This is a genomic window from Bifidobacterium vespertilionis, from assembly GCF_008698145.1.
In the GTDB taxonomy this organism is placed as follows: domain Bacteria; phylum Actinomycetota; class Actinomycetes; order Actinomycetales; family Bifidobacteriaceae; genus Bifidobacterium; species Bifidobacterium vespertilionis.
In genome coordinates this window covers 173,015-215,634 of record NZ_RZNZ01000004.1, presented here as the reverse complement: position 1 = coordinate 215,634, position 42,620 = coordinate 173,015, and the positions used below count along the sequence as shown (strand labels likewise).

Sequence of the window (42,620 nt, the reverse complement as noted above, 5' to 3'; positions counted from 1 at the left end):
GGGACTACCAGCGCCGCCGGCCCCTGCCGGATGGCAACGATGCCCCGAGACAGGCGTAAACCATGCCCCGAGACATACCGTCAACCATGCCCCGAGACATCCGTCAATTATGCCCCGAGACAATACACTGGGCAGATCGGGCCTCTCGTCGCGCAAACTGGGCGGATCCTGCCGTCTGGAGGCCGAAAACCGGTCGCAGAAGACCGGATCTGCCCAGTTTGCGAATCCAGTGTCCCGATTTGCCCAGTTTGCGGGTGGAGCGCCGCAGAAGGCGCTTCCGTCGTCATCCTGAGCGAAGCGAAGGATCCTTAATTTGTGCAGAAAGTCAAAGGATCCTTCGACTTCGCCCTATCGGGCTTCGCTCAGGATGACGTGGGAGGGCCCGGGCTTCGCTCAGGATGACGCGGGAGGGCCCGCGCTCCGATCGGGACGGCGGTGTAGGACGCCCAGGCCCGGATGGCGGGTGGGGCCGTTCCGGCTACTTGGCGATCTTCTGCAGCTCGGCGTTGGCGTAGGCCATCTTCTTGGCGAGATCGGCCTCGTCGGTGTTGCCGCCCATGCCGCCCATCTTGCCGAACAGATCCACCACGGTGGCGTTGCCCATGATGCCCAGCATGCTCGCCTTGACGCGCATGCCGGAGATGCTGGACGCCACGTTCGCGAGGATGCGCGAGGCGTCCTTGTTCGCGAGGATGTCGTTGATCGTGTCGTTCACCGAGTACCTGGACGGGTCGATGGGCGCATCCTCGTCCACGGCGTCCAGATTCACGTCGTCGAACCAGTTGGCCACGCCGGCGCCGCCTTCGGGATCCACGTAGATGTACGGCTGGTACGGCTCGGCGACCTTGTGGAAGCTGGCGGAATCCACCAGCTCGGTGCCGTCGGAACCGGTGGCGCGGGCCTCGACCACGGTCACGCCCTCTCCCAGCGGCACGTCCTTGAACTCGAAGACGCGATGGGCGCTCAGGGAGCCGAACGTCTTCCCGTTCACAAGGAGCTCCACGGCATCGGCGTTGGAGTACACCTTCACGTTGATCATGTCCGTGGCCCGCTCGGAGAAGCGCTTGGAGGCGATGTGGATCATCGGCTCCTTCGACCAGTAGGCCTGGTAGACGTAGAAGGCGTCCTTGCGGATCCGGCGGTCGATGGTCACCAGGCCCTTGTTGTTGCGGCCCTTGACGCCGCCCTCGTTGCGCGCGTCGCAGCCGAAGTCGAACATGTTCCACACGTGGGTGGCCCACAGCCACGGGCGCTCCTCGATGATCCTCGCCATGTGCTCGTGGTAGAGCGCCTGGTACTCCTCGGAGTAGTCGCCGCACTTCGGGTCGTCGGAATGGTAGCCGATGATGCCCTCGCAGCCGTATTCGGACAGGCCGGTGGCGCGGTCCGGGTACATGGCGTGGAAGTCGTCCAGCCAGGCCTCGTTGTCCTCGAGCTTGCCGCCGTACCAGCCGAAGTAGTGGTTGTAGCTCAGGATGTCCGTGATCTGGTTGTGTTCGGAGTCCTTGGGCGTGCTGGAGACCTGGGCCATGGTGGTCACGCGGGTCGGGTCCAGCTGGTGGCACAGCTCGTTGAGGTCCCTCAGGTTCGCCACGAGCTGTTCGCTGTCGCCGCCGATCAGGATCTCGTTGGAGATGCCCCAGGTGACGATGGACGGGTGGTTGAAGCTCTGCACGATCAGCTCGGTCATCTGCTGGCGGCAGTCCTCGTGCGCGGCCGGATCCTCGTTCATGCGGGAGATGAACGGGATCTCCGCCCATACCACCAGACCCAGCATGTCGCACAGATCGTAGAATTCCTGGGCCTGCTGGTAGTGGGCCAGACGCACGGTGTTGGCGCCCAGGTCGCGGATCATCATCGCATCCTCGATGTGGTCCTCCAGGCTCAGCGCGTTGCCCTTGCCCAGACGGTCCTGATGGCGGGAGACGCCACGCAGCGGGGTGGGCACGCCGTTGAGGAGGAAGCCGCGCTGCGGGTCCATGCGGAACTCGCGCACGCCGTGGTGGACCTCAACCTCGTCCAGCACCTCGTTGTGGCGCATGAGCGTGGCGGTCACGGTGTACAGGTACGGGTCCTCGGTGGCCTGCCACAGGTGCGCATCCGGCAGATCGATGGTCACGCGGGCGTCCGGACCGGCCGGAACGGAGGCGCCCGCCACCGGTACGCCGTCCTCGTCGGCCACCTGGAAGTTGACGAAATCGCCCTCCTCGGCGCCCTTCACGTAGGCGCGCGCGTCGATGGTGGCGTGGCCGTCGCCGTCGGGGCCCAGATGTGGCTTGGAGGAGACGGTGACGCCCGGGCCGGCGAAGTAGTCGAGATCGAAGTGCGCGGCAGGCACCTCGATGATCGAGACGGCGCGGTACAGGCCGCCGTAGAACGTGAAGTCGGCCATCTGCGGGTAGACGTCGGAGCGCTCCTCGTTGCTCACCTTCACGGCGAGCACGTTCTCGCCGGGGATGAGCGTGGAGGTCACATCCGCGCGGAACGTGGAGAACCCGCCCTTGTGGCCGCACACCTTCACGCCGTTCACGTAGGCCTCGGCCACGTTGGCCGCGCCTTCGAACTGCACGTAGGTGAGGGTTCCGGGGGCCTGCTCGCCCACCGAGAACGTGCGCACGTACCAGCATGCGCCGCGGTGGTAGTCGGAGCCGCCGTCCTGCCCGTCGAACTTGTTCCAGGTGTGCGGCAGGGTGACGGGGGTCCAATCGGCGCCCGGGGCGTAGGCGGGCACGCCCTCCTGCTTGGTTTTGGTGAACAGCCAGCCATCGGTCAACGTGGTGATGGTACGCATTGCGGTCCTTCCTGATCGTTGCGATCGAGCGGGTGCGCGGGAACTTCCCTGTCGCCGCGCCTTGCACTTCCACCATACGATCGCGCGGCGGCGGGCGGTTTTGTTTCAGACGTTTTCCCTGTCCGTTCAGCGTCCGGATGCCTGATGCGGCCGGATGGTCCCCGCTTGGCCGCTACAGTGAAGGTATGGCAAAGGTGACGATTCGAGATGTGGCGGCCGCGGCCGGGGTATCCGCCGCGACCGTATCCCGCGCGCTGACGCAGCCGGGTCGCGTAACGCTTGAGACGGCCGAGCGCATCCGGCGGATCGCCGACGAGATGGGCTACCGGGCGCGCAAGGTGGATGTGGATCCGATGCAAGCCGCTCTGGTGGGGGAGATCGCCGCGCTGGTGCCGGACCTGCGCTACCCGATCTTCGCCGACTATCTGCACGGGGTCCAGACGCAGTGCGACGGCCGCGGATACGCGCTGGCCGTCTCGGTGACGTCCGATCGGGGCGACGTGGAGCGTGAGCTCATCAATCGGTGCCTTAAGCGCGCGGACGGACTGATCCTCATCGCCTCCCGCGTGCCGGATACGGTGATCCGCAAGGCCGCCCAGACCAAGCCCGTGGTGGTGGTCAACCGGCTCGCGCGCGGCGTGCAGTCGGTGGTGGTGGACGATCGGCCCAGTGTGGAGGCTGCGGTGATGAAGCTCAAACGGCTTGGGCACACGTCCATCACCTATGTGCCCGGGTCCGATTCCTCCTGGCAGAACGGTCTGCGCTGGCAGGCGCTGCTTACGGTGTGCCAGCGGGAGGGGATCCGGCTGCGCCGTGTGGAGCGGGCGTACGATTCGGACTATGCGTTCGACACGGCGAATGTGGACAGGTTCCTGGACAAGCCCACCACCGCGATCGTCGCGTACAACGACGGCGTGGCCGTGGACTTCGTGCGCGAATTGGCCGCGCGCGGCGTCCAGGTGCCGCGGGACGTGTCGGTGATCGGCTTCGACGCCACAATGGAGGGCCGTCTGAACCATCCGCAGCTCGCCACGATCACCGTGGATCGGCAGAAGGTGGGCGAAGTGGCCGCCGCCAAGCTGATCGAGCGCATCCTGCATGTAGGCGGTCCGTCCGTGGCCCCCGAGGTGCTGCACTCGCGGTTCGAGCCGGGGGAGAGCCTTGGGCCGGCATAGGAAATGCATGTGCGGCGGGCGGCCGCGCGGTGGCACAATGGGAGCGTGTCAGTATTCCAATCGCTCCGCGATATCTTCACCCTGCGCGACGACCCGTCCGACCGCGCCCTGGACATGCCGTCCCGGCTCGAGGCTCCGCACGGGTTCGCGCGCATCAGCCTTCGTCCGGTGAGGGAGGATGATCAGGAGGATTGGAACGATGTGCGCTGGGCCAATCGCGACTGGCTCATGCCGTGGGAGTCGGGCGATCCGCTGGGCGGCCGCCCCCTGTCCTTCAACGAGTGGGTGCGCCGCATGCGCCAGGACGAGCAGGCCGGCGTGGGCGCCGTGTTCCTCATCGAATACCAGATGCAGATCGTGGGCCAGGTCTCGCTCGGGGCGATCAGCTACGGGGCCATGCGCACCGGCATGGTGGGCTACTGGGTCTCGCAGCGCTACGCCGGCCACGGGTTCGCGCCGCTGGCCGTGGCGATGCTGGCCGATTGGGCCTTCCGCGACCCCTCCGGCCCCCATCTGCACCGCATCGAGATCGCGATCCTGCCGGAGAACCACCGCTCCAAGCGCGTGGCCGCCAAGCTCGGTCTCACGGACGAAGGGCTGCGGCGCTCCTATATGTATGTGAACGGCGAGTGGCGGGATCATGAAAGCTACAGCCTGCTCGCCGGCGATGTGCCCGGCAGCGTCACGGACCGGCTTGTCCCCCGGGGCTGACTGCGGGCCCGCGGGCGGCTTGCGGGCATATTGAAAAGGTTTGACGACACGCATGTGGAATTTTCAGGTAATCATCCGCCAGCCCGTCTATGGTTAAGCCTATGGGTTACGAGTCGTTGAGCAGCGTTGTGCTGGTCGCGATCGCCGCGCTGCTGGTGTTCGTGTGGGCGCCACGCAAGGCCCGGAAAGGCATGAAGGACGCCTCCGAGCATCGTGCGGATCGTTTTTCGGCCTCGCTGCATCTCGTGGACGCCGCAAGCGCCACCAGATTCAGCGACGCGACGCCCCCCATTATGAAAGGCTTATCGATGCAGGCAGAACAACAGCGCAAGGTCGCAAGGCTCACCCCGCAGCGCGTGGCGCACATCCGTCAGCTGCGCCGTGCCGCCATCCGCCGTCGCCAGATCCTCGTGGCGTCCCTTGCGGCGGTTGCGGTTGTGGTGCTGGTACTGGCATTGGTGCTCAAGTTCAGCTCGCTGTATGCGCTGATCCCGTTCTCCCTGATGTGCGCGGTGCTCGCGCTGGGCGTGCGCGCCTCCAAACAGGCCCGCGCATGGGAGGCCGAACTCGCCGCCGTGCGCCGCACCGGCCAGGTGGTGGCGCAGGTGCTGCCGCAGACCGTGGGCAAGGCCGCCCGTCCGGTGGTCCCCGCGCAGTCGGCCGCCCCCTCCCGCGCCGCCGGGCCCGAGCCCGTCCGTCAGGAGGAGCCCGCCACGGATGTACTGACCGCATCGGAGATTCAGGATGCGGTCGATCGCGCGCGTGCCGAGCAGAAGGTCGTCAAGGCCGAGCGCGCCGGCGAGGCGATGGCCGCGCGCCCCAAAGCCGCCGAGGCCACGCAGCCGGCACCGTCCGCACAGCCCGCCCGGTCCGAGCAGCCCGCCCGGTCCGCCGAGGAGACGGCGGCTCCCGAACATTCCGATTCCGCGCAGCCCGCCGATGTGTCTGCTTCCGACGAGGTCCCCGTGCAGGCCCCCGCCGAGGCAGACGACGCCACGAACGAGCTGGCCCGCATCTCCCCGTCGCATGCTCTGGACGCCTTTGAGATGGCCTCCTCGCAGGATCTGATCTCCTTCTCCCTGGGTGCCTCCCGTGCGGGCAAGCCGGTGAGGATGGCCGAGCCGGAGAGCATGGAGATCAAGTCCACCCGTCAGGTCGCCAAGGCCGTCCCGCCGCTGGCCGGTGCGCAGACCCGGTCCGCCGACGCCAAGGACGATGAGGCTGTGGTCTCCTTCCACGACGTCGAGGCGAGCGGCGATGTGGAGGCTCCCGCCGAATCCTCCGACTCGCTGGGCGTGGACGTGGACGCCGTGATCGCTCGCCGCATGGACTGAGATTCCCGTTTCTCCCACAGCGTTAGCACTCGAGTTGGCAGAGTGCTAAATTCGCGCTACAGTATGGGGTAGCGCGTGAGGGTTCCGGTCAAGTGATCGTCAGCCTCTTACCTAGGGCCTTGGCGCGGGAACTATTGGTTTTCTGTTGCATGAGGAGGCACACAGTGTCCATCGCACTTACGCCGTTGGAAGACAAGATCATCATCAAGCAGGCCGCTGCCGAGACGCAGACCGCTTCCGGCCTGTACATCCCGGACAACGCCAAGGAGAAGCCGCAGCAGGGCGAAGTCCTGGCCGTCGGCCCGGGCCGTCGTGACGACAAGGGCGAGCGCATCCCCGTCGACGTCAAGGTGGGCGACAAGGTCCTGTACTCCAAGTACGGCGGCACCGAGGTCCACTACCAGGGCGAGGACTACCTGATCGTCTCCGCCCGCGACATTCTGGCCATCCTCGGCTGATTCGCGTCTCGCTTCGAGATTTTCCACAACCCCGTCGGTTCGCTTCGTGCGATCGGCGGGGTTGCCGCGTTCTGGGGCGTCGCGGGCATTCCGGGCGTCCGCGGCGTTGCGCGCTCGGGGAAATTCGCATGCCCGGCGCTACACTGGATGAAACGAACCAGAGGGGGACAATGATGCCCGAACACACCGAGGGACTTCAGAACATCGGGGTAGGCCGGACCGTATCGTCCGCGCAGCCGGTCCAGCCCGCGCAGCCCGGCCGTCACGTCGCGCCGGCGTCGGCATCATCCGGTCAGGCGTCCGAGTCGGCGAGCCCACTTGCTTGGGATGCGGCTCAGGCCACCGCCACGGTGGGTGCGGTGATCGATGCGCTCTCCGACGTGCTCTCCTGCGGGCGCGAGCCGATCGAACTGGCCGTCACCACGCTGGTGGCCGGCGGCCATCTGCTGCTGGAGGACGTGCCCGGCGTGGGCAAGACCACGCTGGCCCGCGCGCTCGGCACGGTGATCCAGGGATCGGTGCGCCGCGTGCAGTTCACGCCGGACATGCTGCCGAGCGATCTGACCGGCGTGAGCATCTACGACCAGTCCACCCAGCGCTTCAACTTCCATCCCGGCCCGCTGTTCGCCAACATCGTGGTGGCGGACGAGATCAACCGGGCCAACCCCAAAACCCAGTCCGCCATGCTGGAGGCCATGGCCGAAGGGCAGATCAGCGTGGACGGCGTCACCTACCGGCTGCCCGAGCCGTATTTCGTGGTGGCCACGCAGAACCCCATCGAGCTGGAGGGCACGTTTCCGCTGCCCGAGGCCCAGCTTGACCGCTTCATGACATGCACGTCGCTTGGCTACCCCAGCGCCCAGGCGGAGGCGGCCACACTCACCAGCGCCTACTCCAAGCGCCCTCTGGACCAGCTCAGGCCGGTGTGCGACGTGAACGCGATCGCCGGCGCCCGCGTGGCCGCCGACCATGTGCATCTGAGCGAGCCGGTGGCCAACTACATCGTCTCGATCACCACGGCCACCCGGGGACGCGCCGACGTGCGCTACGGTGCATCGCCGCGAGCCAGCCTCTTCCTGGCCGCCATGGCCAAGTCGCGCGCGCTGGTCTCCGGCCGCTCGTTCGTGCTCGCCGACGACGTTCGCTCGCTCGCCGTCCCGGTGCTGGCCCATCGTCTGGTGTTGCCGGATGCGGCGTTCGGGGCCGCCGCGGGCGTCACCGGCCGTTCGATCGTAGAGGACATCCTCCATCACGTTCCGGTGCCACGCGTGGACGGACGGTAGCCATGCCACGCGCCGGCGCAGAATCCAAGCGGTCCCAGCAAGACAAACGATCCGTTCGAGACATGTCCTCCAAACGGCAACCCGGGCGTGACCGCAATGCCCCGCGCTGGCATGGCCGGGGGATCGTGCGTCCCACGCCATCGGGATTCCTCGTGCTGGCGCTGGGCGGTCTGTGCTGTTTTCTGGCCATCCTGCTGGACGATCGCATGCTCTCCGCGGCCACGCTGGCCCTCTGGCTGGCCCTGCTGGCCTCGCTGGCGATCGCCCTGCTGCAGCGTCGGTTCGTGACGGCCGATCTGGCCCGTGCGGTGATGGCCACAAGCCAGTTGCCGCAGACGCGCGACGGATTGGTGGCCTATGTGCCCGCGCGTGGATGGAAGCGTTTTCTACTGCCGCACAGCATGTTCGCGGCGCTGCAATGGGAGCGGCTCGACCAGCGCGGGCGCGTGGTGGGGCGGGGCGCCGGCAAGCCGCCGGAGCAACGCGGCCTGTACCGCCATGCGGGCATCGCGGCCACATGGTCCGACCCATTCGGTTTGATCCGCCAGCGTCTCATGCTGCCGGACGATGGGGAGACGATGATTCTGCCCGCCGAGTCCGGCGGTGGAGCCGAGATCTCGCTAGCCTCCGACGCCCGGCTGCAGGACCAGTCAGCCGGCGAGATGGCCAGCAGCGTGCGCCAGTATGCACCCGGCGATTCGCCCCGACTCATCTCCTGGCGTCACACGGCCCACCGCGGCGAGCTCATGACCCGCGAGTCGGACCGCGATGTGCATGTGACGACGCTGCTGGTGATCGACATGGCCGCCGATCTGGATGCGGCCGCCGCCTACGCCCTCCAGCGGCTCCGGGCCACGCAGGGCAAGGGCCTGCAGGTGGTGGTGTCCGATGGCGAGATCTTCCATGGCGATCGTCATGAGGCCACGCGGTTCCTCGCCGCCATGCGTCCGTGGGACCAGGCCGGTGCCGGCGAAGGTTCACAGGCCGCTTCGTCCGCACCAACCGTCGAGCGGCAGGTGGCGGCGATCGCGCAGTTCGCCGCAGCCCAGCGCCACCCGCTGCGGATCGTGCTGGTGGCCGCCGCGGATCACACCCCGCTTTCCGCGGCCCTTGACGCATCCCCGCTCGGGAGCAGGACCAGCGTGCATGCGGTCGGCCCGGCCAAGGAGGACGGCGATCGGGCGGCCGTCCCATGCATCGCCATCGATTCGGGTGGTTCCGCGGTCCAGGCCGATTCAGTGGCATCCGACGACGATGCCGGGCGTCATCCGTGGCGCCGCCATCTTGTGCGGTCGCGCGTGGCGACCGCCGCCGCGCTCATCGTGCTGCACGTCGTCACGCTGCTGGCCCTGAAGCCCGTGGTCGAGCTGCATGGCCTCTGGCCCATCACCTCCATCGTCCTGCTCATCGCGGTCACCGTGGAGGCCGTGCTGTTCCCGCCAGCCACCGCGTGGCGATCGGCCCGCCGTGTGCTGGTGGGGTCCCTGATCATCGTGATCGTCTCGCTGGGCGCCATGATCGTGCGCATCCATGCGATCACCGGCATGTGGGTGATCGGCCGGCGCATGGAACAGGTGGCCGACGAACAGGGGCGGATCATCGAGCAGGTGGCCCATTGGAACTTCGAGCTGCTGCCCGACGCGATCGGCGCAGGCATGAACGAGCTGTACGTCCAACTGCCGCCGCTGACCGTGGGGCCGTATGCGGACGTGCTGCTGATCGGCGCGGGCGCGATCGCGGCCATCCTGCTGCGCTGCGCATTGGTCCAGCCCGTCGCCGCCCCCGCGCTCGCCGTCGTGCCCGTCGCCGTGATGTCCACGGCGTTCGCGTTCGTGGGGCAGACCCCGTCGTACGCGATGATCGGCGTGACCGTATGCGCGGCCCTCCTGCTGCTGTGGTCCACCGTGCCCGTGCGCGCCATAGCCCCATTGCCGGTCATCGCCTCCGGCGTGGCGACCGCGATCGTGCTGGCCCTCACGCCGTCCGCCACCAGTCTGGCGATCGCCATCCCGCTGGCCGTGGGCACGCCTGGCGGCCTGTTCTCCACCAGCACGGTCAATCCGATGGTGGATTTGAAACGCGGGCTCAACACCGGATCATCGGCCACGGTGTTCACCTACACTTCGCGCACCGGCAGCCCGTATTATTTCCGCCTCGCCACGTTGGACGACTTCAACGGCGACACGTGGAAATACGATCCCCAGCTCGCCTCCGACGGCGGCCTGTACGGCGGCAGACCGAACTTCGGCTCCAGTCCCAAGTCCGATCCGCTGATGCAGGGGCTGTCCGGCATGCCCTCCGACGATGTGCGCGATCTGGATCCGTTCATGCGCACGTGGTATGCGATCATGAGCAGCTACGGCAACTCGGACATCGGGTACAGCGACGATGATCTGCGCTCGCTGGTCGGCATGAGGGGCTCCGCCGACGTGAGCATCGACTCGCTCGCCTCGCGCTTCCTGCCCGTGGTGGGCAATGCCACCTCCATCAGCGGGGTGGACAACAGGGACCAGCGATCGTGGTACCAGGCCGACGACGGCACGATCTTCAGCACCGGCACGCTCACATCTTCGGGCATGAACTATTCGGCGTCTGGCGCCTACATCTCCCCGATCTCCGGCAATGCCGGCTTCGGCCAGCTCACCGCGCTGGACAATCTGCGCAAGACGTACATCGACTACTACGGCACCGACAGCATAAGCGCCGCGGACCGTGAAGCCACCCGTCGCGCGCTGGCGGCATCCGGCTACGGCACGATCGTGGGCGACTATCTGGTGGTCCGCATCGGCACGGAGGTGGTGCAGGGGGCGGACGACGGGCAATACGCCGCGCTGAACGGCTCCTCGGGCAGGGGAGCCATGGTCCGGCTCACGGGACCCGACGGCCAGCTCATCTCCAATGCGGAATACCCGATGCGCTACCTTGACGGCATGATCGTGTCGTTCAACTCGGCGTTCCGCAGGAAGCTGGCGCTCAGCGGAGACGAGCTGATCATGCAGGCGGGCAATAGCAGCAAGACAAGGCTTGCCTTGGTGCTGCGGCTCGACGGTGCCGCCATGAGCCGGTACACCGTGCAGAAAAGCGACGAATACAAGCAGGCTTTGGACGACGCCGGCGCGCCTTCGAACTGGTATGGCCTCATCCCGGCCAGGAGCAGCGGATCGAACTACTACGGCGGGTACGGATATGACGGCTATGGCAGCGATTCCAGCGGCTATGGCGGCTCCGGCGGAAGTTATGACGGCTATGGCGGCGATTCCAGCGGCTCCGGCTCGGGGCTGAGCGGCATCACCGCCTCCCGCCGCGTGAGCATCACCCCGCAGGATCTGTACGACACCGGCACGGGCGCCTCGCTCAGGAGCCGTTACGGCGGGCTGCCCAGCCAGCTGCCCGAGCATGTGAGGGCCGTGATCGAGGAGGCCAAGGCGGCCGGTGTGCCCGCCGACGGCACGACCGAGGAGGCGCAGGTGGCCGCGATGCGCTGGCTGGTGAACTACTTCTCCCAGCCGGGCTTCGTCTACTCCCTCACCCAGCCGGACGGCAACGGACGCAACAATCTCGAAGTGGTGGACGACTTCCTGGTGGACAAGTCCGGCTACTGCACGCATTACGCCACCGCCCTCGCCGTGCTCGCGCGCGGGCTGGGACTGTCCACGCGCATCGTGCTCGGCTACAACCAGGGCGGTGCCGCGGTCGGGGACACGTCCACGACCGGAGGCTCCGACGATCCGGGCTCCGGCGCCTACGGCGGTTCCGGGAACGGCGACGCGTTCATCCCGTGGCTGGTGAACCAAGGCCGCAGCAGCGCCGAATACCAGGTGCAGGCCAAGCAGCTGCACTCGTGGACCGAGGTGTACATCGACAACATCGGCTGGGTGCCGTTCGATGTGACCCCGTCCGCCGACGGCACGGACATCGAATCGAGCGACGACACGGGCGTGACCACCATCAACCCCTCGGCGGGCGCATCCAGCTCCAGCGCGTCGGCCTCCGCGTCGGCCTCCGAGTCCAGCACCGCCACCGAGGAGGAGACCACCACGGACGAATCCACCGATGCGGCCGCCCAAACCACCGGCACCGCCACCGTCCAGAGCCGCGTCGAGCTGCCGCAATGGGCAGTGGTGACGCTCTGGACGCTGTTCGGTCTTGCTCTGGCCTGCGCGCTGGCGTTGACCCCGGCCGGCATCCGCGCACGCAGACGCCGCGGACGGATGCGGCTGATCGATCAGGCCATCGCGGTGGGCGACGACGATGCCCTGAACCGCAGGGCGTGGCGGGCCGCATGGGCCGAGGCCGCCGATTGCACGCGGGATGCGGGGCTGTCATGGCCCGCGACGGCAACGGACCGCGATGTGCAGCGGCTGATCGCCGAACGGTTCCCGGACGAGCGGCTGAGACTGGCGACCCTGGCGGACGGGGCGATCGCCGCCGCATACGGTGCCCCGTCGTCGCCCGTGGAGCCGTTGGATGCCGCCGTGCCGCAGATCCTCGAATCGCTGCGGAGCAGACTCACCACGGTCCAGCGGCTGGTGCCGCGATCCCTGTTCCGGTCCGGGCTCTAGAACCCGGCTTCCTTCAGGGCGTGGTCGATGTCGCGGATCAGATCGTCCGTGTCCTCGAGGCCCACGGCAAAGCGGAAGAAGCCGCGGTGGAACTCGGGCGGGTACAGGTACTGGCGCTCGTCGTCCTCGCCCAGGAACACGATCAGGCTCTCGTCGTGGCCCAGCGAGACGGCCGAGGTGATCACGTTGAGCTTCGAGACGAAGCGGTTGTGGCCGTCGTGGTCGGTGTCCAGCCCGAAGGCGAGCACACCGCCGAATCCGGCGTCCGGACGGGCCAGCTGCGAGGCTGCCACCGCGTGGCCCGGATGGGATTCCAGACCCGGGTAGCTCACGAACCGCACGGCCGGGATCGTCTCCAGATGCTTGGCGATCGCCAGCGCGGAGGCGTTGTGCTGCCTCATCCGCAGGGGCAGGGTCACCGAGCCGCGGTTGATGAGCCAGGCGTTGAACGGCGAGATGATGCCGCCGTAGTTCACCTGCGCGGTGAAGCGGATCTCGTCCGTGCGGGCCTTGGTGGTGGCGATCGCGCCGCCCAGCGCGTCGCCGTGGCCGTTGATGTACTTGGTGAGCGATTCGATCACGATGTCCGCGCCCAGATCCAGCGGGCGCACGTTGAACGGCGAGTTGAACGTGTTGTCCACGCTTACGAGCGTCTCCACACCGGTCTTCGTGCCGTGGTCGTGCACCAGCTGCGCGATCGCGGCGATGTCGGACACCTTGAGCGTGGGGTTGGCGGGCGTCTCGATGTGCACGAGCTTCGTGTTGGGCTTGAGTGCCTTTTCCACGTTCTGCGGGTCGGAGGTGTCCACGATCGACGTTTCGATGCCGTATTTCTCCGGCAGGATCTGGTTGAGCAGGCGGTAGGCGGCGATGTACGTGGTATCGGAGAAGATCGCATGGTCGCCGCGGTTGAGGAACGTGGTGAACGTGGCCGCCAGCGCCGCGACGCCGGAGGCGAGCACCACCGCGTCCTCGGCGCCTTCGAGGTTGGCGAGCTTCGCCTCCAGATAACGCTGGTTGGGGTGGCCATTGCGCGTGTAGAGGTTCACGTCCGAGCTGGACCAGTTGATGTCGCTCGGATCGTAGGGCAGGGCGTAGGCGTTGGCCAGGGTGATCGGGCGGCGGATCGCGCCGGTCTCCCTGTCCACGCCGTTGCCGAGGTGGATCGCCTTGGTGCCGAAGCCCAGGGGCTTGTCGTCGAATGATTGTCCGGAATGCACAAGATCTGAAGTCATGGGTCAACTGTCCCACGGGCGGGCGGTCCGCGCAATCGAGGCGGAATGCTGCAGAATGGCGGATTTCCGAGCATTGAGAGCCATCTATAGGGGATTGGTATAGCGGGCGCGCAATTAACGGGCGCGCATATGGCGGGCGCATGCGGCTCGGGTTGCGTTGCGCCCGTTGGCGGGGCCAATCTCATGCCAAACACGGGCAACAAGTTGTCAATAAATGGCAATCCACCCTCAAGCGCGCCGAGAATGGGCACTATGGACCGAAGACAACATAGATTCCGCATATCAAGGGAGTGTGACGGGGACAATGACCACAGGATTGCTGCTCGCTGGAGGCGCCGCCGCGCCCGTGATCGTGGATGCGGCGTATAACAACGGGCCGTTCGCCGAACGGTCGTATGCGCAGGTGATGCGCGCCGTGACCGATCTGCGGCAGGATCTGGCCATGGTGAATGGAACGATCGATTTCCACGAGGTCCAGCGAGCCTTCGTGGACGCTGAGTCCGATCGCCTGGATCGTCTTGCCCGCGCCGGTGCCGGCGCGCCGAGGCTCGTTGCGGCCGAGGACGGTCGGGTGGCGGCCGAATCGGTGGACGCGCCCTTCGCGATCATCGTGGGCGTGCTCGGCGAAAGCGCACTGCTGGATGGGCTGGTCGAATCGGGCAAACTGCCTGAGGCGGACGCCATCCGTGGCGGATGGGAGTCCTATGCGATCCGCGTGGTCGAGGATCCCCTGCCCGGCTCCGGGCTCGCCGGCGCGCTGGTGATCGCCGGTTCCGACGCCCGCGGCGCGATCTACGGCATCTACACGGTGTCCGAGCGGATCGGCGTCTCCCCGTGGTGCTGGTACGCGGACGCCCCTGTTTCCGTGCTGGCCCCGGGGAGCGTGCTGGATGCGGCCGTCCTGTTCCCCGATCCCGTGGTGGACGAGGGGCCGGACGTGCGCTACCGCGGCATCTTCATCAACGACGAGGAGCGCACCATCGAATGGTGCGAACGCAAGTTCCCCGCCAGCCCGTCCGCTCACCGCGCGCCGAACGTGGACTTCTACCGCCACGTCTTCGAACTCCTGCTGCGTCTCAAGCTCAACGCGCTGTGGCCGGCCATGCATCCCGGCACGGCTGCGTTCAACGAGGCGCTCGCCCCCGACGGCACGCCCATCAACGCCGAGGAGGCGAATCATTTCGGCGTGGTCGTCTCCGCGTCGCACTGCGAGATGATGCTGCGCAACAACGTGGGCGAGTGGAAGCCGTGGTTCGAGGAGCACCGGGACGACTACGACTGGAAGGGCGATTCCGCCGCCGATGCCTTCGACTACACGCGCCACAAGGACGCGATTCTGGACTACTGGCGTGGCGCCCTTGAACGCAATCGCGACTATGAGAACGTGTATCCGCTGGGCATCCGCGGCATTCACGACGGCGCTTACCGCTGCGCCGATCTGCAGACCACATTCGGCACCGAGGTCGCCATGATGGCCGACGTGATCCGCGAGCAGCGCAAGCTCATAGCCGAGGTGTTCGGCGCCGAGGACGCGGTGGCGCAGGTCTTCGTGCCGTACAAGGAGATCGGCGAGCTGTACAACCACGGGCTCAAGGACCATGTGCCGGACGACGTGATCCTCATGTGGGCGGAGGACAACTACGGCTACCTGCGCCAGATCCCCACGGCCGAGGAGCGTCTCCGTGCCGGCGGATCGGGCGTGTACTACCACAACTCGTACTGGGGATACCCCAAGAGCTGGCTGTGGCTCAACTCCATCCAATACGCGCTCATGACCGAGGAGCTGCGCCGCGCGTACTTCACCGGCGCCACGGGCTTCTGGATCCTCAACGTGGGCGACATCACGCCCGGGCAGATCGGGCTTGAACTGTACGCGAAGCTCGCCTGGAGGCCTCCTTTGGTTGAGTCCGCAGGGCTGCCGGCCCTGTATGCCGCGCACGCCCGTCGTGACTTCCACGCCTCGCCGGCCGCCGCGGATGAGCTGGCCACCGCCATCGACGACTACTCGCGTCTCAACGGCGTCAAGCGGGCTGAGTTCTATGGCGTCGCCAACCCCGTGAACACGCATTCCGTGGGCTTCAACCGCAAGTGGGAGTACCCCCTCTCACCGGTTGCGGATGGAGACGAGGCGTTGCGTTTGGTGGAACGGACGTCGGCATTGGAGGCCGTGGTGGACCGTGTGGCCGGCGGGCTGTCCGAGGACGATGCGGCCGCGCTGTATCTGGAGTTCGGCCATCATGTGCATTCCTATGCGGCGGTGGCGCGCGAATACGCCTACTTCTGGAAGTATCGTCTCGCGGCGGCGCAGGGCCGTGCCGTTAGCGCCGCGGCATACAAGCGGCTGTCCCTGGAGGCGGCCACCCGGATCGACGAGTTGGAGCACAGGTACTGGGCCGTCAACGGCGGCAAGTGGGACCATGCGATCGGCCATTCGCACCCGATCGCCGGCGATCCGTACAACAGCAACGAGGGCATTCTGGTGCTGGACGAGTCGAAGTTCGCGCCCGTGGCGTCACTGGGGGATGATGCGCCGATCTCGGTCCGCTTGGGTGCCAGCGCGGAGGGCCGGTGGGCGGCCGGAAGCGGCACGCTGCGGTTCTCGGCGGCGTTCGGTGGGTTGCACTACATCGACGTGTTCAACCGCAGTCTGTCACCGCTGGATTGGCGCATCGAAGCCGATCCGTGGATCGTGCTGTCCGCCGATGCGGGTGTGGTCGCCGCCGAGCGCCGCGTGACCGTGGGCGTGGACTATGATCGTCTGGATGCGGTGGCTTCCGGCGCGGCTCCGGCCATCGGCACGATCCGCGTGATCGCCGTGGATGCATCCGGGCGCGACGCCGATGCTCCTTCCGCCGTGTTCACGGTGATCGCCGAACCGCGTGCGATCGCTCCCGTGGATGCGGACGATGCCGTCGACGAAGCCGGGATTTCCGGCCCGGTGTTCGCCGAGGCGAACGGGCTGGTGATCATCGACGCGCCTCATGCCAGCGAACTGGTCGCCGGGGAGGATGGCGCCCATTGGGCCGCGGTGCCCTCGCTGGGTCCCCGCGTCGGATCGCTCAAGGCATACCCCGATGACGCCGATCACGTCGATCCGGCTGACTTCGCCCATACCGCACAGGCCCGTTACCGTGTGCACTTCACGTCCGCCGGCCGGTTCCACGGCGTATTCCTGCGCATCCCCACCCTCAACGAGGGCCCCAATTGCGACAACTACGTCAAGTGCGGCGATTACGAGTACGAGGAGGAGCCTCCCTTCACCTGCCGCACCGCGATCGGTCTGGACGACGTACCGCCCAGCCGGGCCAACCTTGAGGGCGAATACCGTTGGCGCGGGCCGCGGTGGGCCGCCAACATCATGCGCATGGTCGAGCCGATCGACTTCACGATCGACGTGCCCACGCCGGGCTGGCACGATGTGGTGGTCTATCGGTCCGATGCCTCCATCGCCTTTGCCGCGATCATGATCGAAACGGTTCCCGGCGCGTTGGGCGATGGGCTGATCGGTCCCGCCGAATCGCCGGTCGCGTCGAAGGCGGATGCCGGGGATTCCATGGTCTTCGCCGGCCGTCCGATTGCGCCGGCCGCACTGCCGCCCGAATTGGGCTGAGCAGGGTTGCTGGGTTTGCTGGGTTTGCCAGCCCGGTTCAGCTCGTTTCCGGTTCACGATTTTCCACGCCTGAAAAATCGTGAACCGGAAACGCACAAAACCGGACATCGCCGTGGGTGAACAATAGCGGAATTCTGCGAAAACCGATGTGCGAATGAACATGCTCCAGTTCACAATTTGAGGGGCCCGAAAAAATGTGAACTGGGAATCGCACGGAAGAGCGCGGGAGGGCCCTACATCTTCCCCCAGACCCGCTGGACCTCCGCGGTCATGATGAGGAAGGCCCCCATGCCATGCAGGTCGTTGGTGCTGGTGGGTCGGGCGCAGTAGAAGTCGTAGTCACCCACGCCGGTGCCGATGCACACGCCGTCCACGATCAGGTCCTTGGTGCCGTCCGGCCGGGTTTCATGCCCGAGATTGGCGATTACCGCCTCGTAGCCCCGCTTCGCCGGCTCCAAGGCAGACTCGTCCAGAATCCCCACGCGCACCGCCTTGCACAGCGCCGCCACGAACAGGCACGTGCAGGAGGTCTCAGGCCAGTTGCCCTCGTCGCCCGGCCGATCCAGAACCTGCCACCAGCGGCCATCCGGTCCCTGTACCTTGAGCACGGCCGTGAGCAGGTCGCGCACCATGGCCTCCAGCGCCGGGCGGGAGGGATGATCCGCCGGGATGAAGTCGAGATCGTCGAGCACCGCCACCGGGACCCATCCCACCGATCGTCCCCACACGCACGGCGCGAGCCCGGTTTCCGGATCCGCCCAACGCGCCCGGCGGGACTCGTCATAGGCATGCCGGTACAGGCCGGTCATGGGATCCTCGGTGTGGGCGCGCATCGTCAGCGTATGGCGGGCCACCTGATCGAAGTACTCGGGATGCCCGAATTCGGCGCCATACTGGGCCGCCACGGGGCCACCCATGTACAGGCCGTCGAGCCAGAGCTGATGCGGGCAGCTGTTGGCCTTGTGCCACAGTCCGCCGTCCGAATTGCGCGGGAAATCGCGGAGGGTGTGCGCGATCCGGTCGAGGGCCCGGCGGTAGCGCTCGTCGCGCGTGCGCTCGTACAGCGGGTAGAGAAGAATGCCCGGTTGCATGTCGTCGAGCTGGGAGGGTTCCGCGCTGGGGATGGATCCGTCCGGCGCAACCACGGCGTTGACCCAGTTGCGCACATAGTCGAAGTAACGCTCGTCGCCGGTGAGCAGATACGTCTGGTACACGCCGGACAGGAAGACGCCCTGATGATAGTGGAAATGGTTGCGCGGCGGCAGATCGGCGGCGGCGAACGCGCGCATCATGGTCTCGACGGACGCGACGGCATAGTCGACGGGTTGGGCATTGACGGAAAGACGACTCATGGGGACTCCTTTGTCTGGGCGGTGATGCTTGGTGCTGATGCTGGGCGGTGATGCTGATCGTTCGGTCTCAGTCCCGCCATGGCAGGGCCACGGCGTCGCTGCGGTACTGGTCGCCGTTCGCGTTGGAGCCCTCCACATGGATGGTCAGTGTGGTTTCCCGGTTGACGCGGAAGCTGTGCAGCCCATCCACCTGCGCCTCGCGCAGTTCGGCGAGCACCTTGGTCTCGTTAGTGGCCGTGTTGACCATCACGATCCGGTAGCGATCGGCGTCCGGACGGGCCGCGAAGCGCACGGAGAACGCGATCTTGCCGGGGAAGGTGGTCTGGTCGATCTCGTACAGGTTCACGCCCGTGATACGCGTGTCCGGCGTGGCGTCCAGATCGAAGTGATGCGTGACCGTTATGGTCGCCGGCGCGGAGGAACGATCCTCCTGCCATGCGGTCACCTCGTAGACGGCCGTGTCCGACTGCCCCGGCTGCGGCATGTCGTAGTACCAGTGCGCCATGGTCACCGTGCGGAACACCTCGGCACCCGTCTCGTCGCGGCGGACCACCCGGTAGTATTCGGCACCGGGCACGGCCGGCCAGCGCAGCTTGGTGGCGCGCCCGAACCGCTTGCGGCCATCATCCTCCACCTGCGCGGTGAAATCCGTTGGCGCGGGCACCGGGTCCAGTGCCGGATCCGGCGTGAAGGTGAAGTGCTCGGGGAAGGATTCGGCGAAGCCCTTCGCCACGATCCCCGCGTACTTGTGCGCGCCCAGCCGGCTCAGATGCGTGGAATCGTCCACGCCGTCCGGGAAGTTCCCGTACTGTCCGGCGGAGAACTTCATGTGCAGGATCCGTCCGTTCTCCCGCCCCAGCCGTTCGGCCAGCTTGCGCCCGATCTCGCCCAGATCCACGTGCGCGATGCCGTGCTCCCGCGCGTATTGCATGGCCAGCTTGCCATAGTCGCCGAAGCTCAGGCGCAGCTCGTGCTCGCCCGTGAACGCGTAGGTGGGCGTGGGCGAGACGATGAACGGGATCACCCCGCGGTCGGCGGCGGAGACCATGTAGCGGTTCACCCAGTCGAGATAGCCTTCCAATCCTTCGTAGCGCATGGGCCGGTTGCGGCTGGCGTCGTTCGGGCCCATCTGGAAGATCAGGTAATCGCCGGCGCGGATCTCGCGCAGCACCTCGTTGAGGCGACCCTCGTTGATGTACGACTTGGAGCTGCGCCCGCCCAGCGCCCGGTTGTGGATCACCAGCGTGCCGTCGGTGGAGCTGATGGTCCGCGACTGCACGGCCGAGCCGCCGAAATCGCGCTGGATGACCGCCTGACGGCCCGGGAACAGATAGCGGAACAGTTCCTCACCCCAGCCCGCCTGCGGACGCTCGTGATCGAAATAGGTTTGTGTGATCGAATCAGAGATCACGTAGACGTGCGGATGCTCGCGCGGGGTGGTCTCGACCGGTTCCATCGCGATGGCGTGCAGATCCAGTGTGGCCGGCTCGGGGGTGCCGGGCACCGCGCGGAAGGTGAGGTCGAACAGGCGCTTGGACAGGATCGCGTCGAAGGTGACGGTGATGGGTTCGCCGCCCGCCGGCACGGTGAACGGTTCGTAGAAGGCCAGATCGTTGATCACCGGGATGAAGGACGCGTCCGATGCGCCCGGGTTGGACACGGTGAGTGCGGTCCGGTAGGTTTTGGCGTCCGCGGGCAGCGTGAGCACGGGCGCGTTGATGTACGTGTAGGTGCCGGCGCTGTTGGGATCCGACGGTTCAAGCGCCTCGCTGGTGTCCATGACGTGAGAGGTGGTGAAGCGGATGGGGCCGATGGATTGGCTTGCGGGCAGCGGCTCGACGACCGGTTCACGCCAGCGGTAGATGCCGTCCACCCAGCCCGGCGCGGGGTTTGGGTAGGTGCGCAGCGTAACGAGGCCGTCGTGCGGTTGTTTGATGAAGTCGTAGGTGATCATGTTGTTCCTTCCTCTGTGATGTGGTCTAAGGTCGTGGTCCTTCATCCTGAATGGCGGTTGGTCCTCTTATGTCATCCTGAGCGGAGGCCGTTAGGCCGGAGTCGAAGGATCCTTAACGTTGCGCGCAATATTGCATGGCAGGGTAGGTGTGAAGGTCAAGGATCCTTCGACTCCGCGCTGCGGTGTCCGGCTACGCCGGACCGTCGCCGCCTTGGCGGCGGCTCCCTTCGCCTACGGACAGCCCACCGGGCTGCCCGCTTCACGGCTCAGTGCTCAGGATGACGGGAAGACCGGTCCCATTTCGCTCAGTACATGAAGTCATGCGCCCCGCCGGTCACGGTGACGTCGCCGCTGGGAAGTGCGATCGTGGCGGTCACGTTGGCCGGCAGATCGACGTGCAAGGTGCCTCGACCTGCCTCGTCGCCGCGCTCCCATCGCACGCCCACCGGCCCGCGCTGGGTGGCCACCGTCCCCTCGATGCGGTCCAGCGCATCGAGGGCCGGATCGATGCGCACGGTCGCGGCGCCCGGCGTGGTTACCTCCACGCCCAGAATCCGCTCAACCACGTATTGCAGCGCGGCCGCTCCCCAGCCGTGCGACTGGCTGGAACCGGTGCCGAGCGTGGGATACTGCCACTGCTCCCAGGTGAAGGTGGCATCGTAGTCGCGGATGATCCGTGCCCAGCCATAGTCGTCCGGATTGGTCAGCAGCCGCACGGCCGCGTCCCGTCGACCCGCGTCGCACAGCGCCTTGACCAGCACGTCCGCGGTCATCGGTCCCTGTTTCATGCCCAGCGAAGCCACGTGATCGGCCAGCTTGGCGCGTGCGGACGGATCGTCCGGCGCGATGCCGAACGCCAGCGCATAGGAGCTCGCGTGCTGGCTTTCATGATCGCTAGGCGTGCCGTCCGCCTTGAGTCCATCCATGTACAGGCCGCGGCCGTGCGCGTCGAACAATTTGGCGTTGATCGCCTCACGCAGGGCCCGCGCCTGCTCTCGCCGCCGCGATGCGGATGCGCCGTCGCCCACGGTGCCGGCCAGCCAAGCCACGTCGTCCAGCGCCCGGTATGCCAGCGCGTTGATGACCGTGCGCGCCGCGCAATCCGCGTCATACCCGAAACGACCCGGCTTGGGCCAGTCGATGATGCCGTGGTAATACGGTGCCTTCGGGGAGCTTCCGCCGCCGTCCAGCTCCACCACCAGACCTGCCAGCGGTCCATCCTGCGCGACCGATCGCAGTGGGTAGTCGGCCGTGCGTTCCAAGTACGGCATGGCCTCGCGCACCAGATCCAGATCACCGGACTGCATGTAGTACTCGCGCACCCAGCGTGGCATCATGAGCGTGAAATCCGGGATGTCACGGCCCAGATCCACGTTCGGATACACGCTGTTGTACTTGCCGGAATCCTCCGGGCGGCCGGACCACCAGCGGGTCTGCGAATCGAGGAACTGCCGGATCGCCTTGGCCGTGGTGGCACGCTCTCGCCAGCCGACCATCGTGGCGCGGCTGATGTTGAACCCGTCGCACAGGAACTGGCCTCGCTCGCGGGTGGGCGTGTCCATGAACTGGTTGGTGGTGCAGTGCAGCGCCGAATGGCTCATGAGCTCGAACACCCGGTCCAGCATGGGGTTTGACGTGGCCAGTGTGGCCCGTCCATCGGCTGGCACTTCGGCGTGGGCGATGCGCGCGCGAATCGCATCGCCGGCCAGAGGCAGGGCTTGTTCGGCGGCGTCGCGCAGCGGCGGCACGGTGACGTAGCGGAAGCACAGCGTGTCCCAGGCGTTGTAGGCGAATGCCTGTCCGTCCGCCGGCGGGGTGACGATGAACCGCAGGTCCGAGGCCTGGTTGGCCGGGTCGTGCGCGTCGGTTTTCACATGACCGGTTTCATCCAGCTCATAGCCCACATGCAGGGTGATCGGATCGCCTGAAGCCGCGGCGGCGAGGCCGGCCGGGAAATCCACCGAGAACCGCCCGGTGATGATTCGCCCGAAATCGGCCACCGTGGTGCCGTCGCTCAGTCGCGTGACCGAGACCGGTGCGGTCGGGATGTCCGTGACATGGCCCAGCTCGGCCGTCAGATGCGGGAAATCGGCGCAGGGGTGGGCTCCCAGCACCACGGCCGGATGCCACTTGGCGGGATTCGCCCTGTTCGCGTCCCACGTCTCCACGAAATCGCCCTCGCCGTTGCGCAGCACATCGCCGCCGTACGGTCCGGGCGCGACCAGCCATGATCCGTCCGTGCCCAGATCCCGCCGCGCGCCGTCGGCATGCCATACGATCATGTGCGCCAGAAGCGCCGGCTTGGTGTCCGGGCAGCGCCCCTGGCCGCCGCCGTACCATCGGCACAGCAGTTCGATCGCCGGGAAGCCGGAGTCGTTGGCGCCGGGCGTCCCGGAGACTGCGGCGGTCACCGCATCGGTCACGTCCCACGCCTGATAGCGCGATTCGGACGGGTAGTCGAAATTCTGCCCGCGGCCGATCCGCCTGCCGCACACATGCAGCTCGTAATCGTGCGCGCAGCAGACGTACGCGATCGCGCGGACGATCGGGGAACCGGCACGCGCGTCCTGTGGCGGGGCGACGGCCTCCGCCGATGCGCCCGACCGCGCATACCAGTACACGTTGCCGGTATCCGATCGTCCCGGCTCAAAGCCGTGCGGTCCCCGGTTGTCCTCGCGGGCCGGCACCCATTTCGCGATCGCATCCAGCGCTTCTGACGATTCGATCCACGAGGCCCGCCAGTCATCATCCACCAGCCCCACGGCGAAACGGGCCGGTCCGCCGAACGCGGTCGGCGTCCCGTCCCCGTCCCACACGCGCACGCGCCACGAATACGGCCGTCCGGGCTCCAGAGCCGGACCCGCGTAGCGCACATTCGACTGCTCCCCGGACGCCACGCGCCCGGAGCGCCAGAGCTCACGGCCGGTCACGTCGTCGGTCACCGCGATCTCATAGGCGCCCTGCCGGACCGCTGTGTCCCCGTCCGTCGTTGCCGTCCGCATCATCCATGCGAAACGCGGTCGCGCGGCCGCATTCCACGGTGCATCCGCATCGTCCGTGGTCAGTCCGTATGGGGTTCCGATGATGGCTGCGTCGCTCATGCCACATGCTCCTTTGCGCTGAATGCATCATGATTGAGGGTGAAATTGAGGTTGGTCACGTCGAAGCGGTCGATGCCGTCGATGGAGCCGAACGCGCCGGCCTCCACGCGCACGTTGTCGAATCGCACGTCGCTGATCGGCGACTCCTTGAGGCCGCGGATCATGAACGCCTGCCCGCAGCCGGTGGCCTGTATGCCGGACACGCTGATATCCCGTACGCTGGGCAGGGCCAGATCGGCCGGCACGGGCGCCGTCAGCACCTTCCATCGTTCTGGTATGGGACCATCCCAGCTCTCCGGCAGCGTGCAGGCGCTGTAGGCCGGGTGCCAGGCCAGATCCCATTCGAACGGCGTGCGCACGCCATCCATGTACAGTCCGGATGCCGATATGCCCTCCAGCGTGCCGCCGCGCGTGGTGAACGATTTGATGCGGAACCCGCAAGCGGTGCCGGAGAAGGTGATGTCGTGCAGGAACACGTCCCGGATGCCGCCGGAGGTCTCCGAGCCGAGTGTGACGCCCGCGCCGCGCAGGAATCGGCAGTCGCGCACCTCCACATGCTCGCACGGCCGGTTCACGCGCAGGCCGTCGGCGTCGCGACCGGCCTTAAGGCAGATACTGTCGTCGTTGCAATCCACCACGCAGCGCTCCACCACCACGTTCCGGCTTGAGTCGATGTCGATGCCGTCCGTGCTCGGCCCCTGTCCGTCCGTGATCGTGAGCCCATCCACGTGCACGTCCGAGCTGTAGCAGATATGCACGTTCCAGAAGCCCGATCGGCGGGATATGAAGCCGGTGAGCTCCACGTTCTCGCATTCGTGCACGATTACGTTGCGCGGGCGCTCGCAGTCATAATCCACGGCCCATCTCAGGCCCCGGCGCTCGTAGTCGGCGCGCATGCCGCCCTTGCGATCGGGTCCCCAGTAGCGGTCCCACCACACCGGGCCGTTGCTGTCGATCGCGCCGTCGCCGGTGATGCGCACGTTGCGCTGTCCGAAGGCGTTGATCACGCCGGCCGGCCAGTCCATCTCCACGCCCGCCACGCGCGAACGGCGGGTGGCATAGTCCTCGCGGCGCGTGCTGCCGAGCAGAACGGCACCTTCCTCCAGATGAAGTTCCATGTCGCTGCCCAGAAACAGCGAACCGGTCAGATAGGTTCCGGGGGGAACAAGCGCGGTGCCTCCGGCGTCGGCCGCCGCATCGATGGCGGCCTGCAGCGCGGCGGTGTCCAATGTCCTGCCATCGGCCGCCGCGCCGAACTGCTGAGGGGTGTATGCGAGTGTTGTCATGATCTGTCAACACCTTTCCGTGCGTCCTTGCATGTGCGGCCATTCTAGGCGTTTTCGGCACGGCGGGTGTCAACATCTGTCAACAAGGGCGAGTGGACGTCGTCCTGAGCGGAGCGAAGGATCCTTAACTTAATGTGTAGGATTAAGGATCCTTCGGCTCCGCTACGCTTCGCTCAGGATGACGAGAAGAGCCGGTCCCCGCTTCGCTCAGGATGACGGAGCCGGTCCCGCTTCGCTCAGGATGACATAAGAACCCCAGTCATCCTGAGCGCAGCGAAGGATCCTTGATTCCGCGCACTGTGGCCTTGGCTCGGGATGGCGGCAGGGAGCTTACCGCAGCTGTGCTCCAAGCACCCAGGCGGCATACAGGGGAAGACTGCGGAAACCATTATCTTCACCGAAATTCTTCGCGCTGATGCGGACGACGTACGGTGGATGATACTTATCCCGATATGTGCTCAGACTGCGGGCCGTGACGTTGCGACCGGACTTCACCTCGATCGGAATCACGTCTCCATGGTGATCACGCGCCACGAATTCCACCTCGGCTTTGCTGGTTGTACCCCAGTAATATGGATGCGCGTCGCGCGCGGTGAGCTGCTGAAGCACCACGTTCTCGTTCAACCCGCCTCGGAAGGCCGCAACCTTGTTGTCCATGGGCAGCAGATCCTCCGGCACGGCATCGTACAGGCAGGACAACAGGCCGGTGTCCGCCAGATAGATTTTGAATGCGGATGGATCCTCAAAGCTTTTCAGTGGTGCGATGGGATCACTGACCTGCGTCAATCGTGTAACGATGCCCGCCGACACCAGCCATGACAGTGCTCCCTGATAGGCATTTGCACGCCCGCCGGACTTGATCGCCTTGTACTGGAACTTGTGGTTCTCCCGTGCAAGTTGCCTTGGAATGCTGTTCCAGGCCTCTACCACGCGCTGTGTTTCCCTGGCGGTGGTGTACTTGGCCATGTCCGCCGTGTAGGCGGTGATGATGTTCCTCTGTACCGTGCGCGCGGAGTCGAGCGCATCCAACGGGGATTCCCGCTCGTTCATGTAAACGTCGACCGCTTCGGGCATCCCTCCCACGAGCATGTATTCGCGCATGGCATCCATGGACCGATCATGGAAGACGAACGGGTGTGAGGGCTGTTCGCAGGCTTGGCGGATCGCGTCGGCCAGTCGCTGGTCATTCCGTGCCCATAGATATTCCTCGAAGTCCATGGGGTGGAGGGTCATCATGTCGATTTTGCCAACGGGGAAGGAATACCGGCTCCGGTTCACCCTGACGCCGAGCAGACTGCCTGCCGCAATGACATGATACTGGGGAGCGTCTTCGCAAAAGTATTTGAGACTGGTCAGGGCTTGCTCGCATAGCTGGACTTCGTCGAACACGATCAGCGTGCGTTCCGGGTCGATGGGTTTGCGCAGCAGCAGCTCCAGCCCACGGACAATATTCGCCGGCGCGATGGAATTATCAAAGATCGCTGCCGCCCTTGGATCGCGGGAGAAGTCCACGTAGGCCATGTCATCGAAGCCGCGTTGGGCAAAGTGGGTGATGGCATAGGTCTTGCCCACCTGACGTGCTCCGAGCAGCACCAACGGTTTGCGTCTGCTTGATTGGCGCCAGGCATCCAAGCGTGCGTCTATGTGCCTATGCATGATTCCTCCCGCCTACAGTTACTGAAAATAGTGTACAACTTGACATTTATTTCCGGAAATAAATGTTGGTTTTGACATTTATTTCAGCTTGATGCGTGTGTGAAGGCCGGACGAACTGGGTTGCATGCCACGTCATCCTGAGCAGCAGCGAAGGATCCTTAACTTGATGTGTAGGATTAAGGATCCTTCGGCTCCGCTGTGTCCGACTCCGCCGGACCGTCGCCGCCTTGGCGGCGGCTCCCCTCGCCTACGGACAGCTCGCTGGGCTGTCCGTTTCACGGCTCAGTGCTCAGGATGACGAAGCCGGTCCCGCTTCGCTTGGAAGACGGGGTCATCCCCGCCCGCTCACTCGTCGTCGTGCGTGGCGACGGTGTAGCCGCGCGAGATGGCGTAGGCGGCCAGCTGCTCCTGCCAGTCGGCCAGATGATTCTGCGAGGCGCCGCCCGGTTTGAGGAACGGCACCATCGTGCGTTGGAAGGCCATTTCGGTCTGCGTGCTGAACGGCAGATAGTGCGCGGGCGGGGCCAATGAGGCCGATTCGAGGAAAATCGGGAGGATCTGCTGCTGGAAGAACGGGTCGATGCGCTGCTCGATCTGCGCCCTGCGCTGGAAGTACTGCGTGGCGGACAGCGTTCGCGGCGACATCAGATCCACGGCCGTGGGGTTGGATTGCGCCCAGAACGCGAAATGCAGGGCCGCCGCGCGTTTGGATGAGGGGATTTTGCTGCTGATCGCAATCGCGCCGCCGCCGATCATCGCGCTGTGCAGTTGGGTCGCCTCCCCGAACGATGGCGGCATGGCGACCTTCCATAGGCCCGGACAGTCATGGAAGACGCGCGCGATGTTGTCCGACTGCCAGTTGGCATGCACGATGATGGGGAAGTTGCCGCTGCGCAGGGCCTCGTCTCGTTCATGCCCGGTGAAGGGGCCCGCATGCATCACCCCGCTGTCGATGGCGTCCTGCAGCAGCGCCGCCGTTCTGCGCGCGCACGCGGTGTTGAGCCGCAGATCGATGCGATCGGCGTCGTCGTCCACCTGCCATAGGTCTTCGCCGCCCATGCGCAGCAGCGCCGCATAGTGCGAGGTGTAGATGGTGTCCAGCCAGGTGAGTGTGATCGCCGGATCCTCATTGTGGATCCTCGCTCCCAGATCGATCAGATCATGCCATGTTCGCGGCGGCGCGCCGCCGAACCGGTCCAGAATGTCCGTGCGATAGAACATGGCCATGGTGCCGTAATTGGAGGGCACGCCGTACAGTCCCGCCTGGCGGTGCACGGCCTGCCAGCAGTCGTCGCGGAAGCGGGGCTTGTAAGTGTTCTCGATCAGCGGCGCGGAGAAGTTGAGGAGCATGCCGTCGCTTTCCAACTGGGGCAGGTTGCGGTATTCGGTGACCAGCAGATCCGGCACGTCCTCGTTGTGGCGGAATCGCCGCCGGTATTCGGCCAAGGTGCCTTCCTGGCCGAGTGTGCCGTTCTGATTGGCGGTATTGCCATCGAAATCGGCCATGCCGCCCTTCTGCGGTTGGACCTCGATGTTCGGATGCTCCTGTTGGTAGCGCTCGATGAGCGGCTCGAGGTCCCGGATCGAGGAGGACAGCACGGTGAGCGTGATGCGCTCGCTGGTCTGCATGTGCAGGGGGTCCTCGCGGATGGTGGAGGCCGGTGCGCTGCGCCGGGTGTTGGGCTTGGCGATGCTGGCACCCGGAAGGAAGCATGAGGGCTGGCGCAGATCGATGGTCCGCGGGTGCCTGGGATCCTCGATCATGTCGATCAGCGTTTCGGCGGCCTGTTTGCCCAGATCGTCCATCGGCTCGGTGATCTGCGCGATGACGGGGGAGATGACGCTTTCATGGGGGTTGTCGCCGAGCATGACGAGCGAAAGATCCTGTGGGATGCGGATGCCGCGTCTCTGCGCGGCGACCGCGAAACCGGCCGCGATGTTGCCGGTGGAGGCGAAGACTGCGCTGGCCGGATTGCGCAGGAACCGCTCCAATGTACCCGATCCGGCCTGCGGCACGGACAGGCAGTTGCGCAGCACGCGGAATTGCATGCCGCGGGCCGCGCACCCCTTGGCCAGCAGCTGCCCTACATGTTCGGAGACCCATGTGGGCGTTTCCCGTTGCAGATAGACCAGACCGGCGTGGCCCATCGCATGCAATGCGTCAAGGGCCTGTTCCGTGGCCTGATCCGGATCGATTTGCGCGCCGACGACACGGGGAACATTGCGATCCACCGCAATGACGGGCATCTGTCCGGCCAGCTTCAGGATCTCCTGGCCGGACAGGTTCAGTGGATGGTAGAGGATGGCGCCGGTCGCTCCGGATTCCAGGAACCTTGGGGACAGGCCGTCTCCGGTGACCATATCGGTCTCCTCGAAGATCAGCGTATGGAAGCCTCGGGCATCCAGTCGCCGCTTCGCAGCCCTCAGCAGGGCCTCCGATTTGCGGTCGGACAGGTTGGGCGTCAGCGCCGCCACCAGATTCGAGGCGGGCCGTCGCAGCTGCCTCACCTTCACATATCCCATCTCGTGCGCCGTGCGCCGGATCAGCTCCTCGGTCTGCTCGCTCATGCGGCCGGGGTGGTTCAGCGCGCGGGAAACGGCGGAGGGACTGAGATTGAGGCGTTTGGCGATGGAATAGATGGTGGGTTTGGCGTCCTTGCTCATGGCTTCAATCTATCCCCGCCTGTCAACATTTGTCAACAAATTCGGATTTTGCCGTCACGCGCGCACAATGAAACCACTCCACGGTAAGGCCCGTGAACGGCGATGGCCACAATGACATGGCCGTCGTCCCACCAAAGGAAGACACTACATCGGTGGATTGGCGTCGCAGCCGGTCGGGTACACCGTTGGATCGGATAGACAAGGAGAAACGGAAATGACACGAGGACGTGTTCGCAGGAAGATGATGACCGCCACGGCGGCCACCCTGGCAATCGGTCTGGCTCTGGCGGGCTGCGGCGGCGGTGATTCGGCCGCGGTCGAGCGCGACGAGAACGGCAAGATCATCATCAACATCACGCAGGTCAAGGGCTCCTCCGTCCAGCTGCCGATGGACCAGATGGAATGGCCCGCGCAGCTCGAGGCCGCCTGCGACTGCACCATCAAGTGGTCCGAGATCGACCTGTCCGCATTCTCCCAGCAGCACAGCGCGCTGCTGGCCGGCGGCAACATCCCGGACATCGCCATGGGCCTGTTCAACGCCGAGGACGCGGCCAAGTACCCCGACTACTTTGAGGACTTCAACGCCCATCTGGACGAGTCCCCGAACCTCAAGGAGTACCTGAACGACCGCGAGGAGGTGCGCAAGATGAGCACCACCCAGGACGGCAAGCTGTACAGCCTCAACTCCGACATCACCTACGCCTACTCCGCCCGCTCCGGCAACAACGCCATCGTGATCAACAAGGAATGGCTGGACAAGCTGGGCCTCGAGGTCCCCACCACGTGGGATGAGATCACCGAGGTGCTCAAGGCTTTCAAGACGCAGGATCCGAACGGCAACGGCAAGGCGGACGAGGTGCCGCTGGGCATCGTCAAGCCGGACAACTCCCGCTTCCAGCTGTGGACCCCGTACCTGCTCCTCGCCTCCTACGGCATCACCCCGCAGGTGAATCAGGAGACCGGCGGCTACGGCTACTACGTCAAGGACGGCAAGGTGAACAACTTCATGCTCACCGACGAATTCCGCAGCGTCACCGAGCAGATCCACGAGTGGATGGCCGACGGCCTGATTCCGGCCGACGCCGCCACCATGGACTCCAGCACCTACAAGTCCATCCAGAAGAACAAGGACGGCGTGGCCTACATGGGCATGTTCTTCGACCGCAACACCACGAACATGAAGACGTGGGAGCAGTACATCTCCATCCCGGTGCCCGCCGCGCCCGGCCACTCCATCGACGAGACCACCTGGCTGCCCGACGAGGCGTGGACCAAGGGCGACGGCTTCACCACCCTCTCCGCCGAGGCCATGCAGGACAAGGACAAGGCCACCGCGATCATGAAGATCATCGACACCCTGCTGAGCGAGGACATGTCCGTCCAGACCACCTTCGGCGCCTCCCCGACCTACTCCAAGAAGACCGGCGAGGACACCTACGAGATGCTGCCGGCCATGTTCGCCGACGCCACCAAGGCCCCGGGCATGAAGGGCCGCACGTTGGCCTACCTGCGCAAGGACACCAAGATCATCAACAACGTCGAGGGCCAGGAGGACTGGGAGTACGCCTCCAACTCCCGTCTGGCGGAGACCTACAAGCCGGTGCAGGAGAAGCTGACCACCGAGAACTACTTCCCGCAGTGGCTCAACCCCACCGACGAGGACCGCGTCACCCTGGCGGACAACAACTCGGTGATCATGAACTACGCGCTGCCGAAGATCTCCAACTGGTGGTCCAACGGCGTGACCGACGCCGAGTGGGATGAGTTCGTCAACAGCCTCAAGAGCTACGGCATCGAGAAGAACATCGAGATCTGGCAGAAGACCTACGACGCCCAGAAGTAGTTCCAACCCAACATACCCATCCCATCCCTCCTGACCGATGAGGCACGGGCCGCCTTTTTCATCCTTTCCCTTCGGGCGGCCCGGCCCCATCGCCTTTCACCCTTCATCCACAGCAGCGTCTTTGTGATTTTCCGAGGAAGGAAACTGACGTGTCCACCCAAACCGTGAATTCCACGATGCGCATGACATCCAAGGAATCCAAGCCCATCGAGGCGAACGGGACGAAGACGTCCCAGGTCGTCGACAATTTCGAAGCCCGCAAGCACTGGTCGATCGGCCGCAAGCTCAGCTGGCACTTTCGCCAGTACTGGCACTTGTGGCTCATGACCATCCCCGGCATGGCGTTCGTGGCCATCTTCGCCTACGTGCCCATGTACGGCCTGCAACTGGCCTTCAAGGAGTTCACCCCCAAGAAGGGCCTGACCGGCGGCAAGTTCGTGGGCCTCAAGTACTTCGAGAAGTTCGTGACATCCCCGCTGTTCGGCGAGATCATGGGCAACACCGTCAACATCGCCCTGTGGACGCTGCTCACCGGCTTCATCGCCCCGATCATCCTGGCCCTGCTGCTCAACCAGATGCAGAACCAGAAGATCAAGAGCTTCGTGCAGACCATCACCTACATGCCGCACTTCATCTCCATCGTGGTCCTGGTCTCCATGGTCACTCTCTTCCTCACCCCCGGCACCGGCCTGCTCGGCCGCGTGTTCGGCGCGAACAACCTGCTCGCCAGCCCCGACGCCTTCGTGCACATCTACTGGATCTCCGGCGTTTGGCAGTCCTGCGGCTGGAGCGCCATCATCTATCTGGCCGCCCTGTCCTCCGTGGACCCGGGCCTGTACGAGGCCGCCAAGATCGACGGCGCCAACCGCCTGCAGCTCATCCGCCACGTGGACATCCCCACCATCCTGCCCACCTGCGTGATCCTGCTCATCATGAACATGGGCCATGTGCTCAACGTCGGCTTCGACAAGACCTTCCTGATGCAGAACACCATGAACATGCCCGCCTCCGAGGTCATTTCCACCTACGTGTACAAGGTGGGTATGGTCTCCAACCAGTTCAGCTACTCCACGGCCATCGGCCTGTTCAACACCATCATCAACTTCATCTTCCTGATGCTGGCGAACGGCATCTCCCGCCGCGTCTCCGACACGAGCATCTTCTAAGGGAACGAGGAGGTTTCCCAAATGAGCGTAGCAACCGTCAACAACATCCCCGTCCCCGGCAAGTCCGGTTCCGCGGACATCCCCTGGAACAAGAAGAAGCCCCAGCAGAAGACCGTCACCGACTGGATCATCGACATCGTGATCGGCGTGCTCATCGCGGCGATCGTGGTCGTGGTCCTCTACCCGCTGTGGTTCGTGGTGATCGCCTCGGTCTCCGACCCCGACGCGGTGTCCAACGGCACGATGAAGCTCCTGCCGGTCGACTTCTCCACCTCCGGCTACCAGCTGATCTTCAAGGACAACCGCCTGTGGACCGGCTACAGGAACACGATCATCTACTCGGTGCTCGGCACCCTGCTCAACATGGTGGTCACCCTGCCCATGGCCTTCGCGCTGTCCCGCCGCGAATGGAAGCCGCGCCGCGTGATCATGTTCCTGCTCACCTTCACGATGTTCTTTGCCGGCGGCCTGATCCCGAACTACGTGCTGTACAAGGATCTGGGCATCCTCAACTCCATGTGGGTGTTCATCCTGCCGTCCGCCGTGAACGTGTACAACCTGATCATCGCCCGCTCGTTCTTCGAGTCCTCGATCCCCGAGTCCCTGTTCGAGGCGGCCAAGATCGACGGCATGAGCTACTTCGGCTACTTCATCAAGATCGCCCTGCCGCTGTCCAGTGCCATCCTAGCGGTGATCGGCCTGTACTACTTCGTCTACCACTGGAACGACTACATGACCGGCCTGGTGTACATCCAGTCCGACCAGTTCCAGCCGCTGCAGGTGGTGCTGCAGAAGATCCTGCTCGCCGGCAATACGGTGGCCGCCGAAAACCAGTCCGCCGAAATCGCCAACTACGCGGGCCAGATCAAGTACGGCGTCATCATCGTCGCCTCCCTGCCCCTCCTGATCGTCTACCCCTTCCTCCAGAAGTACTTCAACAAGGGCGTCATGATTGGCGCGGTCAAGGGCTGATAAGCCTTTGAGGAAGGCCCGGTGGGCCTTCCGACCGCGCCAAGCGAAGGGCCTCGCCAATACGGGGCGAGGCCCGGAGCCAGCATTGAGCCTTCGCGAAGCGAAGTCCTTAATTGCAAGACCGAAGGGGGGCCGTGAAGGGCTGACGCGTTAAGCGCGGAGCCCGGTGGGCTCCGCGCTTAACGCGTCAGCCTGAGCCGCCGCCAAGGCGGCGAAGGTCGGATTGAGCCTCGCCCGTAGGGCGAGTCCCTAATTGCAGGGCCGAAGGCGAGCCGTCCATCGACGCCGAAGGTGAGCCGTTAAGTGTCTGTCGCAATCCACCTCCGACGCCTCCATCACCCGTTCCACTTCCTCGGAACACCACCCGGGTCCGGGGCCATACCCCGGACCCTTTTCCCATACCTACCCAAGGAATCCATCATGAAAATCCATCTGCTGCCCAACCGCTCCCGCGCGGGCCACGTCACATTCGGTGGATACTGGAGCCGCGGCGAGGCCCCCGCCGATGCCGCATTCGCGCTCGCGGACGCCTCCGGACTGCCCATCGACGTGCAGTCCGCTCCCGCCGCCTACTGGTCGGACGGCTCCATCAAGTGGAGCACGCACACCGCGGATGCCTTCCGCATCGGCGATGAAGCCGAACTGTCCGTTCTCCCCGCCGGCGCACCCGTCCCGTCCATCGGCCGCGCGGTCACCGTCGAGGAGACGGAGGACCATACCGGCTACATCGTGCATAACGGGGTGCTTTCCCTCATCGTCCCCAAGCCGGGCGGCGCATCCAAGCCCGCCATCGCCATGAATGTCATGCGCGGCGACGTTCCGGCGGCGGATCGCATCTACCCGGTCTTCGACTTGGAGCGTCGCGACGCGTCCGCCGAAGGCACCTGCGAAACCCGCTCGGTCACCCACTATGAGGGCGTGATCGACGCCGTGACCGTGGAACAGAGCGGTCCGGTTCAGGTCGTCTTCCGCTTCGATGGCCGCCACATCCCCAATCCGCGCATCATCGCCGACCACACCGCCACCGGTCCCGACGATCCGGTCGACATGCCCGAACCGTCCATGCCGTTCGTGATCCGTCTGGCTGTGTGCGCGGGGGAGAAGGACCTGAAGCTCACCCACACCTTCGCCTACGATGGCAAGGAATCGCGCGACTTCCTCAAGGGCATGGGCATCCGCGTGGATCTGCCGCTCACCGGCCATGCGCACGAGCATCACGTTCATTTCCAAACCGACAATGGCACGTTCCATGAAGCCGCCGAAATGTTCTTCGGCAATCATTGGGACCAATCGCCGGCCGTGCTCAGGCGCCAGCTTGACGGCGATCTGCCGGACGCCGAGCTCACCGAAAACCTGCGCAAGGCCGAAGCCGATCTGCCCATCTGGAACCGCTATGCGCTGGTCCAGGACGCGTCATCGCACTTCCGGATCGTCAAGCAGACCAAGCCGGGCTGCTGCGAGCTGACCTGCGACCGCGGATCGCGAGCCCCGGGCGCGATGGCCGTCACCGGCACATCGGGCGGTGTGATGATCGGCATGCGCGACTTCTGGCGCAAGTACCCCGGCGAACTCGAGGTCGCCGGACTGGGCACGGCTGCCGCGCAGGCCACCGCGTGGTTCCATGCGCCGGCCGCCGACGCCTATGACTTCCGCCATTACGACACCCGCACCTACACCTACACCTGCTACGAGGGCTTCGATTACATGCTCTCCACCGCGTACGGCGTGGCCGTGACCAGCGAGGCGACCATTCGGCTGTTGGACGCCATGCCCAAGGGCGGTCAGGTGGCCGATTTCGCGGCGCAGGTCGATCGCCCGGCCGTGGCCGTGGGGGCCCCGGAGTACTACCATGCCAAGCGTGCCTTCGGAGAGTGGAGCCTGCCTGCCGCGCCGGACGATCCGAGCGTCAAGCCGTCCGAGCGTTGGCTCGAAAACGAGCTCGCCAAGGCCTTCGACTACTACAAGGCCGAGGTGGAGCATCGCGATTGGTACGGTCTGTTCGACTACGGCGATGTGATGCACACCTACGATCCGGCCCGCCATGTGTGGCGCTACGACGTGGGAGGCTTTGCGTGGCAGAACACCGAGCTCATCCCCACCTACTGGCTGTGGACGTATTTCCTGCGGACCGGTCGCGAGGACGTGTACACGCTGGCCGAGGCCATGACCCGCCACACCTCCGAGGTGGACATCTATCACTTCGGGCCGCTGCAGGGTCTGGGCACGCGCCACAACGTGAGGCACTGGGGATGCTCGTGCAAGGAGCCGCGCATCGCCATGGCCGGCCATCACCGCTTCCTCTACTACCTGAGTGGCGATGCGCGCGTGGGCGACGTGATGAACGAGGTGCTGCCGGTGGACCTGACCATCAAGCGCCGCGGCAAGGGCGGTGACGGAGCCAGTTTCCCCGTGGATGGCGATCTGATGCCCACGCGCTCCGGGCCGGATTGGTCGAGCTTCGTGTCCAACTGGCTGACCGCCTACGAGCGCACGCTGGACCCGAAGTACCGCGAGTGGATCGAGCGCGGCGTGAACGACATCGCCGCCGCCCCGTTCCGTCTGATCTCCGGTCCGAGCTTCATGTACGACGTGAAGACCAAGGATCTCAAGTACATGGGCGAGGATCGCGGCACCCCGAACCAGCACCTGCAGTTGTGCCAGGGCGGCATCCAGATCTGGGCCGAGGTGGCCGACGAGCTGGATCTGCCGGTGCTGCGCGAGATGCTGGTGGAGGAGGGTTCGTTCTACACGCTGAGCGCGGAGGAGAAGCTACGGCGCTGTGGCGATGAGGAGCTGGCCCATCGGCCCTTTGGATGGCCCAGCCTGATCACCGAGATTCTGGGGCTCGCAGCCACGGATACGAATGACGAAAAGCTGGGCCGATTCACCTGGGACGTGCTGTTCGACACGGTTCTGCGCGGCGGCGACGGCGGTTACAACCCCACCGCTTACACGCGCGACGGCGGTGGCCGCACCGAGTACGACATCCCATGGAACTCCACCAACTGCACATCCCGTTGGGCCCTCGGAGTAATCGACAACCTCGAATACATCCGCCAATGGCTGCCCGATGAGGTCCCCACCGAAGTCACCGGCGGCGACTTCTTCCACTGATCCATCTTGCTTCAATCCGGCTCCTCTCTTTGAGGGGAGCTGGTTCCTTCTCGTCATCCTGAGCGGAGCGTAGCGAAGTCGAAGGATCCTTAATTGTGCGCACACACTGCAAGGCACTGTGCAAGAGGCTGTGCCTCCGCTCAGAATGACGAAAACCGCCATACATGACAGCCCAGCGACGAAAGGATTTACACGCATGTCCCCGACCGAACGATACCGCACCACCTCCGCCCGCCTTGCCTCCGCGGGATCCATCCTCTACGGCGGTGACTACAACCCCGAACAGTGGCCGGAGGAGACCTGGCCGAGGGACATGGAGCTCCTCAGGAAGGCGGGCGTCAACGAGGTCACGCTCAATGTGTTCTCGTGGGCCACGCTCCAGCCGAGCGAGGACGAGTACGACTTCTCCAAGCTGGACAGGATTGTGGATACCGTCACGCGCGCCGGTATGAGGATCATGATGGCCACATCCACCGGCTCCCTGCCCGCGTGGATGGTCCTGCGGCATCCGGACGTGGCCCGCGTGGAGTTCGACGGCACCAAGCGCCGGCATGGCTACCGCCACAACCACTGCGCGACCAGTCCCACCTACCGTGAGTATGCGGCGAAGTTGGCCGGCAAGCTCGCCGAGCGCTATGGCGGGCTGGAGAATCTGGTCGCATGGCATGTCAACAACGAGTACAACGGCTTCTGCTGGTGCGATCGCTGCGCCGCAGGATTCCGGGAATGGCTGGCCGGCCGCTACGGGTCCATCGAGGCGGTGAACGAGGCCTGGAACGCCGCGTTCTGGGGGCATACCTACCACTCGTTCGGCGAGATCTTCCCTCCGAACCTGCTGGGCGACGCGATTCCCGGAGGCAAGTCGGTATTGCCGGCCTTCTCGCTGGATTACCAGCGCTGGTATGGCGAGACGGTCCTCGAGACATTCAACGAGGAGAAGCGGGCCATCCGCGCCTTCGATCCGGTCAACCCGGTCACCACGAACTTCATCGGCCACCTGCGCGACTACGACTGCCTCGGTTTCGCCTATAACCCCGAGACCGACGGGGGCGTGGACGTGTCCTCGTGGGATCTCTACCCGGGCAACGATCCGTCGGCCAATGCGGACACCTGCCTCAGGCACGACCTGTACCGCGCGGTGAGCGGGCAGCGGCCGTTCGTGCTCATGGAGCAGTCGCCGAGCCGCCAGAACTGGGCCACCTACTGCGCGCAGAAGCGCCCCGGGCAGTTGCGCATGCAGTCATGGCAGGCCGTGGCGCGCGGCGCCGATGCGGTCCAGTACTTCCAGCTCAAGCAGTCGCGTTCCGGATGCGAGAAATTCCATGGCGCGGTGATCGGCTCGGACGGCACCGATCGCACGCGCACCTTCCGCGAGGTGGCTGCGCTGGGCGCCGAACTCGCGCGCGTCACGCCCGGCATCCTGGGCGCGCCGAAGGAGCGTGGCAAGGTCGCCTTCATCTACGACTGGCCGAGCGACTGGGGTCTGGGCCTGTCCGCCGGGCCGTCCAAGGCGCTCAACTACATCGCGGAGACCTTGGTGTGGTACCGGGAGCTGTACCGTCGCAACATCCCGGTGGACTTCGTGAGGGCCGGGGATGATCTGGCCGGCTATGACGCGGTTGTGGCGCCGCTGCTCTACATGGCTCCGGCGCGTGTGACGGACGCGCTGCGTTCATACGTGCTTGGCGGCGGTCGTCTGCTCACCACCACCATGAGTCTGTTGGTGGATGAGCACGACAGCCTCCATCAGGGCGAGGCTCCGGTCCCGTTGCGGGATCTTGCGGGCGTGTGGGTGTCCGAGACCGATGCGATCGCGCCGGATGCGCCGGTGGATCTGTCTTTCGGCGCGTCGTCGGACGGTTCGGCGCAGACCGTCCTTCCCGGCGGCGGACGTCTGCTGTGCGACGTGATCGAGGCTGATCCGGGCACGCAGGTGCTGGCCACCTATGGCGGGGACGACTACTATGCGGGTGCGCCGGCATTCACCTTCCGGCCCTCCGCGGGCGGTGGTGGCGTGTTTTATGCGGCCACGCTGCCGTCCGGCGACGCGGTCCGTCGCATGATCGGCGCGCTGGTGGACGGTGTGGTGCCGGAGCCCGCCGATGTGACCGTGGACGAGGGGATTGAGATCTCCCGCCGCGTGGCGGAGGACAGGACCACCTACCTCTTCCTCACCAATCCGTGGCCGGGCGCGCATAAGGCCGTGCTGCATGTGGCCGGTCGCGAACTGATCGCCGATCGGCCCGTGAAACCTGGCAACGAACTCGTCCTGGACCGGTTCGGAGTGGCCGTGGTGCGCTACTGAGCGGCGGATGGCCGGCGTCATCCTGGGCGGCGCGGCTTGTTTTCCCAACGTCATCCTGAGCGAAGGCGAAGCCGGAGCCGAAGGATCCTTAACTGTATGCGCACAAATTAAGGATCCTTCGACTCCGCTACGCTTCGCTCAGGATGACGAAGGAAGGCCATTCCGCCGCACTCAGGAAGACCCCCGCAACCTCTGGCAACCCATCCGCCCAACCGGCCCGGACGGCCTACAGTGGCGGAATCGGACCGCTGAAGGACCATTCAAAGGAGAAAGCCGAATGACCACTTATGAACTCAATGGCGACTACACCCCGGAGCGCGGTTTCGGGCTCATCACCGACGCCGCGCGCGCCGCGAACGTGACTCCCGGTCCCGCCCAGCTCAACGCCGGCTTCGAGCCGCAGCCCTGGTATCGCGCCGGCGAGCCCTTCCGTGCGGGCCAATCCTCCGGCGTCATCCCGTCATTGGTGCGCGTGGACGTGCCCATGCACGGCGACTATGCGGTCACGCTCACCATCGCGCAGAACCGTGGGGATCGCGCGGCTTCGGGCGCGGCTGCGGACAGCGTCGATCCTGTCGCCGACGCCCGTTATGGGGACATCTCGGACACGGGTCTTGCCGATCGTGACGTGCTGGTGTTCGCAGGCCCCCGCCAGCTTGTCTTCAAGGGGGAGCTGCCGGTCAACGGCGACCCCATCGTCGTCGAGACCACGGTCAACGTTTCCGATTTCGTACCCCGGTCCGTCACGGAACTTGCGCGCGTGAATCATCTCATGCTCGCCGTGGTGGGCGTGAATGCCCGTCCGGTGCGCGTCACCGTGGAACCGGCTCCCGCCCTTACGCCCACCGTGTGGATCGCCGGCGATTCCACGGTCACCAACGAGCCCGCGCAATACCCCTACGCCCCCTCGGACACCTACTGCGGCTGGGGCGCTTGCCTGCCAGCATGGCTGGATGGTTCCATCGCCGTGTCCAACCACGCCCGCTCCGGACTGACCTCCGTCACCTTCCGCTCGGAAGGGCATTACGCGCCCGTCCAATCCGACTGGCGGCCGGGCGACTACTTCCTCATCCAATTCGGCCACAACGACCAGAAGCGCCCCGAGCTGGACGCGCGCGGCGGCTATTGGCGCGAGCTCGACCGCTACATCCGCGAGGCGCGCGAGGCCGGCGTGTATCCGATCCTCGTCACATCGCTCGCCCGCAACACCTGGAACGCGGACGGCACCTACAATGATCTGCTGCATGACTGGGCTTCGGCGGTGATCGATCTGGGCCGCGAACGCCAGGTGCCCGTGCTGGATCTGCATGCGCGCAGCATGGCGTTGCTCAAGGATCTTGGCGACGAGTCCGCGCGCCCGATGTTCCATGCCGGCGATCGCACGCACATCCACGACGTGGGCGCCTACCGCATGGCCGGCATCGTGGCCAGTGAGATCACGCGCGTGCTTGCTCACTGGGAGGGCCGCAATGCGGCGGAAACCCAGACGTACCGGGCGTTGGCGGGCCACATGACCGCAGGCTTCGGTGACTGGCCGCTGCCGCCGCGCGCGCACGATCTGGATCGCCCCCAGCTTGTGGTGGACCAGTATCTGAACCCGCTGTATCTGAAGTACACGGCCGAGCCATACATCACCGGCGACATCTCGCCCTTCCGCAAGGCCATGATGCTCACGCCGGTGGGGGATGGGACGGGTGAGCCCGGTTCCGCCGCGGTGGAGTGTGCCGGGAAATCCGTGGCCCGTCCGTTGGACGTGCTCCTCTATGTGGGACGCGCGATCGATCCCGAACCGGTCGTCAAGGCGCATCCCGAACTGGCCGGGGCGCTCGCGGCCGGTCATGCCGTGGCGCTGATCGCCTACCTCGCCGAGGAGATCGAGCAGGATCCGTCCGCGCCGGCCATCCCGCCGGCCGCGCTTGATTATCTCCGGGCCAATGCGGCGCGGTTCGGCATCAATCCGATACCGTTGTCCGTCGGCCTGTTGGGCTGAACGGGCTGATCGGGGTCGTTTCGGGCCGACTGACCGTGCGCGATGCGGCGGCCGGGTCAGTCGGCCGCGCGATCGGCCAGCAGCAGATCGGCCAGGGCGCGGGCCATCTTCGCGTGGTTCTCGCCGTCCATATGCAGCTTGTCCAGATCGCTCGCCTCGGCCACCTTCGCGCCGTCAAGGAACAGGCATCCCTCCCTGTCGGCGATTTTGCGGATTTCGGGGGCGAGCTTCAGGGACACCTCGCGCGCCTCCTCCCGGAAGCCGATGAACGGGCTTTCGCCGATGCCGGGGCGCAGCAGGATGGGGGAGACGATCACGATGCGCGGCGTGTCCTGACCGCGATTGCCGGTGTGCTTGACCTCCTGGACCAGCATGTCCACGCCGGCCGCGATGGCCCTGGCATCGGCGCGGAACATGTCCTTCATGTCGTTGGTGCCCAAGGCGATGATCACATAGTCGAGCGGACGATGGGTGACCAGCGCGATCGGCAGGGCCTCGATGCCGCTGCGGTGCGGTTCGAGCGGGTTGTTGTACACGGTGGTGCGACCGCCCATGCCCTCCTCGATCACGTACCAGTCGTCGCCGAGCAGTCGCTGCAGCCGCCCGGTCCAGCGCACGTCGCGCGGATGCCGACCGCCCGCCGGGTTCGTCCCGTTGGTGTTGGAATCGCCGAAGCACAGCACGTTGATCATGATCGTGAAACTCCTTTGTGATCGTCCGCAACCATTATGGCGTGATTCGCACCACCGGTGCTGCGGGTTGACTGTTGTTGCCGTTGTTGCCTGACCTGTCATCCTGAGCACTGAGCCGTAAAGCGGACAGCCCGGTGGGCTGTCCGTAGGCGAGGGGAGCCGCCGCCAAGGCGGCGACGGTCCGGCGTAGCCGGACACCGAAGGGCGCAGTCGAAGGATCCTTAACTGTGCGTGCTGATGGTTCTCTGATTCTGCGATATGACACAGCTCGCGCCCGGATGTCGCCATCGTGTCGCCATACTGTCGCCGGGACGTCGACTGCGCGTTGCCCGGGCGACACATCCGGCGTCTACAGTGAAGTCATGACCGCACGAGCCCCGTCGTGGCTGACCGAATCCGCCCGCATTCAGCTGGAGGCGCTCGACGCCGTGGAGGAGATTTCCCCGGCCGGAAAGATCCGGTACTCCGAGGAATTTCGCAGCAGGGCCATCCGGGAGTACGAGACGGGCAGGAGTCCCGCGCAGATCTTCGCCGATGCCGGCTTTCCCCTCGAAATCGTTGGAAACAAGCGGATTGAGAGGGCTTTGTACCGCTGGCGGCATGGGTCCTGAGCGGGCGCGACACGCCGAAGCGGGGGGTCGACTTGCGCTCGGCCGGAAACTATGACATATTATTCGAGTTGCCGCTCACGGCCTTGGTCAAGTGCGGCAATGGCGGATTTCCCAAGTGGTCAAAGGGAGCTGACTGTAAATCAGCCGCTTCGTGCTTCAGTGGTTCGAATCCACTATCCGCCACGCCCCGATAGCTCAGTGGTAGAGCACTTCCTTGGTAAGGAAGAGGTCGTGAGTCCAATTCTCACTCGGGGCTCTCATGGCGGGGTAGCTCAGCTGGCTAGAGCGTGCGACTCATAATCGCAAGGTCAAGAGTTCGAGTCTCTTCCTCGCTACAAGGACCGACGGCAGTCGGCGAACAACGAACACAGAGGTGACTAGATATGGCAAGCAAGAGCGCCGACATCCGTCCGGGCATCACGCTGGCATGCACTGAGTGCAAGGAGCGTAACTACATCACGACCAAGAATCGTCGTAACACCCCGGATCGTCTTGAGCTCAAGAAGTTCTGCCCGCGCTGCGGCAAGCAGACCGTGCACCGCGAGACCCGCTGAGCCATTCCGGTCTTCAAGATTTCCAACCCGACCTCAAACGGTCGGGTTTTTTCGTATTTCAGCTCAATGTCGTCTCCCAGCGTCTGGCTCCCGGCATCGTGTTCCCGCAAACTGGGCAAATCGGGACGTTCGCTCCGCAAACTGGGCAGGATGTGTCATCTGGAACGTGAAATCGGGTTCCAGATGACCGGATCTGCCCAG

24 protein-coding genes and 3 tRNA genes are annotated in these 42,620 nt (G+C 65.5%); 18 read left to right on the top strand and 9 right to left on the bottom strand.

Annotated elements, in window-relative coordinates:
- Positions 1 to 478: 478 nt before the first annotated feature.
- Positions 479 to 2,791 carry a glycoside hydrolase family 2 protein gene (locus EMO90_RS04600; protein WP_150353449.1) on the bottom strand — a complete coding sequence of 771 codons (2,313 nt, stop codon included), beginning with the start codon at positions 2,789 to 2,791 and terminating at the stop codon, positions 479 to 481.
- A gap of 185 nt (positions 2,792 to 2,976) precedes the next feature.
- On the opposite strand from EMO90_RS04600, the gene EMO90_RS04595 reads away from it, so the two are divergent.
- The 6 genes from EMO90_RS04595 (at position 2,977) to EMO90_RS04570 (ending at position 12,314) form a co-directional block, all read left to right on the top strand.
- Positions 2,977 to 3,966 (top strand): LacI family DNA-binding transcriptional regulator, encoded by a 990-nt coding sequence (locus EMO90_RS04595; RefSeq protein ID WP_190971946.1) that lies wholly within the window; start codon positions 2,977 to 2,979, stop codon positions 3,964 to 3,966.
- Positions 3,967 to 3,969: 3 nt separating this feature from the next.
- A complete protein-coding gene (locus EMO90_RS04590; RefSeq protein WP_150353447.1) occupies positions 3,970 to 4,677 on the top strand; it encodes a GNAT family N-acetyltransferase in 708 nt (235 codons plus the stop codon).
- Between the two features lie 89 nt (positions 4,678 to 4,766).
- Positions 4,767 to 6,011: a hypothetical protein gene (locus EMO90_RS04585; RefSeq protein WP_190971945.1), complete on the top strand. Its 1,245-nt coding sequence runs from the start codon at positions 4,767 to 4,769 to the stop codon at positions 6,009 to 6,011.
- Positions 6,012 to 6,175: 164 nt separating this feature from the next.
- Entirely contained in the window at positions 6,176 to 6,469 is a 294-nt protein-coding gene (gene groES, locus EMO90_RS04580) for a co-chaperone GroES (protein WP_150353445.1), read from the top strand.
- Positions 6,470 to 6,639: 170 nt separating this feature from the next.
- Positions 6,640 to 7,752 carry an AAA family ATPase gene (locus tag EMO90_RS04575; protein ID WP_223849675.1) on the top strand — a complete coding sequence of 371 codons (1,113 nt, stop codon included), beginning with the start codon at positions 6,640 to 6,642 and terminating at the stop codon, positions 7,750 to 7,752.
- 62 nt (positions 7,753 to 7,814) lie between these two features.
- A complete protein-coding gene (locus tag EMO90_RS04570) occupies positions 7,815 to 12,314 on the top strand; it encodes a transglutaminaseTgpA domain-containing protein (RefSeq protein ID WP_190971944.1) in 4,500 nt (1,499 codons plus the stop codon).
- Here the strand turns inward: EMO90_RS04570 and EMO90_RS04565 are convergent.
- Positions 12,311 to 13,549 (bottom strand): trans-sulfuration enzyme family protein, encoded by a 1,239-nt coding sequence (locus EMO90_RS04565; RefSeq protein ID WP_150353443.1) that lies wholly within the window; start codon positions 13,547 to 13,549, stop codon positions 12,311 to 12,313. The genes EMO90_RS04570 and EMO90_RS04565 overlap by 4 nt on opposite strands.
- Before the next feature lie 304 nt (positions 13,550 to 13,853).
- Between EMO90_RS04565 and EMO90_RS04560 the strand changes: the two genes are divergently transcribed.
- Entirely contained in the window at positions 13,854 to 17,159 is a 3,306-nt protein-coding gene (locus EMO90_RS04560; RefSeq protein WP_190971943.1) for a glycosyl hydrolase 115 family protein, read from the top strand.
- A gap of 233 nt (positions 17,160 to 17,392) precedes the next feature.
- Here EMO90_RS04560 and EMO90_RS04555 read toward each other — a convergent pair whose 3' ends face one another.
- The 6 genes from EMO90_RS04555 to EMO90_RS04530 all read right to left on the bottom strand — a co-directional run bounded on the left by EMO90_RS04555 (position 17,393) and on the right by EMO90_RS04530 (position 29,172).
- Entirely contained in the window at positions 17,393 to 18,511 is a 1,119-nt protein-coding gene (locus tag EMO90_RS04555; protein ID WP_150353441.1) for a glycoside hydrolase family 88/105 protein, read from the bottom strand.
- 67 nt (positions 18,512 to 18,578) lie between these two features.
- On the bottom strand, positions 18,579 to 20,465 hold the full coding sequence (locus tag EMO90_RS04550) for an SGNH/GDSL hydrolase family protein (RefSeq protein ID WP_190971942.1): 1,887 nt from the start codon (positions 20,463 to 20,465) through the stop codon (positions 18,579 to 18,581).
- A gap of 305 nt (positions 20,466 to 20,770) precedes the next feature.
- Positions 20,771 to 23,566: a family 78 glycoside hydrolase catalytic domain gene (locus tag EMO90_RS04545; protein ID WP_150353439.1), complete on the bottom strand. Its 2,796-nt coding sequence runs from the start codon at positions 23,564 to 23,566 to the stop codon at positions 20,771 to 20,773.
- The gene (locus EMO90_RS04540) at positions 23,563 to 24,852 is read right to left on the bottom strand and encodes a glycoside hydrolase family 28 protein (RefSeq protein ID WP_150353438.1); all 1,290 of its coding nucleotides are present in this window, start codon (positions 24,850 to 24,852) and stop codon (positions 23,563 to 23,565) included. The genes EMO90_RS04545 and EMO90_RS04540 overlap by 4 nt, the downstream gene beginning before the upstream one ends.
- Positions 24,853 to 25,182: 330 nt before the next feature.
- Positions 25,183 to 26,508 carry an ATP-binding protein gene (locus EMO90_RS04535; RefSeq protein ID WP_150353437.1) on the bottom strand — a complete coding sequence of 442 codons (1,326 nt, stop codon included), beginning with the start codon at positions 26,506 to 26,508 and terminating at the stop codon, positions 25,183 to 25,185.
- A gap of 345 nt (positions 26,509 to 26,853) precedes the next feature.
- Complete coding sequence (locus EMO90_RS04530; RefSeq protein WP_150353436.1) at positions 26,854 to 29,172, bottom strand: extracellular solute-binding protein; 2,319 nt, start codon at positions 29,170 to 29,172, stop codon at positions 26,854 to 26,856.
- Between the two features lie 214 nt (positions 29,173 to 29,386).
- Between EMO90_RS04530 and EMO90_RS04525 the strand changes: the two genes are divergently transcribed.
- From EMO90_RS04525 to EMO90_RS04500, 6 genes are all read left to right on the top strand, one after another.
- Positions 29,387 to 31,015, top strand: coding sequence for a type 2 periplasmic-binding domain-containing protein (locus EMO90_RS04525; RefSeq protein ID WP_150353435.1), 1,629 nt, complete (start codon positions 29,387 to 29,389; stop codon positions 31,013 to 31,015).
- A gap of 182 nt (positions 31,016 to 31,197) precedes the next feature.
- Positions 31,198 to 32,181, top strand: coding sequence for an ABC transporter permease (locus tag EMO90_RS04520; protein ID WP_150353457.1), 984 nt, complete (start codon positions 31,198 to 31,200; stop codon positions 32,179 to 32,181).
- Between the two features lie 21 nt (positions 32,182 to 32,202).
- Complete coding sequence (locus tag EMO90_RS04515; RefSeq protein ID WP_150353434.1) at positions 32,203 to 33,153, top strand: carbohydrate ABC transporter permease; 951 nt, start codon at positions 32,203 to 32,205, stop codon at positions 33,151 to 33,153.
- 420 nt (positions 33,154 to 33,573) lie between these two features.
- On the top strand, positions 33,574 to 36,267 hold the full coding sequence (locus EMO90_RS04510) for an exo-rhamnogalacturonan lyase family protein (protein ID WP_150353433.1): 2,694 nt from the start codon (positions 33,574 to 33,576) through the stop codon (positions 36,265 to 36,267).
- Between the two features lie 196 nt (positions 36,268 to 36,463).
- Complete coding sequence (locus tag EMO90_RS04505; RefSeq protein ID WP_190971940.1) at positions 36,464 to 38,572, top strand: beta-galactosidase; 2,109 nt, start codon at positions 36,464 to 36,466, stop codon at positions 38,570 to 38,572.
- A gap of 277 nt (positions 38,573 to 38,849) precedes the next feature.
- Positions 38,850 to 40,562: a rhamnogalacturonan acetylesterase gene (locus EMO90_RS04500; protein ID WP_190971939.1), complete on the top strand. Its 1,713-nt coding sequence runs from the start codon at positions 38,850 to 38,852 to the stop codon at positions 40,560 to 40,562.
- Positions 40,563 to 40,618: 56 nt separating this feature from the next.
- Here the strand turns inward: EMO90_RS04500 and EMO90_RS04495 are convergent, their stop codons facing one another.
- Positions 40,619 to 41,254: a GDSL-type esterase/lipase family protein gene (locus tag EMO90_RS04495; protein ID WP_150353430.1), complete on the bottom strand. Its 636-nt coding sequence runs from the start codon at positions 41,252 to 41,254 to the stop codon at positions 40,619 to 40,621.
- A 362-nt stretch (positions 41,255 to 41,616) separates the two neighbouring features.
- On the opposite strand from EMO90_RS04495, the gene EMO90_RS04490 reads away from it, so the two are divergent.
- The 5 genes from EMO90_RS04490 to rpmG all read left to right on the top strand — a co-directional run bounded on the left by EMO90_RS04490 (position 41,617) and on the right by rpmG (position 42,419).
- Positions 41,617 to 41,865, top strand: a complete 249-nt coding sequence (locus tag EMO90_RS04490) for a hypothetical protein (RefSeq protein WP_150353429.1) — start codon at positions 41,617 to 41,619, stop codon at positions 41,863 to 41,865.
- Positions 41,866 to 41,966: 101 nt separating this feature from the next.
- Positions 41,967 to 42,048: transfer RNA gene (locus tag EMO90_RS04485), tRNA-Tyr, on the top strand.
- A 1-nt stretch (position 42,049) separates the two neighbouring features.
- A tRNA-Thr gene (locus tag EMO90_RS04480) sits at positions 42,050 to 42,121 on the top strand.
- A gap of 5 nt (positions 42,122 to 42,126) precedes the next feature.
- Positions 42,127 to 42,200: transfer RNA gene (locus EMO90_RS04475), tRNA-Met, on the top strand.
- A 48-nt stretch (positions 42,201 to 42,248) separates the two neighbouring features.
- Positions 42,249 to 42,419 carry a 50S ribosomal protein L33 gene (gene rpmG, locus EMO90_RS04470; RefSeq protein WP_003814458.1) on the top strand — a complete coding sequence of 57 codons (171 nt, stop codon included), beginning with the start codon at positions 42,249 to 42,251 and terminating at the stop codon, positions 42,417 to 42,419.
- Positions 42,420 to 42,620 lie beyond the last annotated feature (201 nt).

What these genes read in the sequence shown, in the direction of transcription:
- EMO90_RS04600 (WP_150353449.1), bottom strand. Translation starts at nt 2,791, where the DNA reads ATGCGTACCATCACCACGTTGACCGATGGCTGGCTGTTCACCAAAACC.
- EMO90_RS04595 (WP_190971946.1), top strand. Translation starts at nt 2,977, where the DNA reads ATGGCAAAGGTGACGATTCGAGATGTGGCGGCCGCGGCCGGGGTATCC.
- EMO90_RS04590 (WP_150353447.1), top strand. Translation starts at nt 3,970, where the DNA reads ATGCATGTGCGGCGGGCGGCCGCGCGGTGGCACAATGGGAGCGTGTCA.
- EMO90_RS04585 (WP_190971945.1), top strand. Translation starts at nt 4,767, where the DNA reads ATGGTTAAGCCTATGGGTTACGAGTCGTTGAGCAGCGTTGTGCTGGTC.
- EMO90_RS04575 (WP_223849675.1), top strand. Translation starts at nt 6,640, where the DNA reads ATGATGCCCGAACACACCGAGGGACTTCAGAACATCGGGGTAGGCCGG.
- EMO90_RS04570 (WP_190971944.1), top strand. Translation starts at nt 7,815, where the DNA reads ATGTCCTCCAAACGGCAACCCGGGCGTGACCGCAATGCCCCGCGCTGG.
- EMO90_RS04565 (WP_150353443.1), bottom strand. Translation starts at nt 13,549, where the DNA reads ATGACTTCAGATCTTGTGCATTCCGGACAATCATTCGACGACAAGCCC.
- EMO90_RS04560 (WP_190971943.1), top strand. Translation starts at nt 13,854, where the DNA reads ATGACCACAGGATTGCTGCTCGCTGGAGGCGCCGCCGCGCCCGTGATC.
- EMO90_RS04555 (WP_150353441.1), bottom strand. Translation starts at nt 18,511, where the DNA reads ATGAGTCGTCTTTCCGTCAATGCCCAACCCGTCGACTATGCCGTCGCG.
- EMO90_RS04550 (WP_190971942.1), bottom strand. Translation starts at nt 20,465, where the DNA reads ATGATCACCTACGACTTCATCAAACAACCGCACGACGGCCTCGTTACG.
- EMO90_RS04545 (WP_150353439.1), bottom strand. Translation starts at nt 23,566, where the DNA reads ATGAGCGACGCAGCCATCATCGGAACCCCATACGGACTGACCACGGAC.
- EMO90_RS04540 (WP_150353438.1), bottom strand. Translation starts at nt 24,852, where the DNA reads ATGACAACACTCGCATACACCCCTCAGCAGTTCGGCGCGGCGGCCGAT.
- EMO90_RS04535 (WP_150353437.1), bottom strand. Translation starts at nt 26,508, where the DNA reads ATGCATAGGCACATAGACGCACGCTTGGATGCCTGGCGCCAATCAAGC.
- EMO90_RS04530 (WP_150353436.1), bottom strand. Translation starts at nt 29,172, where the DNA reads ATGAGCAAGGACGCCAAACCCACCATCTATTCCATCGCCAAACGCCTC.
- EMO90_RS04525 (WP_150353435.1), top strand. Translation starts at nt 29,387, where the DNA reads ATGACACGAGGACGTGTTCGCAGGAAGATGATGACCGCCACGGCGGCC.
- EMO90_RS04520 (WP_150353457.1), top strand. Translation starts at nt 31,198, where the DNA reads ATGACATCCAAGGAATCCAAGCCCATCGAGGCGAACGGGACGAAGACG.
- EMO90_RS04515 (WP_150353434.1), top strand. Translation starts at nt 32,203, where the DNA reads ATGAGCGTAGCAACCGTCAACAACATCCCCGTCCCCGGCAAGTCCGGT.
- EMO90_RS04510 (WP_150353433.1), top strand. Translation starts at nt 33,574, where the DNA reads ATGAAAATCCATCTGCTGCCCAACCGCTCCCGCGCGGGCCACGTCACA.
- EMO90_RS04505 (WP_190971940.1), top strand. Translation starts at nt 36,464, where the DNA reads ATGTCCCCGACCGAACGATACCGCACCACCTCCGCCCGCCTTGCCTCC.
- EMO90_RS04500 (WP_190971939.1), top strand. Translation starts at nt 38,850, where the DNA reads ATGACCACTTATGAACTCAATGGCGACTACACCCCGGAGCGCGGTTTC.
- EMO90_RS04495 (WP_150353430.1), bottom strand. Translation starts at nt 41,254, where the DNA reads ATGATCAACGTGCTGTGCTTCGGCGATTCCAACACCAACGGGACGAAC.
- EMO90_RS04490 (WP_150353429.1), top strand. Translation starts at nt 41,617, where the DNA reads ATGACCGCACGAGCCCCGTCGTGGCTGACCGAATCCGCCCGCATTCAG.
- rpmG (WP_003814458.1), top strand. Translation starts at nt 42,249, where the DNA reads ATGGCAAGCAAGAGCGCCGACATCCGTCCGGGCATCACGCTGGCATGC.